This window comes from Paraburkholderia translucens (assembly GCF_020881035.1).
GTDB lineage: Bacteria > Pseudomonadota > Gammaproteobacteria > Burkholderiales > Burkholderiaceae > Paraburkholderia > Paraburkholderia translucens.
Map to the genome: position 1 here is coordinate 57,187 of NZ_JAJITC010000017.1, position 57,517 is coordinate 114,703.

Annotated in this window: 50 protein-coding genes and 2 pseudogenes (2 of these 52 running past the window's edge); 29 read left to right on the forward strand and 23 right to left on the reverse strand. The window is 65.5% G+C overall.

The window, feature by feature from the left end; translation table 11 throughout:
• A protein-coding gene (locus LJ655_RS25415) for an MFS transporter (protein WP_230563944.1) crosses the window boundary here: on the reverse strand, positions 1-1,565 show its 5' portion. Its footprint begins 373 nt before the window's first position; 1,565 of the gene's 1,938 nt are visible here — the first part of the coding sequence; it begins with the start codon at positions 1,563-1,565; the stop codon falls past the left edge of the window.
• 181 nt (positions 1,566-1,746) lie between these two features.
• Positions 1,747-2,214 carry a CBS domain-containing protein gene (locus tag LJ655_RS25420; RefSeq protein ID WP_230563945.1) on the reverse strand — a complete coding sequence of 156 codons (468 nt, stop codon included), beginning with the start codon at positions 2,212-2,214 and terminating at the stop codon, positions 1,747-1,749.
• 282 nt (positions 2,215-2,496) lie between these two features.
• Here LJ655_RS25420 and LJ655_RS25425 point away from each other — a divergent pair, with 282 nt between their 5' ends.
• The 3 genes from LJ655_RS25425 to LJ655_RS25435 all read left to right on the forward strand — a co-directional run bounded on the left by LJ655_RS25425 (position 2,497) and on the right by LJ655_RS25435 (position 5,058).
• On the forward strand, positions 2,497-3,834 hold the full coding sequence (locus tag LJ655_RS25425; protein WP_230563946.1) for an O-acetylhomoserine aminocarboxypropyltransferase: 1,338 nt from the start codon (positions 2,497-2,499) through the stop codon (positions 3,832-3,834).
• Positions 3,831-4,664 (forward strand): alpha/beta fold hydrolase, encoded by an 834-nt coding sequence (locus LJ655_RS25430; protein WP_230563947.1) that lies wholly within the window; start codon positions 3,831-3,833, stop codon positions 4,662-4,664. The genes LJ655_RS25425 and LJ655_RS25430 overlap by 4 nt, the downstream gene beginning before the upstream one ends.
• Before the next feature lie 73 nt (positions 4,665-4,737).
• Complete coding sequence (locus LJ655_RS25435; protein ID WP_230563948.1) at positions 4,738-5,058, forward strand: Mpo1-like protein; 321 nt, start codon at positions 4,738-4,740, stop codon at positions 5,056-5,058.
• A gap of 33 nt (positions 5,059-5,091) precedes the next feature.
• Here the strand turns inward: LJ655_RS25435 and LJ655_RS25440 are convergent, their stop codons facing one another.
• The gene (locus tag LJ655_RS25440; protein WP_230563949.1) at positions 5,092-6,405 is read right to left on the reverse strand and encodes a YihY family inner membrane protein; all 1,314 of its coding nucleotides are present in this window, start codon (positions 6,403-6,405) and stop codon (positions 5,092-5,094) included.
• A 141-nt stretch (positions 6,406-6,546) separates the two neighbouring features.
• Here LJ655_RS25440 and wrbA point away from each other — a divergent pair, with 141 nt between their 5' ends.
• Genes wrbA through LJ655_RS25460 form a run of 4 tightly spaced genes read left to right on the forward strand, consistent with a single transcriptional unit; the run spans position 6,547 to position 9,981 of the window.
• A complete protein-coding gene (gene wrbA, locus LJ655_RS25445) occupies positions 6,547-7,149 on the forward strand; it encodes an NAD(P)H:quinone oxidoreductase (protein WP_230563950.1) in 603 nt (200 codons plus the stop codon).
• Positions 7,150-7,159: 10 nt separating this feature from the next.
• Complete coding sequence (locus tag LJ655_RS25450) at positions 7,160-7,654, forward strand: DUF2069 domain-containing protein (protein WP_425605838.1); 495 nt, start codon at positions 7,160-7,162, stop codon at positions 7,652-7,654.
• 49 nt (positions 7,655-7,703) lie between these two features.
• Positions 7,704-9,122: an FAD-binding oxidoreductase gene (locus LJ655_RS25455; RefSeq protein WP_230563951.1), complete on the forward strand. Its 1,419-nt coding sequence runs from the start codon at positions 7,704-7,706 to the stop codon at positions 9,120-9,122.
• A 52-nt stretch (positions 9,123-9,174) separates the two neighbouring features.
• The gene (locus LJ655_RS25460) at positions 9,175-9,981 is read left to right on the forward strand and encodes a metallophosphoesterase (RefSeq protein ID WP_230563952.1); all 807 of its coding nucleotides are present in this window, start codon (positions 9,175-9,177) and stop codon (positions 9,979-9,981) included.
• A 35-nt stretch (positions 9,982-10,016) separates the two neighbouring features.
• Here the strand turns inward: LJ655_RS25460 and LJ655_RS25465 are convergent, their stop codons facing one another.
• Entirely contained in the window at positions 10,017-10,169 is a 153-nt protein-coding gene (locus tag LJ655_RS25465; RefSeq protein ID WP_230563953.1) for a hypothetical protein, read from the reverse strand.
• A gap of 198 nt (positions 10,170-10,367) precedes the next feature.
• Positions 10,368-11,306, reverse strand: a complete 939-nt coding sequence (locus LJ655_RS25470; protein WP_230563954.1) for a LysR family transcriptional regulator — start codon at positions 11,304-11,306, stop codon at positions 10,368-10,370.
• A gap of 155 nt (positions 11,307-11,461) precedes the next feature.
• Here LJ655_RS25470 and LJ655_RS25475 point away from each other — a divergent pair, with 155 nt between their 5' ends.
• The 4 genes from LJ655_RS25475 to LJ655_RS25490 are packed head-to-tail and all read left to right on the forward strand — an operon-like array spanning position 11,462 to position 16,373.
• Complete coding sequence (locus tag LJ655_RS25475) at positions 11,462-13,060, forward strand: efflux transporter outer membrane subunit (protein WP_230563955.1); 1,599 nt, start codon at positions 11,462-11,464, stop codon at positions 13,058-13,060.
• An 8-nt stretch (positions 13,061-13,068) separates the two neighbouring features.
• Complete coding sequence (locus tag LJ655_RS25480) at positions 13,069-15,288, forward strand: FUSC family protein (protein WP_230563956.1); 2,220 nt, start codon at positions 13,069-13,071, stop codon at positions 15,286-15,288.
• A complete protein-coding gene (locus LJ655_RS25485; protein ID WP_230563957.1) occupies positions 15,278-15,478 on the forward strand; it encodes a DUF1656 domain-containing protein in 201 nt (66 codons plus the stop codon). The genes LJ655_RS25480 and LJ655_RS25485 overlap by 11 nt, the downstream gene beginning before the upstream one ends.
• Before the next feature lie 13 nt (positions 15,479-15,491).
• Positions 15,492-16,373 (forward strand): efflux RND transporter periplasmic adaptor subunit, encoded by an 882-nt coding sequence (locus tag LJ655_RS25490; RefSeq protein ID WP_230563958.1) that lies wholly within the window; start codon positions 15,492-15,494, stop codon positions 16,371-16,373.
• A 20-nt stretch (positions 16,374-16,393) separates the two neighbouring features.
• Here LJ655_RS25490 and LJ655_RS25495 read toward each other — a convergent pair whose 3' ends face one another.
• Complete coding sequence (locus LJ655_RS25495; protein WP_230564004.1) at positions 16,394-17,995, reverse strand: methyl-accepting chemotaxis protein; 1,602 nt, start codon at positions 17,993-17,995, stop codon at positions 16,394-16,396.
• Between the two features lie 437 nt (positions 17,996-18,432).
• On the opposite strand from LJ655_RS25495, the gene LJ655_RS25500 reads away from it, so the two are divergent.
• The 7 genes and pseudogenes from LJ655_RS25500 to LJ655_RS25530 form a co-directional block, all read left to right on the forward strand.
• Positions 18,433-19,698, forward strand: a complete 1,266-nt coding sequence (locus LJ655_RS25500) for an MFS transporter (protein WP_230563959.1) — start codon at positions 18,433-18,435, stop codon at positions 19,696-19,698.
• Between the two features lie 539 nt (positions 19,699-20,237).
• Positions 20,238-20,432, forward strand: coding sequence for a hypothetical protein (locus tag LJ655_RS25505; protein ID WP_230563960.1), 195 nt, complete (start codon positions 20,238-20,240; stop codon positions 20,430-20,432).
• Positions 20,433-20,637: 205 nt separating this feature from the next.
• Entirely contained in the window at positions 20,638-21,048 is a 411-nt protein-coding gene (locus LJ655_RS25510) for a hypothetical protein (protein ID WP_230563961.1), read from the forward strand.
• Positions 21,049-21,092: 44 nt separating this feature from the next.
• On the forward strand, positions 21,093-21,806 hold the full coding sequence (locus LJ655_RS25515; RefSeq protein WP_230563962.1) for a M35 family metalloendopeptidase: 714 nt from the start codon (positions 21,093-21,095) through the stop codon (positions 21,804-21,806).
• Positions 21,781-22,227, forward strand: coding sequence for a hypothetical protein (locus LJ655_RS25520; RefSeq protein WP_230563963.1), 447 nt, complete (start codon positions 21,781-21,783; stop codon positions 22,225-22,227). The genes LJ655_RS25515 and LJ655_RS25520 overlap by 26 nt, the downstream gene beginning before the upstream one ends.
• A 33-nt stretch (positions 22,228-22,260) precedes the next feature.
• Positions 22,261-22,488, forward strand: a pseudogene (locus tag LJ655_RS25525) (hypothetical protein); the annotation flags it as partial.
• Between the two features lie 17 nt (positions 22,489-22,505).
• Positions 22,506-22,757, forward strand: a pseudogene (locus LJ655_RS25530) (immunity 52 family protein); the annotation flags it as partial.
• Between the two features lie 386 nt (positions 22,758-23,143).
• On the opposite strand, the gene LJ655_RS25535 reads toward LJ655_RS25530, so the two are convergent.
• On the reverse strand, positions 23,144-23,386 hold the full coding sequence (locus tag LJ655_RS25535) for a hypothetical protein (protein WP_230563964.1): 243 nt from the start codon (positions 23,384-23,386) through the stop codon (positions 23,144-23,146).
• Positions 23,387-23,846: 460 nt separating this feature from the next.
• On the opposite strand from LJ655_RS25535, the gene LJ655_RS25540 reads away from it, so the two are divergent.
• A complete protein-coding gene (locus tag LJ655_RS25540; protein ID WP_230563965.1) occupies positions 23,847-25,751 on the forward strand; it encodes a propionate--CoA ligase in 1,905 nt (634 codons plus the stop codon).
• On the opposite strand, the gene LJ655_RS25545 is transcribed toward LJ655_RS25540, so the two are convergent.
• Together LJ655_RS25545 and LJ655_RS25550 are read right to left on the reverse strand one after the other, a co-directional pair.
• On the reverse strand, positions 25,748-26,566 hold the full coding sequence (locus tag LJ655_RS25545) for a 5'-methylthioadenosine/adenosylhomocysteine nucleosidase (RefSeq protein ID WP_230563966.1): 819 nt from the start codon (positions 26,564-26,566) through the stop codon (positions 25,748-25,750). The two genes, LJ655_RS25540 and LJ655_RS25545, sit on opposite strands and share 4 nt — an antisense overlap.
• Positions 26,563-28,926: a UvrD-helicase domain-containing protein gene (locus tag LJ655_RS25550; RefSeq protein ID WP_230563967.1), complete on the reverse strand. Its 2,364-nt coding sequence runs from the start codon at positions 28,924-28,926 to the stop codon at positions 26,563-26,565. Before LJ655_RS25550 ends, LJ655_RS25545 begins: the two co-directional genes overlap by 4 nt.
• Positions 28,927-29,054: 128 nt before the next feature.
• Between LJ655_RS25550 and LJ655_RS25555 the strand changes: the two genes are divergently transcribed.
• Positions 29,055-31,934 (forward strand): valine--tRNA ligase, encoded by a 2,880-nt coding sequence (locus tag LJ655_RS25555; protein WP_230563968.1) that lies wholly within the window; start codon positions 29,055-29,057, stop codon positions 31,932-31,934.
• Positions 31,935-32,008: 74 nt separating this feature from the next.
• On the forward strand, positions 32,009-32,890 hold the full coding sequence (gene galU / locus LJ655_RS25560) for a UTP--glucose-1-phosphate uridylyltransferase GalU (RefSeq protein WP_230563969.1): 882 nt from the start codon (positions 32,009-32,011) through the stop codon (positions 32,888-32,890).
• A gap of 99 nt (positions 32,891-32,989) precedes the next feature.
• On the opposite strand, the gene LJ655_RS25565 is transcribed toward galU, so the two are convergent.
• The 4 genes from LJ655_RS25565 to LJ655_RS25580 form a co-directional block, all read right to left on the reverse strand.
• The gene (locus tag LJ655_RS25565) at positions 32,990-33,217 is read right to left on the reverse strand and encodes a sulfurtransferase TusA family protein (protein WP_230564005.1); all 228 of its coding nucleotides are present in this window, start codon (positions 33,215-33,217) and stop codon (positions 32,990-32,992) included.
• 99 nt (positions 33,218-33,316) lie between these two features.
• Positions 33,317-34,363 carry a Gfo/Idh/MocA family oxidoreductase gene (locus LJ655_RS25570; protein ID WP_230563970.1) on the reverse strand — a complete coding sequence of 349 codons (1,047 nt, stop codon included), beginning with the start codon at positions 34,361-34,363 and terminating at the stop codon, positions 33,317-33,319.
• The gene (gene iolG / locus LJ655_RS25575) at positions 34,363-35,379 is read right to left on the reverse strand and encodes an inositol 2-dehydrogenase (protein WP_230563971.1); all 1,017 of its coding nucleotides are present in this window, start codon (positions 35,377-35,379) and stop codon (positions 34,363-34,365) included. The genes LJ655_RS25570 and iolG overlap by 1 nt, the downstream gene beginning before the upstream one ends.
• Positions 35,372-36,256, reverse strand: coding sequence for a MurR/RpiR family transcriptional regulator (locus tag LJ655_RS25580; RefSeq protein WP_230563972.1), 885 nt, complete (start codon positions 36,254-36,256; stop codon positions 35,372-35,374). Before LJ655_RS25580 ends, iolG begins: the two co-directional genes overlap by 8 nt.
• 276 nt (positions 36,257-36,532) lie before the next feature.
• Between LJ655_RS25580 and LJ655_RS25585 the strand changes: the two genes are divergently transcribed.
• From LJ655_RS25585 to iolB, 7 genes are all read left to right on the forward strand, one after another.
• A complete protein-coding gene (locus tag LJ655_RS25585) occupies positions 36,533-37,579 on the forward strand; it encodes a sugar ABC transporter substrate-binding protein (RefSeq protein WP_230563973.1) in 1,047 nt (348 codons plus the stop codon).
• A 92-nt stretch (positions 37,580-37,671) separates the two neighbouring features.
• On the forward strand, positions 37,672-38,862 hold the full coding sequence (locus LJ655_RS25590) for an ABC transporter permease (RefSeq protein WP_230563974.1): 1,191 nt from the start codon (positions 37,672-37,674) through the stop codon (positions 38,860-38,862).
• Positions 38,863-38,875: 13 nt separating this feature from the next.
• Positions 38,876-39,682, forward strand: coding sequence for an ATP-binding cassette domain-containing protein (locus LJ655_RS25595; protein ID WP_230563975.1), 807 nt, complete (start codon positions 38,876-38,878; stop codon positions 39,680-39,682).
• Positions 39,683-39,757: 75 nt separating this feature from the next.
• A complete protein-coding gene (locus tag LJ655_RS25600; RefSeq protein ID WP_230563976.1) occupies positions 39,758-41,779 on the forward strand; it encodes a bifunctional 5-dehydro-2-deoxygluconokinase/5-dehydro-2-deoxyphosphogluconate aldolase in 2,022 nt (673 codons plus the stop codon).
• Positions 41,776-43,764 carry a 3D-(3,5/4)-trihydroxycyclohexane-1,2-dione acylhydrolase (decyclizing) gene (gene iolD, locus LJ655_RS25605; RefSeq protein ID WP_230563977.1) on the forward strand — a complete coding sequence of 663 codons (1,989 nt, stop codon included), beginning with the start codon at positions 41,776-41,778 and terminating at the stop codon, positions 43,762-43,764. The genes LJ655_RS25600 and iolD overlap by 4 nt, the downstream gene beginning before the upstream one ends.
• Before the next feature lie 10 nt (positions 43,765-43,774).
• Positions 43,775-44,683: a myo-inosose-2 dehydratase gene (gene iolE, locus LJ655_RS25610; protein ID WP_230563978.1), complete on the forward strand. Its 909-nt coding sequence runs from the start codon at positions 43,775-43,777 to the stop codon at positions 44,681-44,683.
• Positions 44,680-45,480, forward strand: a complete 801-nt coding sequence (gene iolB, locus LJ655_RS25615) for a 5-deoxy-glucuronate isomerase (RefSeq protein WP_230563979.1) — start codon at positions 44,680-44,682, stop codon at positions 45,478-45,480. Before iolE ends, iolB begins: the two co-directional genes overlap by 4 nt.
• A 9-nt stretch (positions 45,481-45,489) precedes the next feature.
• On the opposite strand, the gene LJ655_RS25620 is transcribed toward iolB, so the two are convergent.
• From LJ655_RS25620 to LJ655_RS25660, 9 genes are all read right to left on the reverse strand, one after another.
• Positions 45,490-46,215 carry an ABC transporter ATP-binding protein gene (locus LJ655_RS25620; RefSeq protein WP_230563980.1) on the reverse strand — a complete coding sequence of 242 codons (726 nt, stop codon included), beginning with the start codon at positions 46,213-46,215 and terminating at the stop codon, positions 45,490-45,492.
• A complete protein-coding gene (locus tag LJ655_RS25625; RefSeq protein ID WP_230563981.1) occupies positions 46,212-47,012 on the reverse strand; it encodes an ABC transporter ATP-binding protein in 801 nt (266 codons plus the stop codon). Before LJ655_RS25625 ends, LJ655_RS25620 begins: the two co-directional genes overlap by 4 nt.
• On the reverse strand, positions 47,009-48,346 hold the full coding sequence (locus tag LJ655_RS25630) for a branched-chain amino acid ABC transporter permease (protein WP_230563982.1): 1,338 nt from the start codon (positions 48,344-48,346) through the stop codon (positions 47,009-47,011). The genes LJ655_RS25625 and LJ655_RS25630 overlap by 4 nt, the downstream gene beginning before the upstream one ends.
• The gene (locus tag LJ655_RS25635; RefSeq protein ID WP_230563983.1) at positions 48,339-49,277 is read right to left on the reverse strand and encodes a branched-chain amino acid ABC transporter permease; all 939 of its coding nucleotides are present in this window, start codon (positions 49,275-49,277) and stop codon (positions 48,339-48,341) included. Before LJ655_RS25635 ends, LJ655_RS25630 begins: the two co-directional genes overlap by 8 nt.
• Before the next feature lie 4 nt (positions 49,278-49,281).
• On the reverse strand, positions 49,282-49,731 hold the full coding sequence (locus tag LJ655_RS25640; protein WP_230563984.1) for an acyl-CoA thioesterase: 450 nt from the start codon (positions 49,729-49,731) through the stop codon (positions 49,282-49,284).
• Between the two features lie 17 nt (positions 49,732-49,748).
• A complete protein-coding gene (locus LJ655_RS25645; RefSeq protein ID WP_230563985.1) occupies positions 49,749-50,897 on the reverse strand; it encodes an iron-containing alcohol dehydrogenase in 1,149 nt (382 codons plus the stop codon).
• Between the two features lie 64 nt (positions 50,898-50,961).
• Positions 50,962-51,492 carry an NUDIX domain-containing protein gene (locus tag LJ655_RS25650; RefSeq protein ID WP_230563986.1) on the reverse strand — a complete coding sequence of 177 codons (531 nt, stop codon included), beginning with the start codon at positions 51,490-51,492 and terminating at the stop codon, positions 50,962-50,964.
• A 49-nt stretch (positions 51,493-51,541) separates the two neighbouring features.
• Positions 51,542-52,573: a threonine aldolase family protein gene (locus tag LJ655_RS25655; protein WP_230563987.1), complete on the reverse strand. Its 1,032-nt coding sequence runs from the start codon at positions 52,571-52,573 to the stop codon at positions 51,542-51,544.
• 87 nt (positions 52,574-52,660) lie between these two features.
• Entirely contained in the window at positions 52,661-53,974 is a 1,314-nt protein-coding gene (locus LJ655_RS25660; protein ID WP_230563988.1) for a YbfB/YjiJ family MFS transporter, read from the reverse strand.
• Positions 53,975-54,075: 101 nt separating this feature from the next.
• Here LJ655_RS25660 and LJ655_RS25665 point away from each other — a divergent pair, with 101 nt between their 5' ends.
• Positions 54,076-55,008 carry a LysR family transcriptional regulator gene (locus LJ655_RS25665; RefSeq protein WP_230563989.1) on the forward strand — a complete coding sequence of 311 codons (933 nt, stop codon included), beginning with the start codon at positions 54,076-54,078 and terminating at the stop codon, positions 55,006-55,008.
• Between the two features lie 160 nt (positions 55,009-55,168).
• Here the strand turns inward: LJ655_RS25665 and alaS are convergent, their stop codons facing one another.
• Positions 55,169-57,517, reverse strand: partial view of an alanine--tRNA ligase gene (gene alaS, locus LJ655_RS25670; RefSeq protein ID WP_230563990.1) — the 3' portion only. The gene runs 276 nt beyond the window's last position; only the last 2,349 of its 2,625 coding nucleotides appear in the window; its start codon lies beyond the right edge, outside the window — the gene reads right to left on this strand; its stop codon occupies positions 55,169-55,171.

The window sequence follows — 57,517 nt, forward strand, 5'->3', positions numbered from 1 at the left end:
GGAATCGCCTTTGCATGCCGGAACAGCCAACCGACGAACGGCGAGCGGAAAATCCGATGATCCATCACGAAGCGGATCGGCCGCGGGCTTTCCGCCATGATGACGATCGCATCGACGAAACTGACGTGATTGCACACGAGCACCGCCGCGCCCTCCTCCGGAATCCGCTCCGCATGCACGAGCCTGATCCGGTAGAAGGTGTGCACGAGCAGCCACGCAATAAAGCGCAGCAGAAACTCAGGCACCAGTGAATAGATGTAGCCTGCAACGACCACGTTCAGCAAGGCGGTGACGAGGAAGATCGCCGGGATGCCGAAGCCCGCGGCAGTCATGCCCATCGCCATCAGCGCCGACACGATCATGAACAGCGAATTGAGGATATTGTTTGCGGCGATGATGCGCGCGCGATGACTCGGCTGGCTACGGCTCTGGATCAGTGCGTAGAGCGGCACGCTGTAGAAACCGCCGAACATCGCGAGCAGGAACAGATCGGCGAGCACACGCCAGTGTACGGACCGCGCGAGAAATTCGCCGACGCTCAGCAGGTGCCCCGCCGGCGGCAACGCGTGGCTCGCGAAAAAAAGATCGATCGCGAACACGCTCATACCGATCGATCCAAGCGGCACGAGGCCGATTTCAATGCGCCGCTTCGAGAGCCGTTCGCACAGCAGCGAGCCGACGCCGATGCCGATCGAAAACGTGGCGAGCAGCACGGTCACGACGTCGGGATCGGCGGACAGCACGTCCTTGGCGAAGCTGAAGAACGACGCGAGGAACGTCGCGCCGACGAACCACAGCCATGAAATGCCGAGCAGGCTCAGAAACACCGTGCGGTTTTCGCGGGCGAGCTTGAGGTTGCGCCACGTTTCGCTCACCGGGTTCCAGTTGATGCGCAACTCCGGCTGAGGCGCGGGCGTAGCGGGCACGAAGCCCGACACCGCGCGCCCGGTCAGCGCGATTGCGATACACGCGCAAGCCAGCACCAGCGCGCCATGCTCGGCGAACCCCGCGCCCGCGCCGCCGACGATCGTGCCGACCAAAATCGCGACGAAGGTGCCCATCTCGACCATGCCGTTACCGCCGACCAGCTCCGCGTTCGACAGATGCTGCGGCAGATACGAGTACTTGACCGGCCCGAACACGGTCGAATGCACGCCCATCAGGAACGTGCATAAATACAGCAATGGCGCGCTGTGCAGCCAGAATCCGGCGCCGCCGATCAGCATCACCGCGATCTCGAAAGTCTTGACGAGACGCGTGAGCAAGGCCTTGTCGTATTTGTCGGCGATCTGGCCGGAAGTGGCCGAAAACAGCACGAACGGCAGAATGAAAATCGCGGAAATCAGGAAGGCCGCGGTTCTCGGATCGACGCCTGAAAAGCGCGCCGCCTGATACGTGACGAGCGACGTGAAGCCGATCTTGAACACGTTGTCGTTCATCGCGCCGAGAAACTGCGTCCAGAAGAACGGCGCGAAACGGCGCTGGCCGAGCAGGCGGAACTGGGATTCATGCGCTTCATGCGCGCGAGCGGCGCGGCGGGAACGAGGCAACGGACGATCGTTCATGAAGTGGGCCGAACGACGCGGATCCATGACAACGAAGCGGGCAGGATGGCGGGCACGCAGAGTGGCGCGCCGAGTCCAGACACCGGGCAGGACACAAAAAAAGCGCCCGCTTGCGCGCGCGCCCTGTCGGCGGATTCACGCTCGCGGCAACGGCCGGAGCGCGACATTCGAGCCACCCGCATCAATGCGCCGGCTGCTGCCCCTGTCCTTCCTGCTCTTCCGGCCAGTCGCGGATATACGCTTTCAGCATGCGGTTCTCGAAGCTCTGCTCCTCGACCACCGCCTTTGCGACATCGTAAAACGAGATGACGCCCATCAGCGTGCGGCTTTCCATGACCGGCAGATAGCGCACATGATGCTCGAGCATCATGCGGCGCACTTCGTTGACGTCGGTTTCGGGTGTGCAGGTGAGCGGATGGTCGTCCATCACCTTGCGGATCGTCGAGGAGCCGACGCTGCCGCCGTTCTCCTTCAACGTCAGAATGATTTCGCGAAACGTCAGCATGCCGACGAGGTCGCCGTATTCCATCACGACCAGCGAGCCGATGTCGTGCTCGGCCATCGTATTGACGGCGTCATGCAGCGTGGTGTCCGGCGTGACCGTAAAAAGGGTATTGCCCTTGACCTTGAGAATGTCGCTGACTCGCATGATCTATCTCCTGATACCGCTAATCTTGCAGTGCATGAAATGTTTTTCGATCCTAACGGAAAGGCCCATAAAAGGAAAGCGGGCCGCCAGCCAGGGCCCGGCGGCCTTTCGCGATCCCGAATACATAGGGCTTCAGTCTTTGAAGCACGCCCCGCTCCCGGCATACCCCGGGCAAACCCGCGATTCAACCCGCGGGAAAACCGCGCTTGAAGCGGCGCGCCGGTGATAGGATGGCCGCCCACCCTGACCTTTCGCGAGGCCGCTCGCGGCCCGCCGCTCACGATGTCCGCCAACCGTTTCGATACGCTTGCGCTGCACGCCGGCGCTGCCCCCGATCCCGCCACCGGCGCGCGGGCGACGCCGATCTACCAGACCACGTCGTTCTCGTTTCGCGACTCGGATCACGCCGCCGCGCTGTTCAACATGGAGCGCGCCGGCCATGTCTACTCGCGCATCTCGAATCCGACCGTCGCCGTGTTCGAGGAGCGCGTCGCCGCGCTCGAAAACGGCGCCGGCGCGATCGGCACGGCCAGCGGCCAGGCCGCGCTGCATCTCGCGATCGCGACGCTGATGGGGGCGGGCTCGCACATCGTCGCGTCGAGCGCGCTGTACGGCGGTTCGCACAATCTGCTGCATTACACGCTGCGCCGCTTCGGCATCGAGACGAGCTTCGTCAAGCCCGGCGACCTCGCCGCATGGCAGGCCGCGCTGCGTCCCAACACGCGCCTGCTGTTCGGCGAAACACTCGGCAATCCGGGCCTCGACGTGCTCGACATCGCCGCGCTCGCGCAAATCGCGCACGCGCACCGCGTGCCGTTGCTGGTCGACTCGACCTTCACGACGCCCTACCTGCTGCGCCCCTTCGAGCACGGCGCCGACTTCGTGTACCACTCGGCCACCAAGTTTCTCGGCGGCCACGGCACGACGATCGGCGGCGTGCTGGTCGACGGCGGCACGTTCGACTTCGAGGCTTCCGGCCGCTTCCCCGAATTCACCGAGCCGTACGAAGGCTTTCACGGCATGGTGTTCGCCGAGGAAAGCACGGTCGCGCCGTTCCTGCTGCGTGCGCGCCGGGAAGGCTTGCGCGACTTCGGCGCGTGCCTGCATCCGCAGGCCGCCTGGCAGCTGCTGCAGGGCATCGAGACGCTGCCGCTGCGCATGGAGCGTCACGTCGCCAATACCAGACGGGTGGTCGAGTTTCTCGCCGGTCATGCGGCGGTCGAATCGGTCGCCTATCCCGAGTTGCCGAGCCATCCTGATCACGCGCTTGCAAAACGGCTGCTGCCGCGCGGCGCCGGCGCTGTGTTCAGCTTCAACCTGCGCGGCGATCGCGCGGCCGGGCGTGCCTTCATCGAAGCGCTCACGCTGTTCTCGCACCTGGCGAACGTCGGCGACGCGCGCTCGCTCGTGATCCACCCGGCATCGACGACGCACTTCCGCATGGACGCCGCCGCGCTCGCCGCGGCCGGTATCACGGAAGGCACGATCCGTCTGTCGATTGGTCTCGAAGATCCGGATGACCTCATCGACGATCTCAAGCGCGCGCTGAAGGCCGCCCAAAAAGCCGTGTCGACCGCTCCCGCCGCGGCCAGTGCCCCTTCCCGTCCGGAGTCCGCATGATCGTCACCGTTCATGGCAAACCGGCCTACGCCTACACCGGCGGCAAACCGTTCGACGCGCGCCTGCCGACCGCCGTATTCATCCACGGCGCCGAGCACGATCACAGCGTGTGGGCGCTGCAAAGCCGTTATTTCGCGCATCACGGCTTCGGCGTGCTGGCGGTCGATCTGCCGGGCCACCGCCGCAGCGCCGGCCCCGCGCTGACCAGCATCGCCGCGCTGGCCGACTGGCTCGCCGCGCTGCTCGACGCCGTGGGCGTCGCGCGCGCGTTCGTCGCCGGGCACAGCATGGGCTCGCTGATCGCGCTCGACTTCGCCGGCCGCTATCCGCAGCGCGCGACGCACCTGGCGCTGCTCGCGACCGCACTGCCGATGACCGTCTCCGACGCCCTGCTGGACGCCGCGCTCCATCGGGAGCCCGAAGCGATCGGCATGGTCAACCAGTGGTCGCATTCGACGCTTGCCGCGAAGCCTTCATGCCCCGGTCCCGGCTTCTGGCTGCACGGCGTGAACCAGCGGTTGATGGAGCATGTGTCGGCCAGCGGCGAAGCGCATCTGTTCCACACCGACTTCACCGCCTGCCACACCTATGCGGACGGCCTCGCGCGCGCGGCCCAGGTGCGCTGCGCAACGCGCCTGATCGTCGGCCGGCGCGATGCGATGACGCCGCCGCGCGCGGCGAAAGCGCTCGCCGATGCGCTCGCGCTGGCGGGCGCGCCGGTCGACACCGTCACGCTCGAAGCGGGCCACGCGTTGATGACCGAGCAGCCCGACGCGACGCTCGATGCGCTGTTCAGCTTCGCATCGCAGGCGCCGCGTGAAGCGCGCTGAATGGCCAGGTTGCGTCAGGCCGGGGATCGCCGGACAATGAATCAAGCCTGCTTTTCAGCCTGCGGAGGCCGTCATGGCTCATACAGCACACACCGATCACTTCGCGAACTTCGCGGAGTTTTATCCGTACTACCTGAGTGAGCATCGCAACATCGCGTCGCGGCGGCTGCATTTCATCGGCTCGCTTGGCGTGATCGGCTGCCTCGCGATGGCGCTTGCCACGGGCGGCTGGCTGTGGTTGCCGGTGGCCGTGGTCTGCGGCTATGGCTTCGCGTGGGTCGGCCATTTCTTCTTCGAAAAGAACAAGCCGGCCACCTTCCGTCATCCGTTTTACAGCCTGATGGGCGACTGGGTGATGTTCAAGGACATCTGCGTGGGAAAGATTTCGTTGTAGTGCCGGCGGGCGGCTCGCAGTCGAGCCGGCTCCTCACGCCGGCTGGTGCGGCATCGAAGCCGCCGCACGCTCGCCGTCTGCGGGTCGCGCCGCCCTCGCTGCCGCGCGCGACGCGAGCAACGCGGCGAGCGACACCTTCAGCTTGTCGTTGTCGAGCGCGGCAAGCAGCATGCCGCCGTCCACGCGCGTGGAGTCGAGTTCGAGCTGATACGTGAGCTCCGCGCGATCGATCACGAACAGGTCGTACAGCCGCTGCACGCTCGCCTGCGCCGGGTTCGCGAGCAGCACGAAGTGCGGGCCCCCCTGGTTCTCCTCCAGCCGCGCGATCCACTCGATCTCTTCGAGCCGCTGCAGCAGCATCTGCGTCGTATCCATGTCGCGGCGGAGCATGCGTGCGAGCTCGGGCATCGTGTAGCCGCGCCTGCCGGCCTCGCGCGCTTCGCACAGCCGCGCCAGCAGTTCGAGCGAATCGAACAGATTGCTGCCATGGAACACGGGGCGATGAAACTGGCCGATGCGAATCGCCGGCAACGCCGACGCGATCATCGCGCCGGTCAGCGTGATGAACCAGCACAGGTACATCCACAGCAGGAACAGCGGTACGGCCGCAAACGCGCCGTACACCGCCGTATACGTCGGAATCCGGCGCACGTAGTAGCCGAAGCCGCGCTTGGCAAGTTCGAACGCGAGCGCGGCGATCACGCCGCCGACCACCGCGTCACGCCATGCGACGCGGCAGTTCGGCAAATAAACGTAAAGAATAGTGAACGCGAGCACGGTCAGCGGCAGCGTGGCGCCCGCGAGCGCCCATTCGATCAGCGGCGTGATGTGCTGCGCGGCGCTAAACGACATCGACTGCGTGAACAGATATGACGAGATCGACAGGCTCACACCGATCAGGATCGGACCGAGCGTGATGATGGCCCAGTAGACGAGGATGCGCTGGGCCACGGGCCGAGCCTTGCGTACGCGCCAGATCACGTTGAACGCGGACTCGACGGTCATCATGGTCATTACCGCGGTGACGAACAGCACGATCATGCCGATCGTGGTCAGCCCCTTGGCCTTCGACGCGAACTGGTTCAGATACCTGAATATCTGATCGTTCAGTTGCGCCGGCATCAGGTGCTCGGCGAGAAAAAACTGCAGCGACGCCTGGAACGAACTGAAGATCGGAAACGCGGTGAACAGCGCAAACGCGACGGTGGCGAGCGGCACGAGCGCGAGCATCGTCGTGAACGTCAGGCTGCCCGCGACCTGCGGAATCCGGTCCTCACCGATGCGTTGCGCGGCGAACTGCGCGAGCCGTTTGAGCGTGTCGAGATCAAAACGCACCCTTACCAGCAAACCTGCCTCCTTGATTCCTGAACTGCCCGACCTGGACTGCGGAAACCCGCGCCGCGTCTGGCCGAAGCACCCGGCCGAACGGCTGTGAGCGGCCTGTGCAACAGACCGAACCCCTATAATACCCGTTCACCGATGAGGCTTATGAAAGACATTCTCGTGCTTTATTACAGCCGTCACGGCGCCACACGCGAGCTCGCGCTGGCGATCGCGCACGGCGTCGACAGCGTCCCCGGCATGCAGGCGCGCGTGCGCACCGTGCCGGCGGTTTCCACGGTCTGCGAGGCGAGCGAGCCGGACATCCCCGCCGAAGGACCGCCGTACGTCGAACTGCGCGACCTCGAAGAATGCGCGGGCCTCGCCCTCGGCTCGCCGACCCGCTTCGGCAACATGGCGGCCGCGCTCAAATACTTTCTCGACGGCACTACGCCGCAGTGGCTGGCAGGCGCCCTCTCGGGCAAGCCGGCCTGCGTGTTCACGTCGACCGGCAGCCTGCACGGCGGCCAGGAATCCACGCTGCTGTCGATGATGCTGCCGCTGCTCCATCACGGCATGCTGATCGTCGGCATTCCGTACACCGAGAGCACGCTGTCCACCACGCAAACCGGCGGCACGCCCTACGGCGCATCGCATTTCGCGCGCGCGGGCACGGCCGCTCAAGGCATCTCCACCGAAGAACGGACGCTTGCGATTGCGCTGGGTGCACGCGTCGCGCGCACGGCGGCGTCGATGTCCGAAAGACCGTGAGCGCAAAGCCGTGAACGAGCCGGACCGCCCATCGACCGAACGCAATGCAGCGAGTCCAGCGAAGCACGCGGGCGCATCGGCCTTCGCCACCGTCGCGCCCGTGCACCCCAAAACCGCCGCCGCGCTCGTCGCCGCTTTCACGCTCGTCGCGATGATCGTGCTGGCCGTCGCATGGGAATGGTGGCTCGCGCCGTTGCGGCCCGGCGGCTCGCTGCTCGTGCTGAAGGCCTTGCCGCTACTCTCCGCGTTGCCGGGCGTATGGCGACGCCGGCTTTATACGATGCAATGGGCGTCGATGCTGATCCTGCTGTATTTCGCCGAAGGCGTCGTACGCGGCTGGAGCGATCACGGCTCGAGCGCGCGGCTCGCCTGGCTGCAAGCGGCGCTTGCCGTGATCTTCTTTGCCTGTACGCTCGCGTATGTCGGGCCGTTCAAGCGTGCGGCCAGACTGGCCGCAAAACGGGCCGCAAAACAGACCTCGAGCGAACCGCCCCCGCCCGCCTGACGCCCACGCCTCACGACGCTGCACGTCCTTACACCGTCAACCGCTCCTCATGACCCAATCCGCTTTCCTCGCCGCCTGCCGTGACGCCATCGGCGCGGCCCACGTACTGACCGACCCGCACGACACCGCGCCTTATCTGACCGACTGGCGCCGCCGCTACACCGGCGCGGCCTGTGCGGTGCTGTGCCCGGCCACGTCGGCCGAAGCCGCCGCCCTCGTCAAGCTCGCGGTCAAGCATCGCGTCGCGCTGGTGCCGCAGGGCGGCAACACCGGACTCGCGGGCGGCGCCACGCCCGATGCGAGCGGCGCGCAGGCGGTCATCAGCCTGCGCCGCCTGAATCGCGTACGCGAGATCGATCCGCACAACAACACGATCACCGTCGAAGCGGGCGTGATCCTCGCCGACGTGCAGAAGCACGCCGAAGCGGCCGGCCGGCTGTTTGCGCTGAGCCTCGCGGCCGAAGGCAGCTGCACGATCGGCGGCAATCTGTCGACCAACGCGGGCGGCACCGGCGTACTGCGCTACGGCAACGCGCGCGAGCTATGCCTCGGCCTCGAAGTGGTGACGCCGCAAGGCGAGCTGTGGGACGGCCTGCGCGGGCTGCGCAAGGACAACACCGGCTACGATCTGCGCGACCTGTTCATTGGCGCGGAAGGCACGCTCGGCCTGATCACAGCGGCGGTGCTGAAGCTGCATCCGCAGCCGGCCGCGCGCGTCACCGCGCTGGCCGCGCTCGCGTCGCCGCATGCGGCGCTCGATTTTCTGGCGCTCGCGCAACGCGTAGCCGGCCCGCTCCTGACGGGCTTCGAGCTGATGTCGGATTTTTGCCTGCGCCTCGTCGTCCGGCATTTCGAACAGATGCGCTACCCGTTCGCCGAGCCGCATGCGCAGGTCGTGCTGCTCGAACTGTCGGACAGCGAAAGCGAACAGCACGCGCGCACGTTGTTCGAGGGGCTGATGGAAACCGCGCTCGAGCAGGGCCTCGTGGAAGACGCCGTGGTCGCGGAGAACCTCGCGCAGTCGCGCGCGTTCTGGAATCTGCGCGAGCACATTCCGCTCGCGCAGGCCGAGGAAGGGCTGAACATCAAGCACGACGTCGCGGTGCCGATCTCACGCATCGGCCACTTCATCGAGACGACCGACGCCGCGATCGCGCAAGCCGCGCCGGGTGCGCGCATGGTCACGTTCGGCCATCTCGGCGACGGCAATCTGCACTACAACGTGCAGGCGCCCGAGGGCGTCGATGCGCAGGCGTTCTTGCGGCAGTACCAAAGCTCCATCAACCGGATCGTCTACGACAGCGCGAACGCGCATCGCGGCAGCATCAGCGCGGAACACGGGCTGGGCCAACTGAAGGTCGACGAAGCCGCGCACTACAAACAGGACGTCGAAGTGCGCTTGATGCGCGCGATCAAAAAGGCGCTCGATCCGCTGAACCTGATGAACCCCGGCAAGGTGCTACGCTAAATTCTGAAGCCTGCGCGCGCCGGCGCGCAGGCGTTTCTCAGGAGTCGCGTCCGTGAAAATTCGCGTGCTGTCCGATCTGCATCTGGAAAACGATGAGCCCGAACTGATCCCTCACGCGTCGGCGGATCTGGTCGTGCTGGCCGGCGACATTCACAATCATGCGGCCGGCCCCCGCTGGGCCGCGCAGGCCTTCGACGACGCGGTGCCGGTCGTCTACGTCCCGGGCAATCACGAGTACTACGACGGAGAGTTCGGCGCGCTGGAGAGCGCCATGCTCGACGCGGCCGCGCAGGTCGACAACGTGCACGTCCTGAACAACGCGACGCTCGTCGATCCGCAAGGCCGCTGGCGCGTGCTCGGCACGACGTTGTGGACCGATTTCGCGCTGTACGGCGCGACACCCGAGGCAATCGAGGAATCGATCGATGCCGCGCGCCGCGTCATGCTCGATTACCGGGGGCTGATCCAGATGACCTGGCCGCACGACCCGCACGACGCCGCGCGCGACTTCACACCCGCCGATTCGCTCTCGCTGCACCGGCATGCGCGCGCATGGCTCGAAAGCGAGCTTGCCAGGCCGTTTGCCGGCCACACCATCGTTGTCACGCATCACGCGCCGCATCGGCTGAGTCTGGCCGGGCGCTATGCCGAGGACCGCGTGTCGGCGGGCTTCGTCAATCATCTGCCGGAACTCGTGCGCGCGCCGGTTGCGTTATGGATTCATGGCCACACGCATACGTCGTTCGACTACGAGGTGAACGGCACGCGCGTCGTGTGCAATCCGCGCGGCTATTTCGACCGGCGCGCGCGCCAGTGGGAAAATCCGCAATTTGAGTGGGACAAGGTTGTCGAGATCTAGCGGGCGCCTGCGTGGCATCGACCCGCTGGCGCTTCTCACCGCTCGCGCCGCGGCAAATCCTTTGACTCGACCTTGACCGGCACGAGTTGCGGCTGCTGTTCGCGCAGGCGGCGCAGCAGGTCGCGCGACGCCGCGGCGCCGATCAGTCCAAACATGACGGCCATGCCGATCATCAGGTGCGTATCCATGGATGTGTCGTCCTTCAGGGGTTGCGAGGTGCCGAACGGCGGCGAATCCAGCGCGCCCGGCTCAGAGCGGCGGCGCGTGAGCGACACGTTAGCAAATCGACTGCGCGCGAGAAGTAAAGAAATGTTGCGACGCGTGGCGTGTGTAACCGGCTGTCGCGCCACGCGCCAACCGGACGTCAAGACATGGCGAGCGCGCGCTCACGTCCGCGCGAACTGCCGCAACTCCGCCTGATCCGCCGCCAGCGTGGAAGGCAACTCGTCGCGCAGGAATTCGACCCACGTGCGGATCTTCGCATCCAGATACTGCCGCGACGGATACAGCGCATACAGATTCATCTGCTGCGATGTGTACTCGGGCAGCAGCCACACCAGTTCGCCGCTGCGCAAACCGCTGATCGCCGAGTAAATCGGAATCAGCGCCACGCCCATGCCCTCCGAGACGGCCACGGCCATCGCCTCGGCGACGTTCACCTTGAAGCTCGCCGAGCCGAGCGGCACCGTCTCCTCGCCGCGCGGGCCTTCGAAGGTCCATTTGTCCGGCGGATACACCGGCGTGACCATCTGCAGGCAGGTGTGCTGCGCGAGATCCGCGGGCGTTTGCGGCACGCCGTGCCGCTCGAGGTAGGCCGGCGACGCGCACGCAATGCTGAACGCGCTGCCGATGCGCTGCGATACGAGCCCCGAATCCGACAGGCCGGTCGCAAGCGTCAGCGACACGTCGAAGCCTTCGTCGAGCAGATCGGGCATGCGCTGCGCGAGCGTCAATTCGATATGGACGTCCGGGTAGCGCTGCTGATATCGGCCCACGGCCGGCACCACATAGTGCTGCCCGAAACTCGTCATCGCGTGGACCTTGAGCTTGCCGGACGGACGCGCGTGCGCGTCGCTCGCCTCGGCCTCCGCCTGATCCACGTACGCGAGTATCTGCTCGCAGCGCTGCAGATAGCGCTCCCCAGCCTCGGTCAACGCGATGCGGCGCGTGGTCCGGTTCAGGAGCCGGGTGCGCAGATGCGCTTCCAGATCGGAAACCGCGCGCGACGCATAGGCCGTCGTCGTATTCAGATGTTGCGCGGCGCCCGTGAAGCTGCCTGCTTCGACGACGCGGACGAAGACGCGCATGTTTTGAAGCGTATCCATACCTATCCCTAGAAATCGGCAGCGATTGTTACACGATCAGCAATGGCGATTATCTCATGTATCGCAAAAATGCCTTACATCTTTACCAGTTATTCCCCAATCGATCGAAAAATATAATTGCGCACCAGCGTCTATAGTCAAATTTGGAGGAAATCGTGCAGTCTCCGGTACCCAAGGGGATCGCCGCAGCCGCGGTTCTTACGATCCTATTAACAATGGCCGGATGCGCAAGTACCGGAGGCGTCGCACCGCAATCGCGGACGATCAATCCTTCGTCGCTCGACGCGGGCAACGCGATCCGCGCCGCCAACGCCGATGCGCAATGGCCCGCCGCCGACTGGTGGCGCGCCTATGACGATCCGCAGCTGAACCAGTGGATCGCCGATGCGCAGGCCGGCAATCCGAGTCTCGCAGTCGCGCAGGCGCGCGTGCGCGAGGCGGCGTCGATGGCCGGCGTCGCGCGCGCGGCGCTTGCGCCGCAAGTCAACGGCAGCCTGTCGATCGAGCGCAAGCAGTGGCCCGACAACGTGTTCTATGGTCCCGGTCCGCTCGCGGGCGAGCAGTCGTGGAACAACACCGGCACGCTCGGCCTCGCGTACCACCTCGATTTCTGGGGCAAGGACAGGAACGCCGCCGAGCGCGCGCTCGACCTCGCGCACGCGAGCGCCGCGGATGCCCGCGCCGCGCAGCTCGAACTGCAGGCGAACGTCGTGCGCACCTATATCGAGATGTCGATGAACTACGCGTTGCTCGACATCGCGAAGGCCACGCTGCAGCAACAGCAGCAGATCGTCGATCTCTCGAACCGGCGCCTGAAGGGCGGCATCGGCACGCAGCTCGAAGTGAGCCAGGCCGAAACGCCGCTGCCCGAGTACGAGCGCCAGATCGACGCCATCGAGGAAAAGATCGCGCTCGGCCGCAACCAGTTGGCCGCGCTCGCGGGCAAGGGTCCGGGCGCCGGCGACGCGATCCGGCGCCCGACGCTGTCGCTCGCCGCACCGGCCGGTCTGCCGGCCGCGCTGCCCGCCGAGTTGATCGGCCACCGCCCGGACGTGGTCGCGGCGCGCTGGACCGTCGCCGCGCAGGCGCGCGGCATCGACGTCGCGAAGGCCGGGTTCTACCCGGATATCAACCTGCTCGCCTCGATCGGCGGCTATGCGGCGATGGGGCCGCTGTTCCAGTTCCTGAAGAATCCATCGCATAGCTGGAGCGTGGGTCCGGCGCTGACGCTGCCGATCTTCGACGGCGGTCGGCTGCGCTCGCAGCTCGGCGCGGCGTCGGCGGGCTACGACGAGGCGGTCGAGCGCTACAACCAGTCGATCGTAGGTGCGCTCAAGGACATCTCCGACCAGGTGATCCGCATTCGTTCGCTGAGCACCCAGGCCGACGACGCCGATCGCTCGGTCGCCGCCGCGCGCAAGAACTTCGAGCTGTCGCGCGAAGGCTACCGGCGCGGCTTGACCGACTATCTGAACGTGCTGGTCGCGCAAAACCAGTTGCTGCGCGCGCAGGAAGTCGTCGCGAAGGTGCAGGCCGAGCGCCTCGGCGCGCATGCGTCGCTGATGACGGCGCTCGGCGGCGGACTCGATGATCCCGCCAACGGCCCGCAAGCCAACGAAACGTTGCCGGCGCATGGCAAGGGCAGGAACGGTGCGGCGCCTGGCGATGCGGCGAAGGCGGAGGCGAACGCGAACTCCGGCACCGTCGCCGCCATCAGCGCCTCGCCCGCCCCGAACGCGCCGGCGGCCGAGTAAGGAAAGTCATGTCCGCTTCGTCCTCCCGGTCCACCGCGCGCCCCGCCTCGATCGCCGCGCTCTGCGACGCCGCGGCCCACTGGGCGCGCACCGACGGCCTCGTGTGGATCTACCTGTTCAAGGTGCTTGCGGCGTGCTTCCTCGCACTCGGCGTCGCGATGAAGCTCGATCTGCCGCAGCCGCGCACCGCGCTCACCACCGTGTTCATCGTGATGCAGCCGCAAAGCGGCGCGGTGTTCGCGAAGAGCTTCTACCGGATCTGCGGCACGCTGGTCGGCCTCATCGTGATGCTCGCGCTGATCGGCCTGTTCGCGCAGCAGCCGGAGCTGTTCATCATCTCGACCGCGATCTGGGTCGGCATCTGCACCGCGGGCGCCGCGCGCAATCGCAATTTCCGTTCGTACGGCTTCGTGCTGGCCGGCTATACGGCCGCGCTGATCGGCATTCCAGCGGCGCAACATCCGGACGGCGCGTTCCTGAGCGCGCTTACGCGGGTCGCGGAAGTCGTGATCGGCATCATCTGCGCGGGCGCGGTCAGCGGCCTCGTGTTTCCGCAATTCGCCGGCCTGCAGATGCGCAGCACCGTGCGCGCGCGTTTCTCGGCCTTCGTCGAGTACGTGTCGGCGTCGCTTGCAGGACGCAACGATCGCGCGCAGATCGAGGCGACCAATGCGCGTTTCGTCGCCGACATCGTCGGTTTCGAGGCCGCGCGCAGCGTCGCCGTGTTCGAGGGTCCCGCTACGCGGATGCGCGGCGGCCGTCTCGCGCGTCTGAACAGCGAGTTCATGACCGCGTCGACGCGTTTTCATGCACTGCATCAGTTGATGAACCGTCTGCGCGAGAACGGCACGCACGGCGCGGCGATCGCGATCGCCGCGCTCGAACCGTACTTCAAGGAGATCGCGCCGCTGCTCGCGAAGTCGGGCGAGCCGGTGCTGAGCGCGGCCGACGCCGCGCACGCGGCCGCGCAGCTCGACGTGTACAAGGCCGAGTTGCCGGGACGCGTGCGCGCGACGCGCGGCGAGCTCGAAACCCACCCCGACGCGCCGCTGCTCGATTTCGACACGGCCGCGGAACTGCTGTATCGCTTCATCGACGACCTGCATGCGTATGCGGCGACCTACGCGTCGCTCGCGGTCGACACGCACGCGCGCGAGCGCTCGATCGAGCGCTACGAGCCGAAGACCAACGCGATCGCGGCCGGCGTCGCGGGCCTGCGCGCGGCTATCGTGATGATGCTGCTCGGCGCGTTCTGGATCGCGACCGCCTGGCCGAGCGGCGCGACGATGACGCTGGACGCGGCGGCCGTGTGCGCGCTCGCGTCGTCGTCGCCGGATCCGAAGCGCACCGCGTTCCAGATGGCCGGCGGCACGCTGCTCGCCACACTGATGGGCATGATCGCGGTGTTCGGCGTGTATCCGCACATCGACGGCTTCGCGATGCTGTGCGTCGCGCTCACGCCGTTCCTGCTGCTCGGCGTGTTCATGACCACGCGTGCGAAGCTTGCGGGCTACGGAATCGGCTATTGCATCTTCTTCTGCTTTCTCGCCGGCCCCGACAACGTCATCCACTACGACCCGAGCGCGTTCATGAACGACGCGCTCGCGCTGGTGCTGTCGATGCTGGTGTCGTCGATGGCGTTCGCGGTGCTGCTGCCGCCCTCGACGCCGTGGCTGCGCAACCGCCTGCTCGTCGACCTGCGCCGCCAGGTGGTGCTGGCGGCTCGTGCGGGTCTGGGGCGCGTGCGCTCGCGCTTCGAGAGCGGCGCGCGCGATCTGATGTTCCAGATCAACGCGCTGGCGCCGAACGAGCCTGAAACGAAGCGCGACACGCTGCGCTGGCTCTTTTCGGTGCTCGAAGTCGGCAACGCGGTGATCGACCTGCGCCGCGAAGTGGCGACGCTGCCCGACGTGCCGCGCTATCAGAAAACGGCCGCGTGGCGCGTCGCGCTGCGCGCGTTGTTCGGCGCGCTCGCGGCGCTGTTCGAGCGGCCGCAGGAACAGCACTTCGCGCGCGCGCTCGCGGCGACCACGGACGCGCTGACCGAAGTGCAGCAGATGATGGCCGGCTTCACGCCCTCGCGCGAAGAGCGCCACCAGCTGCTGCGCATCCTCAGTCAACTGCATTTCATCCGTACCGCGCTGCTCGATCCGCAGTCGCCGCTCGCCTCGGCGATCGGCGCGCGCGCGGGCGCGTCAGAAGAAGAAGGAGTTCCTCATGCCGCGTGATATCGCCGTGCTCGATGCCTATGTGCCGGCCATTCTGCTGCTGTTCATCGCGGGCGCCGCGCTTACCTGGCTCATCGATCGCGTGATCGCCTATACCGGCCTGTACCGCGTGGTATGGCACCCCTCCCTGTTCCGGGCCAGCTTGCTCGTGTCCGTGTGCGGCCTTCTCGGCCTCGCCGTTTATCGTTGACCAGAGTCGAAACATGATCATCCGAAATCTTGTGGGCTTCATCGCGACAGCCGTCATTTTCATCGTCGCGATCCTGATTGGCCGCGTCCTGTGGGTTCATTACATGGATGAGCCGTGGACCCGCGACGGCCGCGTGCGCGCCGAGATCGTCAACGTCGCGCCGGACGTGTCGGGCGCGATCGTCGATCTGCCTGTCAAGGACAACCAGTTCGTGAAGAAGGGCGATCTGCTCATGCAGATCGATCCGTCGCACTATCAGATCGCGGTCGAGCAGGCGCAGGCTGCGGTCGCCGCGCGCAAGGCCGAATTGCAGATGAAGCGCGACGACGCGCAACGGCGTGCCGATATGGATTCGCAAGTGGTGTCGAAGGAAAGCCGCGAGAACGCGACGCATACCGCGTCCGCCGCCGATGCAGCCTATCAGCAGGCGCTCGCCGCGCTCGACGCCGCTAAGCTGAACCTGCAGCGCACGCGCGTCGTGTCGCCGGTCGACGGCTACGTGACGAACCTCTCGGTGTTCCGCGGCGACTATGCGAGCGCCGGCGCCGCCAAGCTCGCGATCGTCGACAGCCACTCGTTCTGGGTGTACGGCTATTTCGAGGAAACCAAGCTGCCGCACGTGCGCGTCGGCGATCAGGCCGAAGTGCGGCTGATGAGCGGCGGCACGCTGCAGGGCCACGTGGAAAGCATCTCGCGCGGCATCTACGACCGTGACAATCCGCAGAGCCACGAACTGCTCGCGGACGTGAATCCGACCTTCAACTGGGTGCGCCTCGCGCAGCGCGTGCCGGTGCGCGTGAAGATCGACTCGGTGCCCGCCGACGTGATGCTGGCTGCCGGCACGACCTGCACGGTGATCGTGCGGCCCGTGTCTGGGTCAGCCAAGGCGAGCTGACGCCCGTCTCGGGCTGCGTCCTATAGCCTGAACTGCCGCACCATCGCCTTCAGCCCGCGCGCCTGGTCGTCGAGCGAGCGAGCCGCGGCGGTGGCCTGCTCCACCAGCGCGGCGTTCTGCTGCGTGCCGGCGTCCATCTGCGTGACCGCAAGATTGATCGCCTCGATGCCGGCGCTCTGCTCGGATGACGCCGCCGAAATCTCGCCCATGATGTCGGTCACGCGCTTCACGGCCTTCACGACTTCGTCCATCGTCTGACCAGCATCCGCGGCGAGCGTCGAGCCGTTGGCGACGCGCTCGACCGAAGTCTGGATCAAGCCCTTGATCTCCTTCGCGGCCGCCGCGCTGCGCTGCGCGAGATTGCGCACTTCCGCCGCGACCACCGAAAAGCCACGCCCCTCCTCGCCCGCGCGCGCCGCCTCGACGGCCGCGTTCAACGCGAGGATGTTGGTCTGAAACGCGATCCCCTCGATCACCCCGATGATGTCGCCGATGCTGCGAGCGCTGTCGTTGATGTCGCTCATCGTCGCGACCACGCGGCTCACGACCGCGCCACCCTGCTCGGCAATCTCCGACGCGTTGTTCGCGAGCGTGCTCGCCTGCTTCGCGTTGTCGGCGTTCTGACGCACCGTCGACGTCAGTTGCTCCATGCTGCTCGCCGTGCGTTCGAGCGCGAGCGCCTGCTGCTCGGTGCGCTGCGACAGGTCGAGGTTGCCCATCGAAATCTGCCCGGAGGCGGTCGCGATCGCATCAGCGCTCGACGCGATGTCGGCAACCGTCGTCGCGAGCCCGCTTTGCATCTCGGACAGCGCAAACAGCACGCTCGAGCGGTCCTTGCCGCCGAGAGCGATGCGGTTCGACAGATCGCCCGCGGCGATGCGGCGCGCGATCTCCTTCGCATACGCGGGCTCGCCACCGAGTTGCGCGGTGAGCCGCCGCACGACCCAAGCGGCGATGCCGAACGCGAGCGCGATCAGCGCGAGCGTCATCACCGCGATCATCACGAACGACGAGTGGTAGATGAAGCCCGACGCGTCGATGGTCGCCTTCGCGGCGATGCCGCGCTGCGCGACGAGTTGGTCGACGAGCTTTTCGAGCTTGCCGGTTTCGACGAACAGCGACACGTCCTGAGTGCCGACCTGCCAGTTCATCTGCGACAGATCGAGCGGTTGCGCCTTCACGAGCGTGACGAAGTCGCGCAAATGGGCGCTCCACGTCGCGACCGCGGTGGCGAACGCCTTCTGTTCGCCGACCGCCTTCGCGTCCGACGTATCGACGTACTGATGCAGCGTGCGCAATTGCTCGTCAAGACCAGCGAGGCCGCGCTCGATGTCGGCGCTCAGTTCGTCGCGCTCCTTCGCGGTGGTCGCGGTGAGCAGCATCTTTTGCGCGCGGCTCGCGCGCAGCATGTGGCCGCGCGCCTCCTCGGCGGCGCGGCTCGCGACGTGGCCCTGGTCGAAGATCGATTGCGCCGACGCGTTCAGCCGGCCGATCTGTAGCAGCGAGAACACGCCGATCAGCAGCGTACCGGCGAGCAGAACCGCGAAGGCGATCCGCAGTGTTGCCTTGACCGACAGGCCGTTGAGTTTCGTTTCCGCTGCATCATGTGCCACTGCTTTCATCATCCCCGTCCCACGTGTCGACGCGCCGGAAAGGTCGGTCCCGGCAAGATCGCTTGTCTTTCCGGGTCTACGGCAGCCCGCTGCGCGATCTTGAATCGCGTTCGAGCAGGCGGCGGGTCGTGCTGCACTTGCCGTTCCTGGTCCCCGTTCGACGCGCCGCTTCCTGAGGCACGCAATCGCGAACGCTTTATACCGGAGACAAAAACCGCCAAAAAGCCTAGCCGATGAAGTCATCCGCCCCCATGTCCGATTCGCGACAAAACTTGTCCTTCCAATTCACTCCGGCCACATAAACTTCGGCTTAATGTTCAAAACGCCGGTAAACGCGACGAAAGGCCGCGGAGCTTCGCGAAACGCGCCTGCCACGCGCGCTGCGCGCACCGGCTCAGCGCCCCAATTTTCCTCTCACCTTCTGCCCGATCTTTTTCTTCTAGCGTATGGAAACGAGCCTCGATAAAAGCGCCCTCGCCGGCGCATCCGCCACGGGGGCGAGCGCGTCTCCGGCCGCTGCCGCGCCGGCGGCCGCCAAGGTTCAGCGCACCGTGTATTCCGTGCTCGGTGCGATCAGCTTTTCGCACCTGCTCAACGACATGATCCAGTCGCTGATCCTCGCTATCTACCCGATGTTCAAGGACAATTTCTCGCTGTCGTTCGGGCAGATCGGTCTGATCACCCTGACCTACCAGATCACCGCCTCGCTGCTGCAGCCGCTCGTCGGCAGCTATACCGACAAGCATCCGAAGCCGTACTCGCTGCCCGTCGGCATGGGCTTCACGCTCGCCGGCCTGCTGCTGATGTCGGTCGCGCCGAATTTCGGGGTCCTCCTCGTCGCTGCGGCGCTGGTCGGCTGCGGGTCGTCGGTGTTCCATCCGGAGTCGTCGCGGGTCGCGCGGATGGCGTCGGGCGGACGTCATGGCCTTGCGCAGTCGCTGTTCCAGGTCGGCGGCAATGCCGGTTCGTCGCTCGGGCCGCTGCTCGCCGCGCTGATCGTGATTCCGCATGGCCAGCGCAGCATCGCGTGGTTCTCGGCGGCGGCGCTCGTCGCGATCGTCGTGCTCACGCAGATCGGCCGCTGGTACAAGCGTCATCCGTCGGTCAGGAAGGCGCGCGGCCAGGTTGCGCACGCGACGCTGTCGCGTAACAGGATCATGCTGGCGATGGGCGTGCTGGTGCTGCTGGTGTTCTCCAAGTACTTCTACCTTGCGAGCATCAACAGCTACTTCACGTTCTATCTGATCGACAGGTTCCACCTGTCGGTGCAGGCCGCGCAGATCCATCTGTTCGTATTCCTCGCGGCGGTCGCGGCGGGTACGGTGATCGGCGGACCGATCGGCGACAGGATCGGGCGCAAGTATGTGATCTGGGTGTCGATTCTGGGTGTCGCGCCGTTTACGCTGCTGTTGCCGTATGCGAATCTTTTCTGGACTGGGGTGCTGACCATTGTGATCGGGGTGGTGCTCGCTTCGGCGTTCTCGGCGATTCTGGTTTATGCGCAGGAGTTGATTCCTGGGAAGGTTGGGATGGTGGCGGGGTTGTTTTTCGGCTTTGCGTTTGGGCTTGGGGGTGTGGGGGCCGCCGTGCTTGGGCAACTCGCTGATGCGACGAGTATTGCGTTTGTTTATAAGGTTTGCTCGTTCCTGCCGTTGATCGGGGTGCTGACTGTGCTGTTGCCGGATGTTGAGGGGAAGCGGGCTAACCGTTGATGCGGGGCGCGGGGGTCGGGCTGTGCTCATACGGTGTTGGCCTTTGCTGCCATAGTGCGCCCACTTTCTCTGGGGGAGTCGATCATGTTACGCATCGCATTGGCCCTGATCGTTCTCGCAGCTGTGATGCTAACGGCCTCTCCTTCGGGTGCTTCCGATAGCGCACAGTCCCAATAATCGCGATTGCACGTCCTTTCCATGGGCGGGCCTTGGCAGGGAGACCCTTCGAGGTCTGCCGGTTTTGGTTGTAGCGCCGGTCTGCCAACCCTGTCATCGTGCCCGCTCACCACTTCCATATGTGTCCGGGCGATCCTTTTCGATATTCAGGATCGCGAATGACCAATTCAAACAAGAACCAAAGTTCCTGACGCCCCCCTGTAGACGCTCTCCAGTATGAACGGCTCGCGCTTGCCGCCTTCCATCTCTGCGATCGGCAGAGCCAGCGACTGCAACAGTTGATTACACTTGCGACCTCGATGTTCAGGAGTCCTCCCGTGACGGTCGAGGAAAGACACGAACACCGGAACCTGCCGTAACTCATGATCCAGGTCGGCCAGAACTACCAGCAGAGCAATCGATGCGATCAGGAACTGTTCACGGTGCTTGCGCTCGACGCGAAGGGGCTTCCGAACCGCCAGTTGACACCGGAGAACGCGGCAGCCCTTCTCGCTGACGCTGCGCAAGGCGTGAACGCAAAGCTGGCGGCGATGGACGCTTCATGGACACAGCACTAACTGGCGTCGATCACTTACGGGAAAGCGGCTCAATGCCGCTTTTTTTTCGGGCGATGACAGTAGAAAAATGCCTCATAAATTGAGATAGGTAGAGCAATTGTGAAAATCTGTCGGGACAGTTTTATCTCAATTTAATGTCGTTGACCGTGTCGTGCCTTACATGGCTAATTCGCCGGGTGTGTTCTGAAAGAACAGAAGAGGTCAGATGGAACAACGGAAACAGAATGAAACTGTGGACAAGGAAGAGTGCGACCTTTGCCGTATCACCTATTCAATCTACTCCAGGTTCCCGCCAATGCCATCCGCAAAAGCACTGAACGCCGAAACCGGCGAATGGTTTCCGTTTGACAGGCTTCGGTCGTATTCAACCGGGTACCGAATGGCCGAGGCCTTGGGCTACGCATGGGCGTGCAATTGCCGCGAGCGCGCCCCTAAGCGCTACGACGAACAGTTCACGCTGATAGGCCGCGCGGGCAAGCGACTGCCTGGAGTGCGTTACCGGGTGCGCGTCGGTTCGAGCGTTCTCGCGAAAGGTGTAACTGATTCTCACGGACGCACGCAGCGTATTTCGACAGTTGACTCAAAGCAACTCTCTGTCGAAGTCGTTACGTCATAGGGGCGGAGGCCAAATAAGTCAGGTTATTACGGGGAAAACAGACGATGAATGGATTTTCTAACAAGAATAGCTACGGCTTCAAGACTGACGAAAATGAAGAATGGTTTGAGGTACATTCCGGCGCAGTGACGAACACGAATCCTGGATCAATGGTCTATGTGACAATTGATACTAGACCCATATGCCAAAACATGACGAATGCCGAATTTCGAAAAGAAGTGATGGCACTTCGAGATATAGCTGTGAAGCTGATTGAGCGGAGAATCGGCGAACTGAATTCATGGGACGCAAATGCTCAGGCGCGAACGAAAGATTGGTTTGGTAGAAGCGATCTCACAGCGCGTGACGTGCTACAAACAGCCTTGCCAAAGTTGAAACGCGTTATAGCAGGTCTTCAACCGAAAAACATCCGTCGTGCGTCGCCTGAACTTGATGCTACGCTCGGATGTGTTCCACGAACAAATGCCGCTTCCGAAGAGATCGCGCGAGTTTGTGCGCCCGACGTTGCTACCCATACAATCTGCGTCAACCCGAAATTCTGCACGCTTCCCGCTACCGACATGTTTGGGGAATCCAAGTTGGGAAGCCTGATTCATGAGGCAACGCATTTCGTAGATACGTTTGGCAGTTTGGACAAAATGTATGGTTTCAATTCATATATGAAAATCTGGGCTGCTGCGAATCCAGACCTTGCAATCATTAACGCGGACAGCATTGCGCTGTATGTGAGCTATGGCGAAGAAGCACACAGGGCTTAAGTGGGTATTATTGATTTCTTCTTTCATGGCGATATCTACGCAGGCTTGTGAGTCGTCGGCTAATCGTCCTGCTGAAGTCAAGGTCATATTGTTCGAAAAGAACTCGGCGATCGTTCCGTCAAAGGAAGTCGTGGATTTGGCACTATGGGCCATTGACATGAAAAAGAGATATCCAATTCACCAATGGATGACCATCGGGGGACGCGCCGCGCCAGACGAAACAAATGCGTCGAAATTGGCTGCGACTAGAGCCGCAGCCGTGAAGTCGTTTACTGTCGAGTTTGGGCTTACCAAGGCACCTATTGATGTCAACGATTACGTTAATTCCGCGGAAGAAGCCAAGATGAACGGGGAGCAAGCCCGGTCTGTCCAGATCAATCTGAATCCAGGCTGTCCGAATAATTGTTGCGACGGTCAATGATTAAACATGTTCTGAAAGAACAAAAGAGGTCAGATGGAACAACGGAAACAGGATGAAACTGTGGACAAGGAAGAGTGCGACCTTAGCCGTATCACCTATTCAATCTACTCAAACTTCCCGCCAATGCCTTCCGCAATGGCGCTGAACGCCGAAACCGGCGAATGGTTTCCGTTCGACACGCTGAAGTCGTATCCAACCGGTTACGAGATGGCCGAAGCCCTCGGTTACGCATGGGCGTGCAACTGTCGCGGACGCTCCCCTGATGCCGTGCAGGAAAAAGGCAAGTATTCGACAACCGCCCCGGCGTAAACTGGATGCTCTACTTGCCGCACGTTCTCACGTCGACCGAGGTGCCCGAAGCACGCGCTCTGATTCCTGTCTCGCGCGATGGCAAGCAGCAAGGCACGATCATCGTCAGCGTCACGGAAGAAGTCTTTGCCGTGAGTAATCGGGAGCATCTCAAGGCGGCGAATGAGATTGAAATTCGGCTGGCGGACCAGGACCTGTTGCCGCGATTCGTTGATCTTTGATCTTGTGCGTACCGCGTGATGCCGACAAGCAAGGCAATCAGGTAAGACTGTGCTACCTCGTTGATGGCTCGCCTCGGCGGGGTTTTTCATTCGAGCGTCAGATGCAGACGTACTGCGCCGGAAGGAGCACCAGTCTGGCGAGACAACAGGCCTGCACGTTGCCGGCCAGCCGGTGCGGGAGCCTGTACCATGCGGTTTTCCGCAAAGCTCCCGCGATTTCCCCCTGCCCCCCCGGAGCATATTTCAATGAGCACTGTAGCGGGGTCATCGGCTGGAAGCCTTATCTCATAAGGGTTGCAAAGAATACGGGTTTTCCCGTATGACGCTAATCGACCGACCAGGCCAGCAAGGAAAGGCCAACACCGAAAAGAACACCACCCTCGCCCCTAAACCCGCCTACGTCTCCAAAGAAGGAACCCCACCGCAATTACGATAACCGCAACACCGTCGACAACAACCAGCACCGGCAAAGGATCGCTCCACTTATCCATATTCGTCGTGCGTGAGTAATAGGGCTCGCCATTTCCATATGCTTCGTTCAGGTTGATCACGTTGAACGCAGCCACCGCCACGACAAGAGCAAATGAAACCTCACCGGCGAGAAAAGGAGCGATGCTGGGCTTCCGCATGTCAGTACATGACCGTTAATGGAATGTAGCAATCTGGCGACGGCGCAGCCGCCTCCTTCAGATCGCGAACGAAAGTCTCAGTCCCAGCATGCAGGTTGATACAACCCGCGCTACCCGCATGCTTGCCACGATTCCGGAAATCGGGCCGCTCATGGTCAGAAAGCGGCCGCCAAAGCTCAGGAATACCTGAGATCTGACGCAGGCTGGAACATGGGGACTACCTCGCTCCGAAGCGTATCGATCGAACATACAAACCTCAACATTTTGCGGAAAGCGACGTGTTACGTCGGCTGCCTCCACCTTATCTGGCACGAAAGAAATGGGAAATGGGCGACGGATGAAAATGAAGAACAACGACTTTTTTCTGCGGTCCTTCGCCCTTGCGGTGTAGCCGCTTGCCCACCCACCTGCCCGTGGCTATGCTAGTGCGAACACTCCCGCCGCACGAGGATCGCCGCCGATGACCCGCTACCGCGATTTGCACCGCCGCTCGATCGACAACCCCGAAGCCTTCTGGCGCGAAGAAGCCCGCCGCATTCACTGGCACACGCCGTTCGGCACCGTGCTCGACCGCTCGAAGCCGCCGTTCGCGCGCTGGTTCGTCGGCGGTCGCACCAACCTCTGTCATAACGCGGTCGACCGGCATCTGGCCGAGCGCGCACAGCAAAACGCGCTGATCTACGTATCGACTGAAACCGGCATCGAACGGCACTACACGTACGCCGAGCTGCACGGCGAAATCAACCGCATGGCCGCGGTGATGCGCTCGCTCGGCGTGAAGCGCGGCGACGTCGTGCTGATCTATCTGCCGATGATCCCCGAGGCACTGTTCGCGATGCTCGCCTGCGCGCGGCTCGGCGCGATCCACTCGGTCGTGTTCGGCGGCTTCGCGGCGCCGAACCTCGCCGCGCGCATCGAGGACGCGAAGCCGATGCTGATCGTGACCGCCGACGCCGGCGCGCGCGGCGGCAAGGTGGTCGACTACACCCCGCTCGTCGACGAAGCGCTCGCGCGCGCCAGGCACAAGACGCCGCACGTGCTGCTGATCGACCGGCAGCTCGCGCCCGCGCGGCTGAACGCGCCCTACCTCGTCGCCTACGAGCCGCTGCGCGAACAGTTCTTCGATGTCCACGTCCCGTGCGAATGGCTCGAATCGAACGAGCCGTCATACGTGCTGTACACCTCGGGCACGACCGGCAAGCCGAAGGGCGTGCAGCGCGATGTCGGCGGCTATGCGGTCGCGCTCGCGGTATCGATGGAATACATCTTCGAGGGCAAAGCCGGCGACACGATGTTCACCGCGTCCGACATCGGCTGGGTAGTCGGCCACAGCTACATCGTGTACGCGCCGCTGATCGCGGGGCTGACTACCGTGATGTACGAAGGCACGCCGATCCGTCCGGACGGCGGCATCTGGTGGCGCCTCGTCGAGCAGCACAAGATCAACCTGATGTTCGCCGCGCCGACCGCGCTGCGCGTGCTGAAAAAGCAGGATCCCGCGCTGATGAAGGCCGCCGATCTATCGAGCCTGCGCACGCTGTTTCTCGCCGGCGAGCCACTCGACGAACCGACCGCGGCGTGGATCACGCGCGCGCTGAACAAGCCGGTGATCGACAACTACTGGCAGACCGAAAGCGGCTGGCCGATGCTTGCGATTCCGCGCGGCATCGAGGCGCTTCCGACCAAGCTCGGCTCGCCGGGCGTGCCCTCGGTCGGCTATAGCCTGACCGTGCGCAACGAGCTGACCGGCGAGCCCTGCGCGGTCGGCGAGAAAGGTGTGCTGACCCTCGACTACCCGCTTCCGCCGGGCTGCATGTCGACGGTGTGGCGCGACGACAAGCGCTTTGTCGACACCTACTGGTCGAGCGTGCCGAACCACCAGGTCTATTCGACGTTCGATTGGGGGGTGCAGGACGAGGACGGCTACGTGACGATCCTCGGCCGCACCGACGACGTGATCAACGTCGCGGGCCATCGCCTCGGCACGCGTGAGATCGAGGAGGCGTTGTCGAGTCACGCGGCCGTCGCGGAAGTCGCGGTGGTCGGCGTGACGGATCCGGTCAAGGGTCAGGTGGCGATGGCCTTCGTCGTGTTGCGCGGCGCGCAAGGCGAAGGCGACCCGAGCGAGCGCGCGCGGCTCGCCGCTGAACTGGCGATGACGGTCGACCGCAATTTCGGCTCGATTGCGCGGCCCGCGCGCGTGGTGATGGTCTCGATGCTGCCGAAGACGCGCTCCGGCAAGCTGTTGCGCCGCGCGATCGCGGCGCTCGCCGAAGGGCGCGATCCGGGCGATCTGCCGACGATCGAAGACCCGGCCGCGCTGCAACTGGTACGCGACGCGCTCGGCGACGGCGGGCAGAATTAAACGGGCGAAGCAGCGGGCGCCCGGCCCGCGACGTCCTGCGCGCCGAGAAAGCGCGCGAGGATTGCATTCGAGTAGGTGCCCGCGATTTCGATGAGGAACGACATGAACGATCCCGGCGCGTGCTCGTCGGCGGTATCGGAGATCGTGCGCACGACAGCGCACGGCAGGCCGTACTCGTAGCAGACCTGCGCGATCGCCGCACCTTCCATCTCGACCGCGAGCGCCTCAGGCAGCGCCTCGCGCAGCGCCGCGACGGCCGCCGCGCTCGCGACGAACTGATCGCCGCTGACGATCAGGCCGCGATGCACGCGCGGCTCGCGTGTGCCGAAACGCAGCGCGCAGGCCGCACCTTCCTCGGCGACGAATCGCTCGCACGCGGCGGCGAGACGCTCGGCGAGCGCGGCATCGGCGGCGAAGCGTGAGATGCCGAGCAACGGCACCTCGAAGCGCGGAAACAACGGTGACGCGTCGATATCGTGCTGCATCAGCGTGCTCGCGACGACGATATCGCCGATATGCACGTCGGCCCCGACCCCGCCCGCGACGCCGGTGAATACGATGGCGCCGACCCCGAACTCGTGAATCAGCGCGCTGGCCGTCGCCGCCGCCGCGACTTTGCCGACCCGCGCGAGCGTGACGACGCACGGCGTGCCGTGCACGATGCCGAGATGATATTCACGCTGGCCGTGCGTGAGCGTGCGCACGCCCGACTCGGCGCGCATCGCTTCGATCAGGTCGCCGAGCTCCTGCGGCAACGCGGCCAGAATGCCGAGCGGCCGTTGCGCGCCGTGGTTCATGTTCAAGGGCGCGCTCATTCGACCGCCTGCAGTTTGGCCACCGCCAGCGCGAGCCACTTCTCGCCATGCCGCTTGAAACGCACCTGCGCCTTCGCGTCGGTGCCGCTGCCTTCGAGCGCGGTGATCGTGCCTTCGCCAAACTTCGTGTGGAACACCTGCTGGCCGACGCGAAAGCCCGTTTCGGCCGCGCGCTGCTCGTTCGCGAAAGCGGGCGCCGGCGCGGATGCCACTGACGCCGTCGCCGCTGCACCCCCGCCGTAGCCCGGGCGCGCGAACCAGTCGCGCCCGTAGCCGGCGTTGTCCGAGCGGCCGCCCCAGCGCGAACCCGCCTCGACCTTCGGCGTGAGCCACTTGAGGGTCTCCTGCGGCAATTCGTCGAAAAAGCGCGAGCGGATGTTGTAGCGGGTCTGGCCGTGCAGCATCCGGCTCTGTGCGAACGACAGGTACAGCCGCTCCTTCGCACGCGTGATCGCGACGTACATCAGGCGCCGCTCTTCTTCGAGGCCGTCGGCCTCCATCGCGCTGTTCTCGTGCGGGAACAGCCCTTCTTCCAGACCGGTGATGAATACCGCGGTGAATTCGAGCCCCTTTGCGGCATGCACTGTCATGAGCTGCACCGCTTCCTGGCCGGCCTGCGCCTGGTTGTCGCCCGCTTCGAGCGACGCGTGCGACAGGAAGCCCGCGAGCGGCGTCATGGTGTCGGGGTTTTGCGCCGGATCGGCGATGCCCGGTGCGTCGAGCACCACGGTGCCCGGATCGTCGGTGGCGACCGCGAGCTCGGGCGCGGCGCTCGCACCGGGGCGCAGCGGGATCGAGCGCGCGGGCGTATCGAGCCCGTAGCCTTCCTCGCTGACGAACGCGGCGGCCGCGTTGACGAGTTCCTGCAGGTTTTCGAGCCGCTCCTGGCCTTCGCGCTCGCTCTGATAGAAGTCGGCGAGCGTGCTCGCGCGGACTACGTACTCGACGGTTTCGGGCAGGCTCATCTGCTGCGTGTCGGCGCGCATCTTGCCGATCAGGTTCGCGAACGCGGCGAGGCTCGAGCCCGCCTTGCCCGCGACGTACGGGATCGCCGCGGCCATCGAGCAGTTGTACAGGCGCGCCGCGTCGGCGAGTTGTTCGAGCGAGCGCGCGCCGATGCCGCGGGTCGGGAAATTGACGACGCGCGCGAACGCGGTGTCGTCGTTCGGATTGTCGATCAGGCGCAGATACGCGAGCGCGTGCTTGACTTCCTGACGCTCGAAAAAGCGCAAGCCGCCATACACGCGATACGCGATGCCCGCGTTGACGAGCGTGTGCTCGATCGTGCGCGACTGCGCGTTGCTGCGGTAGAGCACCGCGATTTCGCTGCGCGACAGGCCGGTGTTGATCAGTGCGCGAATCTCTTCGACGATCCAGCCGGCCTCCTGCGAATCGGTCGCCGACTCGTAGACGCGTACCGGCTCGCCGTGGCCCGCGTCGGTGCGCAGATTCTTGCCGAGGCGCCGCGAGTTGTTCGCGATCAGCTGATTGGCGGCATCGAGAATATGGCCGTGCGAGCGATAGTTCTGTTCGAGCTTGATCAGATTGCGCACCTTGAACTCGTGCTCGAAGTCGCGCATGTTGCCGACGTTCGCGCCGCGAAACGCGTAGATCGACTGGTCGTCGTCGCCGACCGCGAAGATCGCGTTGTGCTGGCCCGCGAGTAGCTTGAGCCACGCGTATTGCAGCTTGTTGGTGTCCTGAAACTCGTCGACGAGGATGTGCCTGAAGCGCGCCTGGTAATGCGCGCGCAGCGGCGGATTGTGCGCGAGCAGTTCGTAACAGCGCAGCAGCAGCTCGGGGAAGTCGACCACGCCTTCGCGCTGGCATTGCTGGTCATACGCTTCGTAGAGCTCGACGAACTTGCGGTTGAAGTTGTCGGTGGCATCGACGTCTTTGGGGCGCAGGCCCTGCTCTTTCGCGTTGTTGATGAAGTACTGGAGATTTTTCGCCGGGTACTTTTCGTCGTCGATGTTGAGGCCCTTCATCAGGCGCTTGATCGCCGAGAGCTGGTCCGCCGTGTCGAGAATCTGGAACGTGGCGGGCAGCCCGGCGTCGCGGTGATGCGCGCGCAGCATACGGTTGCACAGACCGTGGAACGTGCCGATCCACATGCCGCGCGTGTCGATCGGCAAGAGCGCCGAGAGGCGCGCCATCATTTCGCGGGCGGCTTTGTTCGTGAAGGTGACGGCGAGGATGGTCGCCGGGGACGCGAGGCCTTGCTGGATCAGCCACGCGATGCGGGTGATCAGGACGCGGGTTTTGCCGCTGCCGGCGCCGGCCAGAATCAGCGCGGGCTCATTCGGGAGAGTGACGGCGGCGTGTTGTTCGGGATTCAGATTGGAGAGGAGATCGGGCATTTTTTTGCGGAGGCGCGGTTCGGGGGACATTATATGCCGCGGCAGGGGCAGCGCCGGCCGGCAAGAAACCCCGTCCAGCTATAATCAACCATTCTCCGCATCCCAAAGCCTGCTTTTAGAACAGAAACATGAGCGACACCCCGAGCGACCCCACCTCGACGCTTGCAAAGAGCTTCGAACCCCAGACCATCGAAGCCCACTGGGGCCCTGAATGGGAAAAGCGCGCCTACGCCGCGCCCTCCTTCGACGCGAACCGCAAGGATTTCTCGATCCAGCTGCCGCCGCCGAACGTCACGGGCACCCTGCACATGGGCCACGCGTTCAACCAGACCATCATGGACGGCCTCACCCGCTATCACCGCATGCTCGGCGAGAACACGCTGTGGGTGCCGGGCACCGACCACGCGGGCATCGCGACGCAGATCGTCGTGGAACGGCAGCTCGACGCGCAGGGCGTGTCGCGCCATGACCTCGGCCGCGAGAAGTTCGTCGAACGCGTGTGGGAGTGGAAGCAGCAGTCCGGCTCCACCATCACGAATCAGGTGCGCCGTCTCGGCGCGTCGATCGACTGGTCGCGCGAATACTTCACGATGGACGACAAGATGTCGGCCGCCGTGCGCGACGTGTTCGTACGCCTGTATGAACAGGGTCTGATCTATCGCGGCAAACGCCTCGTGAACTGGGACCCGGTGCTGCTCACCGCCGTGTCCGACCTCGAAGTGGTCAGCGAGGAAGAAAACGGCCACCTGTGGCACATCCGCTATCCGTTGACCGACGGCTCCGGCCATCTGACCGTTGCCACCACGCGTCCGGAAACCATGCTCGGCGACACCGCCGTGATGGTGCACCCCGAAGACGAACGCTACGCGCATCTGATCGGCAAGACCGTCACGCTGCCGCTCTCGAACCGCGAAGTGCCCATCATCGCCGACGATTACGTCGACCGCGAGTTCGGCACCGGCGTCGTCAAGGTCACGCCCGCGCACGATTTCAACGACTACCAGGTCGGCCTGCGTCACAAGCTGCCGCAAATCGAAATCCTCACGCTCGACGCGAAGATCAACGACAACGCGCCCGAAAAATATCGCGGCCTCGACCGTTTCGCAGCGCGCGCGCTCGTGATCGAGGATCTCGAGACGCTCGGCGCGCTCGAATCGGTCAAGCCGCACAAGCTGATGGTGCCGCGCGGCGACCGCACCGGCGTCGTGATCGAGCCGATGCTCACCGACCAGTGGTTCGTCGCAATGAGCAAGCCGGCGCCCGAAGGCACGTTCAATCCGGGCAAGTCGATCGCCGAAACCGCGCTCGACGTGGTCCGCAACGGCCAGATCAAATTCGTGCCGGAAAACTGGACCACCACGTATTACCAGTGGCTCGAAAACATCCAGGACTGGTGCATCTCGCGTCAGCTGTGGTGGGGTCATCAGATTCCGGCGTGGTACGGCGAGAATGGCGAAGTGTTCGTCGCGAAGACCGAGGAAGAAGCGCGCGCGAAGGCCGCCGCGGCCGGCTACACGGGTGCGCTCGAGCGCGACGAAGACGTGCTCGACACGTGGTTCTCGTCCGCTCTGGTGCCGTTCTCGTCGCTCGGTTGGCCGAACGAAACGGAAGAACTCAAGCACTTCATGCCGTCGTCGGTGCTCGTCACCGGCTTCGACATCATCTTCTTCTGGGTCGCGCGCATGGTCATGATGACCACGCACTTCACCGGCAAGGTGCCGTTTGAAACGGTCTACGTGCACGGGCTCGTGCGCGATGCCGAAGGCCAGAAGATGTCGAAGAGCAAGGGCAATACGCTCGACCCGATCGATATCGTCGATGGCATCGGCCTCGACGCGCTCGTCGCGAAGCGCACCACGGGCCTGATGAACCCGAAGCAGGCCGCGTCGATCGAAAAGAAGACCCGCAAGGAGTTTCCGGAAGGCATTCCGGCCTTCGGCACCGACGCGCTGCGCTTCACGATGGCGTCGATGGCCACGCTCGGCCGCAACGTGAACTTCGACCTCGCGCGCTGCGAGGGCTATCGCAACTTCTGCAACAAGCTTTGGAACGCCACGCGCTTCGTGCTGATGAACTGCGAAGGCCACGACTGCGGTTTCGGCCAGGCGGCGCAATGTGGCGAATGCGGGCCAGAAGGCCATCTGCATTTCTCGCAGGCCGACCGCTGGATCGTGTCGCAACTGCAACGCGTGGAAGCGGAGGTCGCCAAGGGTTTTTCAGACTATCGTTTTGACAATGTGGCCAACGCCCTATACAAGTTCGTATGGGACGAATATTGTGACTGGTACCTCGAGCTCGCCAAAGTGCAGATCCAGACGGGTCAGCCGAACCAGCAGCGCGCAACCCGCCGCACGCTGCTGCGTGTGCTCGAGACGGTATTGCGCCTCGCGCATCCGGTGATCCCGTACATCACCGAAGCGCTGTGGCAGAAGGTGGCGCCGCTCGCGGGACGCTACCCCGAAGGCAAGGCCGACGGTGAAGCGTCCATCATGGTGCAGCCGTACCCGATCGCGGAGCCGTCGAAGCTCGACGAAGACGCCGAGCAGTGGGCGGCCGGCCTCAAGGCGGTGATCGACGCGTGCCGGAACCTGCGCGGCGAGATGAACCTGTCGCCGGCGGTCAAGGTGCCGTTGCTCGCCACCGGCAACGCGGAGCGCCTGCGCACTTTCGCGCCTTACGCTCAGGCACTGGCGCGTCTGTCCGAAGTGCAGATCATCGCCGACGAGGCCGCGCTCGACGCCCAGGCGGATGGCGCGCCGATTGCTATCGTAGGAACCGACAAGCTCGTGCTTAAGGTCGAGATCGACGTGGCGGTTGAACGCGAACGCCTGTCGAAAGAGATCGCACGATTGAGTGCTGAAATCGTCAAATGCAACGGTAAGCTACAGAATCAGGCATTCGTTGCAAAGGCGCCGGCGGCGGTCGTGGAACAGGAACAGAAACGGCTTGCTGATTTCGAAGCCACCGTGGGCAAGCTGCAAGCCCAGCTGGCCCGCTTGCCGGCCTGATCGACGCGCGCCTCGCCCGCTTGCCTCCGCGGCGGGCGGGCCGGGACTTAAACCAGAGGACTCAGGGTATTCACATGCTAAAAGTTACGAAGGCGGTTTTTCCGGTCGCGGGTCTTGGCACCCGCTTCCTCCCCGCCACGAAGGCTAGCCCGAAAGAGATGCTGCCGATCGTCGACAAGCCGCTGATTCAGTACGCGGTCGAAGAAGCCATGGCGGCCGGCATCACCGAAATGATCTTCGTCACGGGCCGCAGCAAGCGCGCGATCGAAGACCATTTCGACAAGTCCTACGAGATCGAGGCCGAGCTCGAAGCGCGCGGCAAAGACAAGCTGCTCGAACTCGTGCGCAGCATCAAGCCGAGCCATGTGGACTGCTTCTACGTGCGTCAGGCCGAGGCGCTGGGCCTCGGTCACGCGGTGCTGTGCGCGGAGAAGCTGGTCGGCGATAACCCGTTCGCCGTGATTCTCGCGGACGACCTGCTGTACGGCACGCCGCCCGTGATGACGCAGATGATCGAGGTGTTCGATCACTATCACAGCTCGGTGATCGGCGTTGAAGAGATCCCGCCGCAGGACACGAAGTCGTACGGCATCGTCGATGGCAAGGAATGGGAAGACTCGATCATCAAGATGTCGGGCATCGTCGAAAAGCCGGAGCCGAGCGTGGCGCCGTCGAACCTCGGCGTGGTGGGCCGCTATGTGCTCAAGCCCCGCATCTTCGATCACCTGCGCGCGATCAAGCCGGGCGCGGGCGGTGAACTGCAACTGACGGACGCGATCCAGTCGCTGCTCGCCGACGAGCAGGTGCTCGCCTACAAATATCACGGCACGCGTTTCGACTGCGGCAGCAAGCTCGGTTACCTGAAGGCGACGGTCGAGTTCGCGCTGCGTCACCCGGAGGTGGCCGCCGATTTCGAAGAATATCTGCGCACGCGCTCGCCGGTTCTCGAAGGCTGAGGCCAGCCGCGAGGCTGAAACGAAGAAGGCGCTGTACCCCGGATAATGGGGACAGCGCCTTCTTTTTTACATCGGACGGACAGTTTTACCGGATGCCGCTCACCGGCGACGCATCAGGAACGTGAACACCTTGTCATGCGCCGAGCTTTCGATGATCTCGTTGCCGGTCTGCTTCGCGAACGCGGCGAAATCGCGCTGCGAGCCGGGATCGGTGGCGAGCACCTTGAGAATCTGGCCGCTTTCCATGTCGGAGAGCGCCTTTTTGGCGCGCAGGATGGGCAGCGGGCACGTGAGCCCGCGCGCATCGACTTCCTTGTGAATCTGAATTTGCATCGACGATGACCTTCGGGACGAGGCGTCGCTGACGACGCCGGACAGAGGGTCAAATTCTACAGCAGGCGCAGCGGCCGCGCCGGCTGCCCGACGCTACAGCGTCACCGCCTGGCCGCTTTGCAGCGACTCGCGCAGCGCGACGCCGATGCGCGTGGCTTCGAGGGCATCGGCCAGGGTCGCGCCGCGTGGCGCCGCGTCGCCGATTCCCGCCCCGTTTTGCACCGACGCGACGAACGCGCGCGCCTCGTGCAGAAACGCGTCCTCGAAACGGTCGAAGAAGTTCGGCGTGCATTCGTTACGAATGCCGCTCGCGTCGTAAATCTCGACGCGATTCGCGCGCGGATTGCGCCCGATCGTCAGCCCCCCCGCCGTGCCGATCACTTCGCTGTGCGTATCGTTGCCGTGCGCCTGCGTGCGCGACGCGTAGAACATCGCCAACTTGCCGCCCTCGAATTCGCAGATCGCGACGCCGTTGTCGACATCGCCGAATTCGCGCAAGCCCTCGTGCAGCGCGACCGTGCCCGCCGCGAACACCCGCGTCGCGCGCGGCTTGCCGAGCAGCCACCGGGCGACGTCGATGTCGTGCACCGTGCAGTCGAGAAAGATCCCGCCCGAGGTCGCCGCGAAGCGCACGAAAAAGCCGTCGTTGTCGTTTTGATCCGTCGTCTGGGAACGCACGAGGAACGGCCGGCCGATCTGCCCGGCGGCGACCTTCTCGAACGCGTCCCGATAGCTTGGATCGAAACGCCGCATGAAGCCGATCGTCGCGTGCAGATGCGCATAGCGCGCCGCCTCGGCCAGCACGCGTTCACATTCGGCGACATCGAGCGACAGCGGTTTCTCGCAGAACACATGCTTGCCGGCTCGCAACGCGTCGACGATCTGCTGCGCATGCAGCGACGACGGTGTGACGAGCCACACCGCGTCGACGTGCGGATCGGCGAGCAGGTCCGCGTAGTCGGCGTAGAGACGCGGCTCGGGAAGCGCATCGCGCGCCCATGCGAGTTCGTCTGCGAGCGGACTGCACGCGGCCGTCAGTGTCGCGCCCGGCACGCGATACGCGAGATTTTCCGCATGCCGCTTGCCGAGCCGCCCGAGGCCGACCACGCCGAGCCGCAAACGCTGTGTGGCGGGTTTCATCACGCGGCCTCGCCGAGTTTGACCGCGCGGCCCTCGCGCCAGGAACGCGTGGCGGCTTGCGCGAGTTCGAGCGCTTTGAGGCCATCGGCGACGGTCGTGCGCACCGGCTTGCGGTGCATGAGCGCATCGAAGAAATGGGCGATTTCGAGCGCGTACGCCGTGCGATAGCGTTCGAGAAAGAACGCCTCGGGCACGTCGGTCGATACCTGCGTCTTCGAGTACGCGGTGACCTCGGTCGGCCGCACGTTGCCCGCCTGCAGCATGCCGCCGCTGCCGAGCACTTCGAAGCGCTGGTCGTAGCCGTACGCGGCGCGCCGCGTGGTGTTGATCTGGCACAGGCGGCCACGTTTCGTGCGGATCGTAACCGCGGTCGAATCGATATCGCCCGCGTCGGCGATCGCGGGGTCGGTGAGGCAACTGCCGGTGGCGTGCAGCGTGTCGGCTTCGTCGTCGAGAATCCAGCGGAAGATGTCGAAGTCGTGAATCAGCATGTCCTTGAAGATGCCGCCCGAGTGCCGGATGTACTCGAGCGGCGGCGCGCCCGGGTCGCGGCTCGTGACGACCAGCATTTCCGGCGTGCCGATCTCGCCCGCGTCGATGCGCGCTTTCAATGCGGAAAACGTCGGATCGAACCGCCGCTGAAACCCGATCATGCACACGACGCCCGCGCGCTCCACCGCCTGCGCGCACAACCGCGCGCGCTCCAGGGTGAGATCGACCGGCTTCTCGCAGAACACGTGCTTCCCCTGCGCGGCCGATTTGACGATCAGGTCAGCGTGGGTGTCGGTGCTGGAGCAGATCACGGTCGCGCCGATCGACGCGTCGCCGATCGCACCGTCGACATCGGCGACCTGTGCGCCGTGCTGCGCGGCCAACGCGGCCGCCGCCTCGCGATTCACGTCGACCACGTATTTGAGCCGCACGCCCGGTTGCCGCGCGAGATTCGCCGCATGGATCTTGCCGATGCGCCCCGCGCCGAATACCGCGACGTCGATCGTGCTAACCGCTTCAGTCATCGTAGCCTCCCGTGTTGTTCGATTCTTCAACGTTCAGTTCGAGCTTGTACGCGAGCGCGATGAAGAGCGCCTGGCACAGGCAGATCGTGCTGGTCAGCGAGCGGAACGCGAACGCGCTGCCCTCTTTCACGTAAAGCTGCGTGCTCGCGTAGCGCGCGAGCGGCGAAAGTTGGCTATCCGTAATGACGAGCGTCTTCGCCTGGTGATGATGCGCGACGCGCAGACAGTACTGCGTCTCCTTGCCGTACGGCGCGAAGCTGATGGCGATCACCACGTCGCCCTTCCTCACGCTGCGGATTTGCTCGCGATACATGCCGCCGAAACCGGACACGAGGTGCACGCGCTTGTGCGTATGCTGCAACGCGTAGACGATGTAGCTCGCGACCGGAAACGAGCGCCGCACGCCGACCACGTAGATGTTGTCGGCCTGCTGCAGCATCTTCACGGCAGCGTCGAACTGCCTGTCGTCGAGTGCCGCTTCGAGCTCTTCGAGGCCGCCGCGTGACGCGGCGATGAACTCGCGCGCGACCGCGCCGCCCGACAAGGTGCCGGGCTTCTCGTCGATCAGCTTGCGAATGCGCTGCTGATAGCTCGGCGACGACACGCCCTGCCCCGTATACGCCTGACGAAACACCGCCTGCAGGTCGGAGAAGCCGGAAAAGCCGAAGCGCTGCGCGAAGCGCACGACCGCCGACGGATGCACGCCGCAGCTCGCGGCGATATCGCTCGTGCGATCCATCATCACGCTCGACCGATGCTGCTCGATATAGGTCGCGACGCTTTTCAACTGCCGCGGCAGCGACTCGTAGTTCTCTGCGATGCGCTGCATCAATTCGTCGACGCTCGGCAACGCTTCTTCTGTGATCTGTTCCGCCATGACTGCCCCTCGGGAGTTCCTGCGATGCGGCAGACGCGCCCGCGGGCCGCGGCATCACGCATCCGACGTTGCGGATTATAGGCAGCCGTCGCGCCAAATGGAATGTATTTTCCATTTTTATTTGCCGTGAAATTTTCTTTGCAAGACGGCTGAAGTTGACCTACTCTTGGTCGTGAGCGATGGCGCTTCGGCCTCGTTGTATGGCTCGTCGGAATCGAAAGCCGCCCGCCAGGCGCTCCCTCAACAACGAACGACAGACCGAGAAAGGTGGAGACAATGAGACTTTGCAGAGGCAAGGCAACGCTCAGGATTCTGGTGACGGCGTTGACGTTGGCGGCAGGATTCGGCGCGGCCTCGGCCGCCCGCGCGGCGGACGCTCACTTCGTGCTGATCAGCCACGCGCCGGATTCGGACTCGTGGTGGAACACGATCAAGAACGCGATCAAGCAGGCGGACGAGGACTTCAATGTCCAGACCGACTATCGCAATCCGCCGAACGGCGACATCGCCGACATGGCGCGCCTGATCGAGCAGGCAGCCGCGCGCAACTACGACGGCGTAATCGTATCGATCGCCGACTTCGACGTGCTGAAGAGTTCGATCGCGAAGGTCACCGAGAAACACATTCCGCTCGTCACGATCAATTCGGGCACCGAGGAGCAAAGCGCGAAGCTCGGCGCCATCATGCACGTCGGCCAGCCCGAGTTCGCGGCCGGCAAGGCCGCGGGAGAAAAGGCCAAGGCTGCCGGCATCAAGTCGTTCCTGTGCGTGAACCACTACGCGACGAACCCCGCTTCGTTCGAACGCTGCCGCGGTTTCGCCGAAGCGATCGGCGCCGACTTCAAGACCTCGACGCTCGACGCGGGCCAGGACCCGACCGGCGTGCAGTCGAAGGTCAGCGCGTTCCTGCGCAATCATCCCGATACCCAGGCGGTGCTCACGCTCGGTCCGCTGTCGGCCGATCCGACCTTGAAGGCGCTGCAGCAGATGGGCCTCGCGGGCAAGATCTGGTTCGCGACGTTCGACTTCGACAGCGACATCGCGAAGGGCATCCAGGACGGCACCATTCAGTTCGCGATCGATCAGCAACCGTACTTGCAGGGGTATATCCCGGTCGCCGTGCTCGCGATCGTGAAGAAGAACCACACCACCGATCCCGTGAAGATCCGCGAGATCCTGCAGGCGAATCCGAAGTTCAAGGAACGTCTCGCGACCTATGGGCTCACGCCGTCGTACGGGCCGCGCAATATCGGCTCAGGCCCGGGCTTCATCACGAAGGCCAATGTCGACAAGGTGCTGAAGTACGCGGGTCAGTACCGCTGAACGCACGTCATCGCCTCGCGTGAGCAGGGCCGCCGCGCTGGCCGCAGCCCTGCGTCGCCCCGCCGGTCGCGGGCGTATCAAGGAGAGTTTCAATGGGTGTCGCCGACCTTTTTCATCCCCATCACCGCAAGCAACCGCCGCCCGATCCGCAGGACCCGGCGCCGTCCGGTTCGGCATCCGTCTCGCAGCCGGTTGCGGCCGACGAACGCGTGCGCCAGGAATCCTGGTTCCGTCATCTGCTCGGCCGTCCTGAATTCGCGGCGCTCGCGGGCACCGTCATGGTGTTCATCGTGTTCGGCGTGGCGGCCGGCAACTCGGGGATGTTCAACCTCGACGGCGTGATGAACTGGTCGCAGGTCGCCGCCTATCTGGGCCTGATTTCGGTCGGCGCGTGCCTGCTGATGATCGCCGGCGAGTTCGATCTGTCGATCGGCTCGATGATCGGTTTTGCGGGCATGATGGTCGCGTTGCCGACCATGTACTTTCACTGGCCGATCTGGCTCGCGATCCTGTTCGCGTTCGCCGGCTCGATGCTGCTCGGCGCGCTCAACGGCTATCTGGTGATGCGCACGCGCCTGCCCTCGTTCATCGTCACGCTCGCGTTCCTGTTCATTCTGCGCGGCCTCACGCTCGCGCTATCGGTGATGTTCGCCGATCGCACGATCATCTCCGGGGTCGGCGACGTCGCGCGTCAGGACTGGTTCGCGCACACGTTCTTCCAGGGCGTCGCGTTCAGAGGTCTTTTTGTGTGGCTGGGCCACCTCGGCCTCGTCAAGATGCTCGATAACGGCATGCCGCTCGTACCGGGCATTCCCAAGGTGCTGCTGTGGTGGCTCGTGCTGGCCGTGGTGTGTGCGTTCACGCTTGCGAAAACGCGCTTCGGCAACTGGATTTTCGCGGTCGGCGGCGACGCCAACGCGGCCAAGAACGTCGGCGTGCCGGTGCGTCGCGTGAAGATCTCGCTGTTCGTGCTGACCGCGTTCTGCTCGGCCCTGTATGCGGTGCTGCAGGTGTGCGACATCGGTTCGGCCGCGGCCGACCGCGGCTTGCAGGCGGAGTTCGAGGCGATCATCGCCGCGGTGATCGGCGGCACGCTGCTCACGGGCGGCTACGGCTCGGTGGTCGGCGCCTGCTTCGGCGCCCTGATCTTCGGCGTGGTGCAGATCGGCATCACGTACACCAACGTCGATTCCGACTGGTTCCGCGTGTTCCTCGGCGTGATGCTGCTGTTCGCCGTGCTGTTCAACCACTATGTGCGCGGCCGCGTCGCGGCATCGCGCTAGACGGAGGTTCACGATGAGCACCCCCGAACAGAACCCGGACGACATCATTCTGTCGCTCGAAAACGTCAGCCGTTATTTCGGCAACATCATCGCGCTGAACGACATCACGATGCGGCTCAAGCGCGGCGAAGTGCACTGCCTGCTCGGCGACAACGGCGCGGGCAAATCGACGCTGATCAAAACGCTGGCGGGCGTATATCAGCCGAGCAAGGGAACCTACCGGGTGGACGGCAAGCCGGTGCACTTCACGTCGCCGAAGGACGCGCTCGATCTGGGCATCGCGACCGTCTATCAGGATCTCGCATTGGTGCCGCTGCTGTCGGTCGCGCGCAATTTCTTCATGGGCCGCGAACCGCAGAAAAAACTCTACGGCTTCCTGAAAGTCATGGATCTCGAAACTTGCGCGAGTACCGCACGCGACAAGCTCGGCGAAATGGGCATCAACGTGCGCGATCCGCATCAGCCGATCGGCACGATGTCCGGCGGCGAACGGCAGTGTCTGGCGATCGCACGCGCAATCCACTTTGGCGCGCGCGTGCTGATTCTCGACGAGCCGACCGCCGCGCTCGGCGTCAAACAGAGCTTCAACGTCCTGAAGCTGATCCATAAAGCGCGCGCCAAGGGCATCTCGGTGATCTTCATCACGCACAACGTGCACCACGCGTATCCGATCGGCGATTCGTTCACGCTGCTCAATCGCGGCCGCTCGCTCGGCACGTTCACGAAACAGACCATCAGCAAGGACGAAGTGCTCGACATGATGGCCGGCGGCGCCGAGATGCAGAAGATGATCGGCGAACTCGAAGGCGCGACGATCTGACCGATTCGCGCGGCACGCGCGGCTTCGCCGCGTTTCGCCTGACCGGCCGCCGCGCACCGTTACTCAGGACTATTCATGGATCAATCCAGCACTTCCAGCGGCTCCCCAGGCAGCCGGTTCGCACCGGGCCGCAGCCGCGACATCGTGTGCCTCGGCCGGCTGGCCGTCGATCTGTACGCGCAGCAGGTCGGCGCGCGCCTCGAAGACGTGTCGAGCTTCGCGAAGTATCTCGGCGGATCGTCGGCGAACATCGCGTTCGGCTGCGCGCGGCTCGGGCTCGACGCGGCGATGCTCGCCCGCGTCGGCAACGATCACATGGGGCGCTTCCTGACCGAAACGCTCGCGAAGGAAGGCTGCGACGTGAGCCACGTGCGTATCGACCACGAACGGCTGACCGCGCTCGTGCTGCTCGGCCTGAAGGACCGCGACACGTTCCCGCTGATCTTCTACCGCGAGAACTGCGCGGACATGGCAGTCGACGAAGCCGATTTCGACGAGGCGTTCATCGCGTCGTCGAAAGCGCTGCTGATCACCGGCACGCACTTCTCGACCGCGCAGGTCAACCGCACGAGCCGGCGCGCGCTCGATTACGCGCGCCGCAACGCCGTGCGCACCGTGCTCGACATCGACTACCGGCCGGTGCTGTGGGGGCTCACAGGCAAAGCCGACGGCGAAACGCGTTTCGTGGCGAGCGAGGGCGTGAGCGCGCATTTGCAGCGGATTCTGCCGCTGTTCGATCTCGTGATCGGCACCGAGGAGGAGTTTCGCATCGCCGGCGGCACGACCGACCTCGTCGACGCGCTCGCGACGGTGCGCGCCGTAACGCCGGCCACGCTCGTGCTCAAGCGCGGGCCGCTCGGCTGTCAGATCATCGACGGCGCGGTGCCTGGCTCGCTCGATACGGTGCCGGTTCATGGCGGCGTCGAGGTCGAGGTGCTGAACGTACTCGGCGCGGGCGACGCCTTCGCTTCCGGCTTTCTGTCCGGCTGGCTGCGCGATCAGCCGCTCGACGCCTGCGCGCGCGCCGCGAACGCGAGCGGCGCGCTGGTCGTGTCGCGGCATGGCTGCGCCCCGGCCATGCCGACGCCCGCCGAACTCGACTACTTTCTGCGCGAAGCGCAGGCCGATCCGCAGCGCATGCGCCGCCCGGATCGCGACGCGACGCTCGCCAGACTGCATCGCGTGTCGCCGGCGCGCAAAACGTGGCACGAAGTGCTCGGCTTCGCGTTCGATCATCGCAACCCGTTCTTCGAGCTTGCGCAGCAGACCGGTGCCGGCGAAGCGCGTATTGCGCGTCTGAAGAACCTGTTCGTCGAAGCCGTCGCGCAGACCGAACGCGCGATGAACCTGCACGGACGCATCGGCGTACTGATCGACGACCGCTATGGTCAGGACGCGCTGAACGCCGCGACCGGCCGCGGCTGGTGGATCGGCCGCCCGGTCGAACTGCCCGGTTCCGTGCCGCTCGTGTTCGACCATGGCCGCTCGATCGGCACCACGCTGATTGCCTGGCCGCAGGAGCACGTCGTCAAATGCCTCGTGCAGTTTCATCCCGACGAGCCGATCGAGCAGCGGCTCGAACAGGAAGCGCAACTGCGCGCGCTGTACGACGCGACCCAGGCAAGCGGGCACGAACTGCTGCTCGAAGTGATTCCGCCGAAGCATGCGGCGCTGCCTCAGGGACCGGACATCGTGTATCGCGCGTTGAAGCGCCTCTACAACCTCGGCATCTACCCCGAGTGGTGGAAACTCGAACCGATGGACGCCGCGCAATGGCAGGCCATCGACGCGCTGATCGCCGAGCGCGATCCCTATTGCCGCGGCGTCGTGCTGCTCGGCTTGTCGGCCGCGGTCGAGCAGTTGAGCGAAGGCTTTCACGCGGCCGCGCAAGCGGCGACCTGTCGCGGCTTCACGGTCGGCCGCACGATCTTTTACGAGCCGAGCCATGCGTGGCTCGCCGGTGAAATCGGCGACGACGAATTGATCGCGCGCGTGCGCCGGACGTTCGAAACGCTGATCGCCGCGTGGCGCAGCGCGCGCGGCGAACCCGCGGCACACGGCACGCCTCATCACGTTCATCAGGGAGAGGCCGCATGACCGAGCGCATCATGCATGACGACACGCCATCCGCCAGCGGCGCGACCCCAACCCATGCGCCCGTGCACACCGCCGGCACGATTCGCCTGACGACGGCGCAGGCGCTCGTGCGCTACCTGGCCGCGCAACGCGTCGCGGGCGTTGACGGCCACGGCGACGAACCGCTGTTCGGCGGCGTGTTCGCGATCTTCGGGCACGGCAATGTCGCGGGCATCGGCGAGGCGCTGAATCAGCATCGCGACGCGCTGCCGACGCTGCGCGCGCACAACGAGCAGGCGATGGCGCACAGCGCGATCGCCTATGCGAAGGCGCACTTCCGGCGCCGCATGATGGCCGTGACGACATCGATCGGCCCGGGCGCGACAAACTTGCTGACCGCGGCCGCGCTCGCGCACGTGAACCGCCTGCCGGTGCTGCTGTTGCCCGGCGATATCTTCGTGTCGCGCGCCCCCGATCCGGTGCTGCAACAGGTCGAGGATTTCAACGACGGCGGCGTGTCCGCGAACGACGCGTTCAAGCCGCTGTCGCGCTACTTCGATCGCATCGTGCATCCGGCGCAATTGCTGAGCGCGTTGCCGCGCGCCATCCGCGTGCTGACCGATGCCGCGTTGTGCGGCCCCGTCACGCTCGCGTTGCCGCAGGACGTGCAGGCGCAGGCGTGGGATTTTCCGGCGGACTTCTTCGCACCGCGCGTCGTGCGCCCACATTCGCCCGCACCTCGTAGCGACGATATCGACGCCGCGTGCGCGCGCTTGCAGCACGCGAAGCGTCCGCTGATCGTCGCGGGCGGGGGCGTGCTGTACAGCCGCGCGGCCGATGCGCTGCACCGCTTCGCGAGCGCGCACGGCGTGCCGGTCGCCGAAACGCAGGCCGGTAAGAGCTCGCTTGCGTGGAACGATCCGCTCAATGCGGGCGCGCTCGGCGTGACCGGCTCGCCGGCCGCCAATGCGCTCGCGCATGATGCCGACTGCGTGCTCGCGCTCGGCACGCGCCTGCAGGACTTTACGACCGGCTCGAACACGCTGTTCACGCAAGCCGACGTGATCGCGATCAACGCGAATGGATTCGACGCGCTCAAGCATCGCGGCTTCGTCGTCGAGGCGGACGTGAAGCTCGCGCTCGACGCGCTCGCCGGTCCGCTGCAAGGCTGGCACGCGGAGCGCACGTGGAGCGCGCGCGCGCACAAGCTCGCGGCCAGTTGGCGCGACACCGTGCAAGCGCTCACGCATGCGCCGCAACGTGAATCGGTGCTGCCCTACGAGGGCGACGTGATCGGCGCGGTGCAGCGTTCGAGCGCGCACTCCCCGACCGACGACATCGTCGTCTGCGCGGCCGGCACGCTGCCCGCCGACCTGCACAAGCTGTGGCGCGCGGGACGGCCCGGCGCCTATCACGTCGAATACGGCTACTCGTGCATGGGCTACGAGATCGCGGGCGGCCTCGGCGTGAAGCTCGCGCGGCCCGAGCGCGAGGTCATCGTGATTCTCGGCGACGGCAGCTATCTGATGCTCAACAGCGAGATCGCCAGCTCGGTGATGCTCGGCGCGAAGCTCATCGTCGTCGTGCTCGACAATCGCGGCTTCGGCTGTATCAACCGGCTGCAACAGGCATGCGGCGGCGCGCCGTTCAACAATCTGCTCGACGATTGCGTGCACGCACCGGAGGGCGCGCCGCGCATCGATTTCGCCGCGCACGCTCGCGCGCTCGGCGCGCAAGCCGAGCACGCGGGCAATCTCGCCGAGCTCGAAGCGGCACTGCAACGCGCGCGCGCGGCGAGTCGCACGTACGTCATCAGCATCGACACCGACCCGGCTCGCACGACCGAGGACGGCGGCTGGTGGTGGGAAGTCGCGGTGCCCGAAGTGTCGGCGCGCCGCGAGGTGCGCGACGCCCGCGCGGAGTACGACGCGCAGCTCGCCGCGCGCGCGGCGCCGCCCGCGCCGCCCGCATCGTCCCAAAGCAACGATCACGAGTCGCAACCATGAGGACTCCAGCATGACTGCTTTCGATGTACGCATCGGTATCAACCCGCTCTCGTGGATGAACGACGACCTTCCGTCGCTCGGTGGCGAGACGCCGCTCGAAGTCGCGCTGACCGAAGGCAGGCGGATCGGCTATGAGGGCTTCGAACTCGGCAACAAGTTTCCTCGTGAGCCGAAGGCGCTGAAGACGCTGCTTGCGCAATACGGCCTCGCGCTCGTGTCCGGCTGGTACTCCGGAGAACTGGCCAAGCGCAGCGTCGCCGACGAAATCGACGCGGTCGGCCCCCATCTGGAGTTGCTCGCGCAGAACGGCGCGACCGTGATGGTGTATGGCGAAGTCGCCGATTCGACCCAGGGCGCGCCGCGCCCGTTGTATCAGCGGCCGCGTTTTTTCAGCGACGCGCAATGGGACGCGTACGCGGCACGCGTCGATGAATTCGCACGCTATACGCTCAGCCGCGGCGTTCGGCTCGCCTATCATCACCATATGGGCGCGTACGTCGAAACGCCGGCCGACGTCGATCAGTTGATGGCGCGCACGAGCGACGCCGTCGGCCTGCTGTTCGACGCCGGGCATATCACGTTTGCGGGCGGCGATCCGGTGGCGGTGCTCGACAAACACATCGCGCGCGTGTGCCACGTCCATTGCAAGGACGTGCGCCCTGCGGTGATGAAGCTCGCGCGCAATCGCAACTGGAGTTTTCTCGATGCGGTGCTCGCCGGTGCATTCACGGTGCCCGGCGACGGCGCGGTGAATTTTCCGGCGCTCATCGACCGTTTGAAGCGGCATGGTTATTGCGGCTGGCTGGTCGTCGAAGCGGAACAGGACCCGGTCGTCGCGCCGTCGTTCGAGTATGCGCAGAAGGGATATAGCACGTTGCGGGCGCTCGTCGATGCGCCGCTCGGCAAGGAGGCAGCATGAGTTTATTGGTGAAGGCCGAGCGCGAAGGCCAGACGATCGCGCGCGTCACGCCGTTGTCGGCCTGCTGGCGCTATGTGGGATTCGCCGCGTACCGGCTCGGCGTGAATGAGGTGGTGCATGTGTTCGAGCCGGCGCGCGAAGTTTGCATCGTCGTACTGAACGGCGCGGTCGATGTCGAAACGCCCGACACGACGTGGAGCTCGCTCGGTTCGCGCGACAGCGTGTTCGAAGATGCGGCGCCATACGCGGTGTATTTACCGCCCAACGTTCGCGCGACGGTGCGCGCGTGCCGTGACGCGGAGCTCGGCGTGGCAAGCGCGCCGGCCAAAGGCGAGTATCCCTCGCGGCTGATCGAGCCTGCTTCGATGAAGCGCTCGACGCGCGGCAAGTCGCTGAACACGCGCTACGTCTGCGATATTCTTCCGCAGACCGAGCCGGCGGAATCGCTGCTGGTGGTCGAAGTGAGAACGCCGGGCGGTCACGCGTCGAGCTATCCGCCGCACAAGCACGACACCGACAACATTCCGCACGAAAGCTCGCTCGAAGAAACCTATTACCACCGCCTCGATCCGCCGCAAGGCTTCGCCTTCCAGCGCGTGTACACCGACTCACGCGATATCGACGAATCGATGGCCGTCGAGGATCACGACGTGGTCATGGTGCCGCGCGGCTATCATCCCGTCGTCGTGCCCTATGGCTACGACTCGTATTATCTGAACGTGATGGCGGGCAGCCAGCGGGTCTGGCATTTCCGCAACGATCCTGCGCATGAATGGATCATCAACAAGGATGCCTGAGCGCGCGCGTCAGCCCACTCCGAGCCACTCGCGCATCACGTCATCACGCGACAGAAACGACGCCAGCGCGCCGTCGAACACGATCTCGCCATGCCCCATCACCGCGACGCGGCTCGCGATGTCCTGCGCAATCACGAGCCGCTGCTCGATCAACAGGATCGCGACCCCACGCTCGCGCAACGCGCGCAGACAATCGGCGACCTGCTCGATCACGAGGCTCGCGAGCCCTTCGCCGGGCTCGTCGATCAGCAGCAGATCGGGGTCTGTGAGCAACGCCCGTGCGAGCGCGAGCATTTGTTGCTCGCCGCCGGACAGGGCGCCGGCACGCGTGCGCTTGCGCTCGGCGAGCACGGGGAATAGCGCGTAGGCGTCGGCGAGCGTGAAGCGCGGCGCGCGGCCGCGCACGCGCGAGACGGTTGCTGGCCCAACGCCAAGCAGCAGGTTTTCGTGGACGCTCAGCCCGGTGAACACGTCGCGATGCTCGGCCACATAACCGAGACCGAGCCGCGCGATTTCGAATGTGCGCAGACCGGCGAGCGAGCAACCAGCGAAGCGCAGTTCGCCCTCGCAATGCACGAGGCCCATGATTGCGCGGGCGAGCGTCGAGCGGCCCGAGCCGTTGCGGCCGACGAGCGCGACCACTTCGCCGGGCCCGATGTCCAGCGTGACGCCGTGCAATGCCTGGCTCGCGCCATACCACGCGTTTAGGTTGCGGATCTCGAGCAGCGCGCTCATCGGCGGGCGTCCTTGCCGGCTTGATCGCCGGTCGGCGCGCCCGGGCTCCGGTCGAAGCGCTCACCCAGATACGCCGCGCGCACCGCCGCGTCCGCGCGAATCGCGGCCGGCGTCCCGCTCGCGATGATGCGCCCCTGCACCAGTACCGAAACGCGATCGGCGATTGCGAACACCGCGTCCATGTCGTGCTCGACCATCAGCAGCGTGCGGCCCGCGGTAATGTCGCGGATCAGCTCGATGGCGCGCGCCGCTTCCGCGCGGTTCATTCCCGCCGTCGGTTCGTCGAGCAGCAGCGTGTGCGCGCCGCTCGCGAGCGCGATGCCGAGATCGAGCGCACGCTGCTCCGCGTAGCTGAGCGTGCCGGCCGCGACGCCGCGGCGCGGGCCGAGGCCGACCGCGTCGAGCACTTCGGCGGCGCGCGCATCGACCGCGGCCGCGCCGGTCAGACGCTGCCACCAGCGCGTGCGATCGCGCTCGGCGAGTTGCGCCGCGCAGCGCAGGTTGTCGAACACGGACAGCCGCGCGAACACGCTCGTGCTCTGGAAGCTGCGCGCGAGGCCGCGGCGCGCGATCGCGGCCGGTGCGAGCCGCGTGATGTCCGCGCCGAACAGGCGAATGCGCCCCGCGTTCGGCCGCGCGCCGCCGCCGATCAGATTGAACAGGGTCGACTTGCCCGCGCCGTTCGGGCCGATCAGCGCGTGCCGCTCGCCCGGCTCGATCTCGAGATCGACACCGCGCAGGATCGGCGTCGGGCCGAAGCGCTTTTCGATGCCGTAGAGCGCGAGTGCGGGGATCATCGCGCGGCTCCGGTGGATCGTGCCGCGTGCGCGTGGGCAGTCACGCGGGCATGCGCGCGCAGCGCGCGGCGTGTGCTCAGCGCGGCCAGTGCCGCGAGCACGCCGAGCGCAAGCGCGAGAGTCAACGGCGCGACGGCGAGCGTCGATAGCCGCGGCGCGCCGGTGACATCCGTCGCGGCTGGTGCACCGGCGCCGAACCATGCGTACAACGCCGCGCCTTCGTGCGCGCCGAACTGCGCCGCATAGGCCCACTGCACCGCCAACACGATGGCCGCGAGCCACAGCATCGCCGCCGCGGCGCTCCACAGGTACGCGGCGCGGCAACCTCGCCAGCCGTAGGCCGCAATCCGCGCCGTCTGCCGTGCGGCGAAGCCCGCGAGCCCGTCCGGAGCCGCCATCACGACGACGACGAAGAACAGCCCCAGATAGAACAGCCACGCCCGTGTGACGCTCGCGACCAGCACGCTGAAAAACGTCAGCACGATCGCGCCCGCGACCGGTCCGAAAAACGCCGCCGTGCCGCCGGTCACGGTCGCGATCAGCACAGCACCGGAGCGCATCATGCCGACGCTCTCGGTCGACACGAGCTCGAGATTGATCAGCCCCAAGGTGCCCGCGATGCCGGCGAAAAACGCCGACAGCACGACCACGCCATAGCGGATCCGCCGCGGATAGCAGCCGATCGCCGCCGCGCGCGCCGGGTTGTCGCGCACCGCGTTCGCGAGCCGTATGAACGGCGTGCGCGACAGCGCGAACATCGCGACACTCGCAACGACACACCACAGCGCGATCAGTGCATAGGCCTCGCGCGCCGGGCCGAAGCTCCAGCCGGCGAGGGGCGGGCCGCTCGCGCGATCGATCGCGACGCCCGCCTCGCCGCCGAACCAGCCCGGCAGCGTCCACGCGGCCGCGACGACGAGCTCGCCGAGACCGAGCGTGATCATCGCGAACGCGGTACCGGCGCGGCGTGTCGCGATGAAGCCGAACAACACGCCGCACAGGGCCCCGCCGATGCCACCCGCGAACGGCAGCAGCACGAGCGGCATGCCGCCCGCGTTGAACACGCGCGCGGCGATCAGCGCGCCGAGCCCCGCATACGCGGCATGCCCGAACGACAGCAACCCGGTCTCGCCGAGCAGCAGGTTGTACGACAGCGCGAACACGATCATCGTCGCGCTCTGCGCGAGGTAGGCGAGCAGCCAGCTATGCGGCCAGATGAAAGGCGGCACGGCGAGAAAGGCGATAAGCGCGAGCCACGGCGCGAGCGCGCGCCCGGGCCTGCGAGGCGGCGCCCCGTTTTCCGCCAGGATCGGCGACCCGCCCTGCTTACGCATGATCGTCGCGCCGTCCGAACAGCCCGCGCGGCCTCACCGCCAGCACCGCGACGAGCAGCAGGTACGGCAGCAGCGGCGCGAGTTGCGCGAGCGTCAGCGCGTCCCATTCGGGCGGCAGCACCGTGCCCGCGAGAGACACCAGGTCGCCCAACGACACGTTACTCGCGACCGCCAGCGTCTCTACGCACCCGACTAGCAGCGATGCCACGAGCGCCCCGCTCAGCGAACCGAGCCCGCCGATCACGACGACCACGAACACGATCGAGCCGAGCGACTCCGCCATCGCCGGCTCGATCACGAAGAGCGGCGCGCCGATCACGCCCGCGAGCGCGGCGAGCGCGGTGCCGGCCGCGAACACGCCGGTGAACACGCGCGGCACATTGTGGCCGAGCGCTTCGACGGCCTGAGGATGGGTGAGCGCGGCACGCACGATCAACCCCGTCTTCGACACGCGCAGCATCGCGGCGAGCGCCGCGAGCATGGCAAGCGACACCGCCATCATGAACGCGCGATAGCGCGTAAAAACCGCGCCGTACAGCGAGAACAGCGGACCGTCGAGCACGGCCGGAATGCTTGCCGACAGCGGGCTGAGCCCCCAGCCGAGCTTGACGAGTTCACCGAGCAGATAGGCGGCACCAAAGGTCAGCAGCAGCTCGGGCAGATGGCCGTGCCCGCGCACGCGCCGCAACAGCCAGCGCTCGAGCGCCGCGCCGATCAGGCCGACGACGAGCGGCGCGACCACCAGCGCGCTCCAGAAGCCGCCGCGCGCCGCCACCGAAAAGCCGACGTACGCGCCGAGCATGTAGAAGCTCGCATGCGCGAAGTTGAGCACGCCGAGCATGCTGAAGATCAGCGTGAGCCCGGCCGACAGCATGAACAGCAACAGCCCGTAGCTCAGGCCGTTGAGCACAGTGACGATGAACGACTGCACGCGTCTAGTCCGCCTGACCGGCGACGCGCAGCGGTTCGAGCGCCGCGCGCAGTTCGGCGGGCAGAGGCACCGGACGACGCGTCGCACGGTCCACGTAGACGTGCACGAAATGCCCCTGCGCGGCGGGCTCGGCCTCGCCGTCGCGGAACAGCCCCACCTCGTAGCGCACACTCGTCGTGCCGAGCCGCGCGATCCGCAAGCCCGCGTCGATGCGATCGGGAAACACGAGCGGCGCGAAGTAATTGCACTGCGTCTCGACGACGAGCCCGATCGTCGCGCCGTGCTCGACATCGAGCACGCCCGCGCGGATCAGATAGTCGTTCACGACGGTGTCGAAATAGCTGTAGTAGACGACGTTGTTGACGTGGCCGTAGACGTCGTTGTCCATCCAGCGCGTGGTGATCGGCAGGAAATGCGGATACGCTGCGCGGCCGGCGGGGGCGGGTTTGTTCATCGGATTTGGTGATGGCGTCACAGCGACTCGGTCAACATGCGGCGATAGTCGTCGGCACTCGCCTCGCGCGGATTCGTGCGGTGGCAATGATCGAGCAGCGCGCCCTGCACGACCTTGTCGAACATGCTTTCGTCGACACCCATCTGCCTCAAGCCGGTCGGCAGACCAAGGCGCGCCGTCATGTCGAACAGCGCCTGCGCGAGATCCGCATGCTCGGGCACCCCCATCACGCGACGCATGCGCGCATAGCGCCGCTCGGCCACCACGCTCGGCGCGCGCTCGTTGAAGCGCAGCACCGCGGGCAGCACCACCGCGTTCAGCGTGCCGTGATGCAGCGAGGTGCGGCCGTTCACCTTCAGGGCGCCCAGCGGGTGCGAAAGCGAGTGCACACAGCCGAGGCCCTTCTGGAACGCCATCGCGCCCTGCATCGACGCGCTCATCATGTTCAGGCGCGCCTCGCGATCGTTGCCGTCCGCGCACGCGCGCTCGATGCTCGCCCAGGCGCGTTCGAGTCCGTCGAGCGCGATACCGTCGGCGGGCGGATTGAAGGCCGGCGCGAGGAAAGTCTCGATGCAGTGCGCGATCGCGTCCATGCCCGTCGCGGCGGTCAGACCAGGCGGCAGGCCGAGCGTGAGGCCGGGATCGCACAGCGCCGATTTCGGCAGCAGATGCCACGAGTGAAAACCGAGCTTGCGGCTGTCGTTGAGGATCACGATCGCGCCGCGCGCGACTTCGCTGCCGGTGCCGGCCGTGGTCGGGATCGCGATCAGCGGCGCGACGGCGTCGGTGATCTTCGCGCTGCCGCCTTCGATCGTCGCATACTGCGTGAGCGGCCCCGGATGCGTGGCCGCGATCGCGACGCCCTTGGCGAGATCGATCGACGAACCGCCGCCCACCGCGATCAGCCCGTCGCAATGCTGGTCGCGATACACCTGGGCCGCCGCGAGCACCATTGCCTCGGTCGGGTTCGACGGCGTATCGTCGAAGAGCGGCACGTCGCCGAGCTCGAGCGCGTCGAGCGCCTGCTGCGCGATGCCGGCCGCGACGACGCCCTTGTCGCTGATCACCAGCGGCCGCCTGATGCCAATGCGCGCGCATTCGGACGACAGTTGCGACAGTGCTTCATAGCCCAGATGAATGTGGGTCAGGTAGTAGATGTAGGCCATGCCGTTGCTTCTCCCTGAGTTAGCCGTGTGCTGGTTTGAGTTGCGGCTCGCTGGGCGCAGCGCTTCACTGCCCCGGCCGCTCGACGAATTCGAACGGCAAGCCGCGCCGCCGCATCCATTCGCCGAGCGCCTGGCCGGTCCCTGCGCGCCACGGCCGCAGCTTGGCGGGCTCGACGAGCCGGTATTCGAGCAGTTCGGGCGACAGCGCGATCGTCCCATGCGCCTTCACGTGATACGCGATGATCAGCTCGTTCTTGCGGATGAATTCATACACGCCGATCAGCTCGACCGACTCCGTGTGCAGCGACGTCTCTTCGAGCACTTCGCGCGCGATGCCCTGTTCCGGCGTCTCGCCGCTTTCGAGAAACCCGGTGATCAGCGCGAACATGCCCTCGGGCCAGGCCGCATTGCGGGCGAGCAGAATCCTGCCCTCGTACTCGACGATCGCGGCGACGACGGGCAGCGGATTATTCCAATGAACGTAGCCGCAGCCGCTATCGGGACAGCTCTGACGCACGCGGCCGCCCTCGTGCCGAGGGTCGATGCGCTCGGTCAGGGGCTTCGCGCAGCGGGGACAGAATCGGTACTCGGTCATGGCGGGGAACGTCTCTTTCGTCTCTTTAGTTCGTTTATGTCGTTGCCGTTCACGCGGCGCACAGCTCGCGCACGTCGGCGGCGAAACGCTCGACCGTGTCGGGCTGCGTGTCCCACGCGCACATCAGCCGGCAACCGCCCGCGCCGATGAACTCGTAGAACCTCCAGCCGCGCGCGCGCATCGCCTTCGCCGCACGCGGCGGCAATTGCACGAACACCGCGTTCGATTCGCCCGGAAACATGATGCTCACGCCGGGGATTTCCTGCAACCGCGTCTCCAGGAGACGCGCCATCGCGTTCGCGTGACGCGCATTGCGCAACCACACGTCGTTGTCGAGCAGGCCGAGCCACGGCGCGGAAATGAAGCGCATCTTCGATGCAAGCTGCCCCGCCTGCTTGAGGCGATAGGCGAAATCGTCGGCGAGCGCGCGGTCGAAGAACACCACCGCCTCGCCGACCGGCAGGCCGTTCTTCGTGCCGCCGAAGCACAGCACATCAACGCCCGCGCGCCATGTGATTTCCGATGGATGGACGTCGAGCGCGGCGACCGCGTTCGCAAAGCGCGCGCCGTCCATGTGCACCTTCAGATGACGACGCTTCGCGATCGCCGCGATCGCGCGCACTTCCTCCACGCTGTAGACGGTGCCGACCTCGGTCGACTGCGTCAGCGTCACCACCTTCGGCTTCGGATAGTGGATATCGGCGCGCCGCGTGACGATCGCCTCGATCGCATCGGGCGTGAGCTTGCCGCCGACGCCCGGCGCCGTCAGCAGCTTGGAGCCGTTCGAGAAGAATTCGGGACCGCCGCATTCGTCGGTCTCGATGTGGGCGAGTTCATGGCAGATCACCGAGTGATACGACTGGCATAGCGACGCGAGCGCGAGCGAATTGGCCGCCGTGCCGTTGAACACGAAGAACACTTCGCAATCGGTCTGGAACAGGTCGCGCAGACGGTCGCAAACCTGGTTGGTCCACGAGTCGTCGCCATAGGCCGGCTCGTGGCCGCTGTTGTTGGCGGCGATCAGCGCGTCGAGCGCTTCGGGACAGATGCCGGCGTAGTTGTCGGACGCGAAATGCTGCATGGTCGAGCGACGCACCCGGCGACAGGCGCATGGGAATGACGGAAAGCGGTCATTTTAGTGCGCTCGTGAGAGATTTGTTTTTGGGTGCTAGCTGCAGCCGCAATCCGGCATGCGGCCCCGTGCCCGGCCAAGCGGCATCCGCGTCACCGCGGTCAGGCCCGCCGCCCCGGCCAGCAGCGCGCCCGCTGCCAGCCACAGCGCCGGCGAAAACGAACCGGTGTGCGCCGCAATCGGCGCGGCCACCAGCGGACCGGCGATCTGACCGATGCCGTAGGCTGCCGTCGCATAACCCATCAGTCCGGCCGCGTCGTCGCCGCGCAGACGCCGCGCCTCGCGCATCGCGAACAATGTGATCGCGGTAAATGGCAGGCCGATCAGGATGCTGCCGAGCGAAAAACCACCCGCCGTCGGCCACACGATGCCCAGCGCGATGCCGAGTGCCTGCAGCACATACGCGCCCGCGAGCAGCGCGCGGTTGTCCCAATGCACGGGCAATCGCGCGGCGAGCAACGCGCCGGCGATCAGCGCCGCGCCGAACATCGGCCAGAACAGGTCCGGCCACGCCGAGCCCGGCAACGCGTGTCGCGCGATGACCGGCAGGAACGTCGCCGTGATGATGTAGCCGAAGCCTGGGATGCCGTAGAGCAGGATCAGCCAGAAGGCGTCGGCGCGGTGTGTGACGGGGGTAGTACGAATCCCGGCCGGACTGGGCGGCTGGCCTGCGCCGATGCGCGAACCATTGGCAGCTTTTGCGAGGGCTGCGCTTGCGACAGCGGCGCTCGCCGCACTCGAACGCGGCGCATCGCCAAACACTGGCCATATCCACGCCGACAGCACGGCGCCGATCACCGCAAAGCCGATCCAACCCGCCACCGCGCCATAACCGCTCGCGACGCTGACCAGCAGGCCGGTTGCGACGATGCCCACGCCGGGCCCGGTATAGATGACCCCGCTCCACGCATGCGCGCCAAGTTCGGCGAGCCGCCGCAAGCCCCACTGCGACGCGAACACGAAGGTCCATGCGCTCGCCGCGCCGGCGACGAAGCGCACCAGCGCCCACACCCAGAACTGGCTAGTGACGCCCATCGCGAGCGTCAGCAGCACCGTCGCGGCGAGCCCGGCGCGCACCATGCGCGCGGGATCGGCTCGCAGCGCCGCGCACGACACCGCGCCGGCGAAATAGCCGGCGTAATTGAACGACGCGAGCCAGCCGCCGTGCTGGATATCGATCTGCGGCTGGCCGAGCGCGGCGCCGTGCAGCATCAGCGGCAGCAGCGGCGTGAAAGCGAAACGTCCGATGCCGAGCGCGACGGCCAGCGTCACCATGCAGGCAAGCGCCGCGCGCCGGGCGGCGTGAGGTTCGTGGATGCGAGGGTGCGCGTGGGAGGCTAGGTCATTCATGATCGGACGCCCAAACGACGATGACATGAATCGATCGTAGCTTGACCTTTTCATCACGAAAAATGAATAATAATGATGACATCAATCGCCAGGAGAGAATCATGGATCTGGCCGCTCTGACCATCTTTCGCGCGGTCGTGCGCGAAAACGGCGTGACCCGTGCCGCGGCGAAGCTCAATCGCGTGCAATCGAACGTGACCACGCGCATCAAGCAACTCGAGGAACAGCTCGGCACCGAGCTGTTCATCCGCGACGGCCGCCGCCTCGTGCTGACGCCGGCCGGCGAGACCCTGTTGCCCTATGCGGAGCGGCTGCTCGCGCTCGCCGACGAGGCACGCCACGCGGTGCGCGAGGATCGTCCGAGCGGCCGTCTGCGGCTCGGCGCAATGGAAAGTACTGCGGCGACGCGTTTGCCGGGCCTGCTCGCGCAATATCATCAGCAATGGCCTGCGGTCGAACTGGAACTCGAGATCGGCACGACCGGCAAGCTGATCGAGCGGGTGCGCGAGTTCGAGGTCGATGCCGCACTAGTCGCCACGCCGCTCGATCCCGCCTCGCTCGGCGACCTGTTCGAGACCGAGCCGGTGTTCCGCGAGGAACTCGTGATGCTGACGCCGCGGGGTCATCGGCCGATCCACGAGGTGCGCGACATCGCGCTATCGACGCTGATCGCCTTCGAGGCCGGTTGCGCTTACCGCACCTATATCGAAAAGTGGTACCTGGATCACGGCGTGCGCCCGGCGCGCGTGCTGGAACTCGGTTCGTATCACGCGATCGTCGCATGCGTGGCGGCCGGCGCGGGCGTCGCGGTCGCGCCGCGTTCGGTGCTCGATCTGCGCAGCGATACGAGCAATATCGCGGTGCACGAGTTGCCCGAGATTGGCACGCTCGACACGCTGCTGGTCTGGCGACGCGGGCATTTTTCGTCGGCGCTCAATGCGTTGCGGCGCACGCTGGTCGCGTCGCGGGACGGGACCGCCGAGGGCGATCCGCCGCGCGGGGAGGCGGCGTCGGCGGATGCAAAGGTTGTCTGATCGTTGATTTCGCGCCGGTAAGCGGGCGCGGCGCTATCCGAGCGGCTTTCAGCAAAAGCGAAGGGGCCACGCGGTTCGCCGATCCTGCCGGCGCGCCGTGTGGCCCCTTCGTCAAACCCGGCTCGACTCACGTCGAGCCGGAATCAATCCTGCATCGAAATCAAAGCTGCCCTTCGACCCAAGCCTTGACGCCCGCGAGCGCCGCCGGCAGTTTGGCCGGCTCGGTACCGCCAGCCTGCGCCATGTCCGGCCGGCCGCCGCCCTTGCCGCCCACCTGCTGGGCAACGAAGTTGACCAGCTCGCCCGCCTTGACTTTCTTGCTGGCGTCGGCGGTCACACCGGCGATCAGGCTGATCTTGCCGGCTTCGACCGACGCGAGCACGATTGCCGCGCTCTTCAGCTTGTCCTTGAGCTTGTCCACCGTTTCGCGCAGCGTCTTGACGTCAGCGCCTTCGAGCGTCGCCGCGAGCACATGCACGCCGCCGACTTCGATCGCTTCGCCCGCGAGTTCGTCGCCCTGGCTCGACGCCAGCTTCGACTTGAGCGCGCTCAGTTCCTTCTCGAGCGCCTTCACCTGGTCCTGCACCTGGCCGATGCGCTGCGTGAGTTCCGCCGGTTGCGCCTTCAGCACGGCCGCGGCCGCGTTGACGCGCGCTTCGAGTTCCTGCACGTAACGCACCGCGTTGTCGCCGGTGATCGCTTCGACGCGACGAATGCCCGCCGCAACGCCGCCTTCCATCACGATCTTGAAGAAACCGATGTCGCCCGAGCGATTCACGTGCGTGCCGCCGCACAGCTCACGCGAGAAGCCGAGATCGAGCACGCGCACTTCGTCGCCGTACTTTTCGCCGAACAGCGCCATTGCGCCGCCCTTCACCGCGTCGTCGTACGACATCACGCGCACGATACCGGGTGCGTTCGCGAGCACCTCGGCGTTGACGATTTCCTCGACGCGGCGGATCTGCTCGTCCGTCATCGGCGCGTTGTGCGCGAAGTCGAAGCGGGTCTTGTCAGCGTCGACGAGCGAGCCCTTCTGCTGCACGTGCGAGCCGAGCACCTCGCGCAGCGCCTTGTGCATCAGGTGGGTGGCCGAGTGGTTGCGCGCCGTGCGGGCGCGGCGCACCGCGTCGATTTCCGCCTTCAGAACGTCACCGACCTTCAGCGTGCCTTGCTCGAGCGTGCCGTGATGGCCGACCACGTCGGCCTGCACCTTGAGCGTATCGACGACCGCAAAGCGTGTGCTGGCATTCGCGAGCACGCCCTGGTCGCCGACCTGGCCGCCCGACTCCGCGTAAAACGGCGTGTGATCGAGCACGACGACCGCCTGCTGGCCGCTTTGCACCTGCTGCACCGACGCGCCGTCCACGTACAGCGCGACGACCTTGGCGTCGTCGAAGACGATTTCCTCATAGCCGTGGAACGTGGTCTTCGCGCCCGAGTATTCGAGGCCCTGCGCCATCTTGAACTTGCCCGCCGCGCGCGCCTGCTCGCGCTGACGCGCCATCGCATCGTCGAACGCGGCTTCGTCGACCGTTACTTCGCGCTCGCGGCAAACGTCCGCGGTCAGGTCGAGCGGGAAGCCGTAGGTGTCATGCAGCTTGAACGCGAGTTCGCCGTCGAGCGTCTTGCCACCCTTCGCGTCGAGGTCGGCCAGGGCGGCTTCGAGGATCGACATGCCGTGCTCGATCGTCTCGAAGAAACGCTCTTCTTCCTGGCGCAGCACGTCGGTCACGCGCTGCTCGGCGTCCTTCAGTTCCGGGTACGCGTCGCCCATCTGCGCGACGAGGTCGGCGACGAGGCGATGGAAGAACGAACCCTTCTTGCCGAGCTTGTAGCCGTGGCGGATGGCGCGGCGCACGATACGGCGCAGCACGTAGCCGCGGCCCTCGTTGCCCGGAATCACGCCGTCGACGATCAGGAACGAGCACGCGCGGATGTGATCGGCGATCACCTTCAGCGAGTTGTTGCCGAGATCGGTGACGCCGGTTTCGCGCCCAGCGGCCTTGATCAGCGCCTGGAACAGGTCGATCTCATAGTTGCTGTGCACGTGCTGCAGCACAGCGGCGATCCGCTCGAGGCCCATGCCGGTGTCCACGCACTGCTTGGGCAGCGGCGTCATGTTGCCTTGCGCGTCGCGGCTGAACTGCATGAACACGAGATTCCAGATCTCGATGTAGCGGTCGCCGTCTTCCTCGGGCGATCCCGGAGGACCACCCCACACGTCCGGGCCGTGGTCGTAGAAGATTTCCGAGCACGGGCCGCACGGACCGACGTCGGCCATCTGCCAGAAGTTGTCCGACGCGTAGCGCGCGCCCTTGTTGTCGCCGATGCGGATGATGCGCTCGACGGGCACGCCCACTTCCTTCGCCCAGATGTCGTGCGCTTCATCGTCTTCCTGATAGACGGTGACCCACAGTTTGTCTTTGGGCAGCTTGTAGACTTCGGTCAGCAATTCCCACGCGTAGTGGATCGCGTCACGCTTGAAGTAGTCGCCGAAGGAGAAATTGCC

Bases quoted from the DNA above. Each gene is read 5' to 3' on its own strand.
- LJ655_RS25420 (WP_230563945.1), bottom strand. From the start codon at position 2,214: ATGCGAGTCAGCGACATTCTCAAGGTCAAGGGCAATACCCTTTTTACG.
- LJ655_RS25425 (WP_230563946.1), top strand. From the start codon at position 2,497: ATGTCCGCCAACCGTTTCGATACGCTTGCGCTGCACGCCGGCGCTGCC.
- LJ655_RS25430 (WP_230563947.1), top strand. From the start codon at position 3,831: ATGATCGTCACCGTTCATGGCAAACCGGCCTACGCCTACACCGGCGGC.
- LJ655_RS25435 (WP_230563948.1), top strand. From the start codon at position 4,738: ATGGCTCATACAGCACACACCGATCACTTCGCGAACTTCGCGGAGTTT.
- wrbA (WP_230563950.1), top strand. From the start codon at position 6,547: ATGAAAGACATTCTCGTGCTTTATTACAGCCGTCACGGCGCCACACGC.
- LJ655_RS25455 (WP_230563951.1), top strand. From the start codon at position 7,704: ATGACCCAATCCGCTTTCCTCGCCGCCTGCCGTGACGCCATCGGCGCG.
- LJ655_RS25465 (WP_230563953.1), bottom strand. From the start codon at position 10,169: ATGGATACGCACCTGATGATCGGCATGGCCGTCATGTTTGGACTGATC.
- LJ655_RS25470 (WP_230563954.1), bottom strand. From the start codon at position 11,306: ATGGATACGCTTCAAAACATGCGCGTCTTCGTCCGCGTCGTCGAAGCA.
- LJ655_RS25480 (WP_230563956.1), top strand. From the start codon at position 13,069: ATGTCCGCTTCGTCCTCCCGGTCCACCGCGCGCCCCGCCTCGATCGCC.
- LJ655_RS25485 (WP_230563957.1), top strand. From the start codon at position 15,278: ATGCCGCGTGATATCGCCGTGCTCGATGCCTATGTGCCGGCCATTCTG.
- LJ655_RS25490 (WP_230563958.1), top strand. From the start codon at position 15,492: ATGATCATCCGAAATCTTGTGGGCTTCATCGCGACAGCCGTCATTTTC.
- LJ655_RS25495 (WP_230564004.1), bottom strand. From the start codon at position 17,995: ATGAAAGCAGTGGCACATGATGCAGCGGAAACGAAACTCAACGGCCTG.
- LJ655_RS25500 (WP_230563959.1), top strand. From the start codon at position 18,433: ATGGAAACGAGCCTCGATAAAAGCGCCCTCGCCGGCGCATCCGCCACG.
- LJ655_RS25505 (WP_230563960.1), top strand. From the start codon at position 20,238: ATGATCCAGGTCGGCCAGAACTACCAGCAGAGCAATCGATGCGATCAG.
- LJ655_RS25510 (WP_230563961.1), top strand. From the start codon at position 20,638: ATGGAACAACGGAAACAGAATGAAACTGTGGACAAGGAAGAGTGCGAC.
- LJ655_RS25515 (WP_230563962.1), top strand. From the start codon at position 21,093: ATGAATGGATTTTCTAACAAGAATAGCTACGGCTTCAAGACTGACGAA.
- LJ655_RS25520 (WP_230563963.1), top strand. From the start codon at position 21,781: ATGGCGAAGAAGCACACAGGGCTTAAGTGGGTATTATTGATTTCTTCT.
- LJ655_RS25535 (WP_230563964.1), bottom strand. From the start codon at position 23,386: ATGCGGAAGCCCAGCATCGCTCCTTTTCTCGCCGGTGAGGTTTCATTT.
- LJ655_RS25540 (WP_230563965.1), top strand. From the start codon at position 23,847: ATGACCCGCTACCGCGATTTGCACCGCCGCTCGATCGACAACCCCGAA.
- LJ655_RS25545 (WP_230563966.1), bottom strand. From the start codon at position 26,566: ATGAGCGCGCCCTTGAACATGAACCACGGCGCGCAACGGCCGCTCGGC.
- LJ655_RS25550 (WP_230563967.1), bottom strand. From the start codon at position 28,926: ATGCCCGATCTCCTCTCCAATCTGAATCCCGAACAACACGCCGCCGTC.
- LJ655_RS25555 (WP_230563968.1), top strand. From the start codon at position 29,055: ATGAGCGACACCCCGAGCGACCCCACCTCGACGCTTGCAAAGAGCTTC.
- galU (WP_230563969.1), top strand. From the start codon at position 32,009: ATGCTAAAAGTTACGAAGGCGGTTTTTCCGGTCGCGGGTCTTGGCACC.
- LJ655_RS25570 (WP_230563970.1), bottom strand. From the start codon at position 34,363: ATGAAACCCGCCACACAGCGTTTGCGGCTCGGCGTGGTCGGCCTCGGG.
- iolG (WP_230563971.1), bottom strand. From the start codon at position 35,379: ATGACTGAAGCGGTTAGCACGATCGACGTCGCGGTATTCGGCGCGGGG.
- LJ655_RS25580 (WP_230563972.1), bottom strand. From the start codon at position 36,256: ATGGCGGAACAGATCACAGAAGAAGCGTTGCCGAGCGTCGACGAATTG.
- LJ655_RS25585 (WP_230563973.1), top strand. From the start codon at position 36,533: ATGAGACTTTGCAGAGGCAAGGCAACGCTCAGGATTCTGGTGACGGCG.
- LJ655_RS25590 (WP_230563974.1), top strand. From the start codon at position 37,672: ATGGGTGTCGCCGACCTTTTTCATCCCCATCACCGCAAGCAACCGCCG.
- LJ655_RS25595 (WP_230563975.1), top strand. From the start codon at position 38,876: ATGAGCACCCCCGAACAGAACCCGGACGACATCATTCTGTCGCTCGAA.
- LJ655_RS25600 (WP_230563976.1), top strand. From the start codon at position 39,758: ATGGATCAATCCAGCACTTCCAGCGGCTCCCCAGGCAGCCGGTTCGCA.
- iolD (WP_230563977.1), top strand. From the start codon at position 41,776: ATGACCGAGCGCATCATGCATGACGACACGCCATCCGCCAGCGGCGCG.
- iolE (WP_230563978.1), top strand. From the start codon at position 43,775: ATGACTGCTTTCGATGTACGCATCGGTATCAACCCGCTCTCGTGGATG.
- iolB (WP_230563979.1), top strand. From the start codon at position 44,680: ATGAGTTTATTGGTGAAGGCCGAGCGCGAAGGCCAGACGATCGCGCGC.
- LJ655_RS25620 (WP_230563980.1), bottom strand. From the start codon at position 46,215: ATGAGCGCGCTGCTCGAGATCCGCAACCTAAACGCGTGGTATGGCGCG.
- LJ655_RS25625 (WP_230563981.1), bottom strand. From the start codon at position 47,012: ATGATCCCCGCACTCGCGCTCTACGGCATCGAAAAGCGCTTCGGCCCG.
- LJ655_RS25630 (WP_230563982.1), bottom strand. From the start codon at position 48,346: ATGCGTAAGCAGGGCGGGTCGCCGATCCTGGCGGAAAACGGGGCGCCG.
- LJ655_RS25640 (WP_230563984.1), bottom strand. From the start codon at position 49,731: ATGAACAAACCCGCCCCCGCCGGCCGCGCAGCGTATCCGCATTTCCTG.
- LJ655_RS25645 (WP_230563985.1), bottom strand. From the start codon at position 50,897: ATGGCCTACATCTACTACCTGACCCACATTCATCTGGGCTATGAAGCA.
- LJ655_RS25650 (WP_230563986.1), bottom strand. From the start codon at position 51,492: ATGACCGAGTACCGATTCTGTCCCCGCTGCGCGAAGCCCCTGACCGAG.
- LJ655_RS25655 (WP_230563987.1), bottom strand. From the start codon at position 52,573: ATGCAGCATTTCGCGTCCGACAACTACGCCGGCATCTGTCCCGAAGCG.
- LJ655_RS25660 (WP_230563988.1), bottom strand. From the start codon at position 53,974: ATGAATGACCTAGCCTCCCACGCGCACCCTCGCATCCACGAACCTCAC.
- LJ655_RS25665 (WP_230563989.1), top strand. From the start codon at position 54,076: ATGGATCTGGCCGCTCTGACCATCTTTCGCGCGGTCGTGCGCGAAAAC.